38 protein-coding genes and 2 pseudogenes (1 of these 40 only partly in view) are annotated in these 57,671 nt (G+C 47.5%); 10 read left to right on the top strand and 30 right to left on the bottom strand.

The features are described 5' to 3' along the window. Positions 1–689, top strand: the 3' portion of a protein-coding gene (locus AM231_RS25420) for an ROK family protein (RefSeq protein WP_054405160.1). The gene continues 475 nt to the left of window position 1, outside the view; the window shows 689 of its 1,164 coding nt (coding positions 476–1,164); the start codon falls outside the window, past its left edge; it ends in the stop codon at positions 687–689. A 103-nt stretch (positions 690–792) separates the two neighbouring features. On the opposite strand, the pseudogene AM231_RS28445 reads toward AM231_RS25420, so the two are convergent. Continuing rightward, a pseudogene (locus AM231_RS28445) lies at positions 793–882 on the bottom strand (hypothetical protein); the annotation flags it as partial. A gap of 27 nt (positions 883–909) precedes the next feature. After that, positions 910–2,316 carry a glucuronate isomerase gene (gene uxaC, locus AM231_RS25415; RefSeq protein WP_054405159.1) on the bottom strand — a complete coding sequence of 469 codons (1,407 nt, stop codon included), beginning with the start codon at positions 2,314–2,316 and terminating at the stop codon, positions 910–912. Positions 2,317–2,525: 209 nt separating this feature from the next. On the opposite strand from uxaC, the gene AM231_RS25410 reads away from it, so the two are divergent. Next, positions 2,526–3,701 (top strand): ROK family transcriptional regulator, encoded by a 1,176-nt coding sequence (locus AM231_RS25410; RefSeq protein ID WP_054405158.1) that lies wholly within the window; start codon positions 2,526–2,528, stop codon positions 3,699–3,701. A 147-nt stretch (positions 3,702–3,848) separates the two neighbouring features. Here the strand turns inward: AM231_RS25410 and AM231_RS25405 are convergent, their stop codons facing one another. From AM231_RS25405 to AM231_RS25335, 15 genes and pseudogenes are all read right to left on the bottom strand, one after another. Further along, a complete protein-coding gene (locus AM231_RS25405; protein ID WP_053490870.1) occupies positions 3,849–4,301 on the bottom strand; it encodes a MarR family winged helix-turn-helix transcriptional regulator in 453 nt (150 codons plus the stop codon). Between the two features lie 70 nt (positions 4,302–4,371). Further along, positions 4,372–5,106: an SDR family NAD(P)-dependent oxidoreductase gene (locus AM231_RS25400; protein ID WP_053490869.1), complete on the bottom strand. Its 735-nt coding sequence runs from the start codon at positions 5,104–5,106 to the stop codon at positions 4,372–4,374. A gap of 144 nt (positions 5,107–5,250) precedes the next feature. Beyond that, entirely contained in the window at positions 5,251–6,513 is a 1,263-nt protein-coding gene (locus AM231_RS25395; RefSeq protein ID WP_053490868.1) for an MFS transporter, read from the bottom strand. 48 nt (positions 6,514–6,561) lie between these two features. Next, a complete protein-coding gene (locus tag AM231_RS25390; protein ID WP_054405157.1) occupies positions 6,562–7,371 on the bottom strand; it encodes an SDR family NAD(P)-dependent oxidoreductase in 810 nt (269 codons plus the stop codon). A gap of 370 nt (positions 7,372–7,741) precedes the next feature. Further along, positions 7,742–8,249 (bottom strand): annotated as a pseudogene (locus AM231_RS25385) (DinB family protein). 164 nt (positions 8,250–8,413) lie between these two features. Further along, positions 8,414–11,194: an endo-beta-N-acetylglucosaminidase gene (locus AM231_RS25380; protein ID WP_054405156.1), complete on the bottom strand. Its 2,781-nt coding sequence runs from the start codon at positions 11,192–11,194 to the stop codon at positions 8,414–8,416. Positions 11,195–11,323: 129 nt separating this feature from the next. Continuing rightward, a complete protein-coding gene (locus AM231_RS25375) occupies positions 11,324–12,844 on the bottom strand; it encodes an ABC transporter substrate-binding protein (RefSeq protein ID WP_054405155.1) in 1,521 nt (506 codons plus the stop codon). A 118-nt stretch (positions 12,845–12,962) separates the two neighbouring features. Next, on the bottom strand, positions 12,963–13,910 hold the full coding sequence (locus AM231_RS25370) for a carbohydrate ABC transporter permease (RefSeq protein WP_054405154.1): 948 nt from the start codon (positions 13,908–13,910) through the stop codon (positions 12,963–12,965). A gap of 20 nt (positions 13,911–13,930) precedes the next feature. Continuing rightward, positions 13,931–14,860, bottom strand: a complete 930-nt coding sequence (locus AM231_RS25365; protein WP_053490863.1) for an ABC transporter permease — start codon at positions 14,858–14,860, stop codon at positions 13,931–13,933. 218 nt (positions 14,861–15,078) lie between these two features. Then, positions 15,079–16,629 (bottom strand): response regulator transcription factor, encoded by a 1,551-nt coding sequence (locus AM231_RS25360; protein ID WP_054405153.1) that lies wholly within the window; start codon positions 16,627–16,629, stop codon positions 15,079–15,081. Then, the gene (locus AM231_RS25355; RefSeq protein ID WP_054405152.1) at positions 16,626–18,488 is read right to left on the bottom strand and encodes a sensor histidine kinase; all 1,863 of its coding nucleotides are present in this window, start codon (positions 18,486–18,488) and stop codon (positions 16,626–16,628) included. The genes AM231_RS25360 and AM231_RS25355 overlap by 4 nt, the downstream gene beginning before the upstream one ends. Before the next feature lie 242 nt (positions 18,489–18,730). Then, positions 18,731–20,038: an MFS transporter gene (locus tag AM231_RS25350; protein WP_106406131.1), complete on the bottom strand. Its 1,308-nt coding sequence runs from the start codon at positions 20,036–20,038 to the stop codon at positions 18,731–18,733. Between the two features lie 55 nt (positions 20,039–20,093). Beyond that, a complete protein-coding gene (gene deoD / locus AM231_RS25345) occupies positions 20,094–20,801 on the bottom strand; it encodes a purine-nucleoside phosphorylase (RefSeq protein ID WP_053490859.1) in 708 nt (235 codons plus the stop codon). 265 nt (positions 20,802–21,066) lie between these two features. Continuing rightward, positions 21,067–21,810, bottom strand: a complete 744-nt coding sequence (locus AM231_RS25340; RefSeq protein ID WP_054405151.1) for a GntR family transcriptional regulator — start codon at positions 21,808–21,810, stop codon at positions 21,067–21,069. Positions 21,811–22,023: 213 nt separating this feature from the next. Further along, positions 22,024–22,782 (bottom strand): SDR family oxidoreductase, encoded by a 759-nt coding sequence (locus tag AM231_RS25335; protein WP_054405150.1) that lies wholly within the window; start codon positions 22,780–22,782, stop codon positions 22,024–22,026. A 154-nt stretch (positions 22,783–22,936) separates the two neighbouring features. On the opposite strand from AM231_RS25335, the gene AM231_RS25330 reads away from it, so the two are divergent. Next, entirely contained in the window at positions 22,937–23,488 is a 552-nt protein-coding gene (locus AM231_RS25330; RefSeq protein ID WP_054405149.1) for a TetR/AcrR family transcriptional regulator, read from the top strand. 242 nt (positions 23,489–23,730) lie between these two features. Here the strand turns inward: AM231_RS25330 and AM231_RS29740 are convergent, their stop codons facing one another. The 4 genes from AM231_RS29740 to AM231_RS25310 form a co-directional block, all read right to left on the bottom strand. Further along, positions 23,731–29,406 (bottom strand): NHL domain-containing protein, encoded by a 5,676-nt coding sequence (locus AM231_RS29740; protein WP_054405148.1) that lies wholly within the window; start codon positions 29,404–29,406, stop codon positions 23,731–23,733. A 277-nt stretch (positions 29,407–29,683) separates the two neighbouring features. Then, positions 29,684–30,979: an Nramp family divalent metal transporter gene (locus AM231_RS25320; protein WP_106406127.1), complete on the bottom strand. Its 1,296-nt coding sequence runs from the start codon at positions 30,977–30,979 to the stop codon at positions 29,684–29,686. A gap of 338 nt (positions 30,980–31,317) precedes the next feature. Then, positions 31,318–32,175, bottom strand: coding sequence for an MBL fold metallo-hydrolase (locus AM231_RS25315; RefSeq protein ID WP_082341800.1), 858 nt, complete (start codon positions 32,173–32,175; stop codon positions 31,318–31,320). A gap of 200 nt (positions 32,176–32,375) precedes the next feature. Continuing rightward, positions 32,376–32,984 (bottom strand): hypothetical protein, encoded by a 609-nt coding sequence (locus AM231_RS25310; RefSeq protein ID WP_054405146.1) that lies wholly within the window; start codon positions 32,982–32,984, stop codon positions 32,376–32,378. Positions 32,985–33,264: 280 nt separating this feature from the next. Here AM231_RS25310 and AM231_RS25305 point away from each other — a divergent pair, with 280 nt between their 5' ends. Further along, on the top strand, positions 33,265–35,895 hold the full coding sequence (locus tag AM231_RS25305) for a family 16 glycosylhydrolase (RefSeq protein WP_054405145.1): 2,631 nt from the start codon (positions 33,265–33,267) through the stop codon (positions 35,893–35,895). 122 nt (positions 35,896–36,017) lie between these two features. Here the strand turns inward: AM231_RS25305 and AM231_RS25300 are convergent, their stop codons facing one another. The 7 genes from AM231_RS25300 to AM231_RS25275 all read right to left on the bottom strand — a co-directional run bounded on the left by AM231_RS25300 (position 36,018) and on the right by AM231_RS25275 (position 47,774). Further along, positions 36,018–37,055: an alpha/beta fold hydrolase gene (locus AM231_RS25300; RefSeq protein ID WP_054405511.1), complete on the bottom strand. Its 1,038-nt coding sequence runs from the start codon at positions 37,053–37,055 to the stop codon at positions 36,018–36,020. Positions 37,056–37,519: 464 nt separating this feature from the next. After that, complete coding sequence (locus tag AM231_RS30290; RefSeq protein ID WP_131724799.1) at positions 37,520–39,604, bottom strand: S8 family serine peptidase; 2,085 nt, start codon at positions 39,602–39,604, stop codon at positions 37,520–37,522. 489 nt (positions 39,605–40,093) lie between these two features. Continuing rightward, a complete protein-coding gene (locus tag AM231_RS25290; RefSeq protein WP_054405144.1) occupies positions 40,094–41,947 on the bottom strand; it encodes a hypothetical protein in 1,854 nt (617 codons plus the stop codon). An 11-nt stretch (positions 41,948–41,958) separates the two neighbouring features. Then, positions 41,959–44,250 carry a glycosyltransferase family 2 protein gene (locus AM231_RS25285; RefSeq protein ID WP_054405143.1) on the bottom strand — a complete coding sequence of 764 codons (2,292 nt, stop codon included), beginning with the start codon at positions 44,248–44,250 and terminating at the stop codon, positions 41,959–41,961. Positions 44,251–44,252: 2 nt separating this feature from the next. Then, a complete protein-coding gene (locus tag AM231_RS25280; protein WP_054405142.1) occupies positions 44,253–45,341 on the bottom strand; it encodes a bifunctional glycosyltransferase family 2/GtrA family protein in 1,089 nt (362 codons plus the stop codon). Positions 45,342–45,701: 360 nt separating this feature from the next. Beyond that, the gene (locus AM231_RS29315) at positions 45,702–45,851 is read right to left on the bottom strand and encodes a hypothetical protein (protein WP_165593472.1); all 150 of its coding nucleotides are present in this window, start codon (positions 45,849–45,851) and stop codon (positions 45,702–45,704) included. A 201-nt stretch (positions 45,852–46,052) separates the two neighbouring features. Beyond that, positions 46,053–47,774, bottom strand: a complete 1,722-nt coding sequence (locus AM231_RS25275; protein WP_207383689.1) for a putative bifunctional diguanylate cyclase/phosphodiesterase — start codon at positions 47,772–47,774, stop codon at positions 46,053–46,055. A 547-nt stretch (positions 47,775–48,321) separates the two neighbouring features. On the opposite strand from AM231_RS25275, the gene AM231_RS25270 reads away from it, so the two are divergent. From AM231_RS25270 to AM231_RS25245, 6 genes are all read left to right on the top strand, one after another. Continuing rightward, positions 48,322–49,128, top strand: a complete 807-nt coding sequence (locus AM231_RS25270; protein WP_054405140.1) for a class I fructose-bisphosphate aldolase — start codon at positions 48,322–48,324, stop codon at positions 49,126–49,128. A gap of 18 nt (positions 49,129–49,146) precedes the next feature. Next, positions 49,147–50,520 carry a phenylacetate--CoA ligase family protein gene (locus tag AM231_RS25265; RefSeq protein WP_242615307.1) on the top strand — a complete coding sequence of 458 codons (1,374 nt, stop codon included), beginning with the start codon at positions 49,147–49,149 and terminating at the stop codon, positions 50,518–50,520. Positions 50,521–50,548: 28 nt separating this feature from the next. Next, complete coding sequence (locus AM231_RS25260) at positions 50,549–51,310, top strand: amidohydrolase family protein (protein WP_054405139.1); 762 nt, start codon at positions 50,549–50,551, stop codon at positions 51,308–51,310. Between the two features lie 75 nt (positions 51,311–51,385). Beyond that, positions 51,386–52,504 (top strand): 3-dehydroquinate synthase II domain-containing protein, encoded by a 1,119-nt coding sequence (locus tag AM231_RS25255; RefSeq protein ID WP_054405138.1) that lies wholly within the window; start codon positions 51,386–51,388, stop codon positions 52,502–52,504. Between the two features lie 38 nt (positions 52,505–52,542). Then, a complete protein-coding gene (locus tag AM231_RS25250; protein WP_054405137.1) occupies positions 52,543–53,769 on the top strand; it encodes a phenylacetate--CoA ligase family protein in 1,227 nt (408 codons plus the stop codon). A 173-nt stretch (positions 53,770–53,942) separates the two neighbouring features. Beyond that, positions 53,943–54,518 carry a hypothetical protein gene (locus AM231_RS25245; RefSeq protein WP_053490841.1) on the top strand — a complete coding sequence of 192 codons (576 nt, stop codon included), beginning with the start codon at positions 53,943–53,945 and terminating at the stop codon, positions 54,516–54,518. Between the two features lie 209 nt (positions 54,519–54,727). On the opposite strand, the gene AM231_RS25240 is transcribed toward AM231_RS25245, so the two are convergent. Continuing rightward, positions 54,728–55,390, bottom strand: coding sequence for an MgtC/SapB family protein (locus AM231_RS25240; protein ID WP_053490840.1), 663 nt, complete (start codon positions 55,388–55,390; stop codon positions 54,728–54,730). Positions 55,391–55,591: 201 nt separating this feature from the next. Next, complete coding sequence (locus AM231_RS25235) at positions 55,592–57,157, bottom strand: class I adenylate-forming enzyme family protein (protein WP_165593471.1); 1,566 nt, start codon at positions 57,155–57,157, stop codon at positions 55,592–55,594. Positions 57,158–57,671: the final 514 nt, after the last annotated feature.

Below are 57,671 nucleotides of genomic sequence, written 5' to 3'. Positions count from 1 at the left end.
TCGCACAGCCTCCGATCGATCAGGGCCGTCATCTGCAGCAAGATTTGCAGAGTCAGACCAGCCTTCGTATTCATCTCAAGAATAACGCCAATTTGTGCGCATTTGCCGAATCGGTCTACGGCCATCCCCGCAGCAACCATTTGCTATCGATCCATTTAGGCTCGGGCATCGGCCTTGGCCTTCGTGTAAATACCGAAACCCTCACCGGATATCATGGTTTCGCCGGGGAAATCGGGCATATGATTATACAACCTGAAGGAAGACCGTGCAGCTGCGGCAATATGGGCTGCTGGGAGCAGTATGCCTCCGAGCGCAGCTTCATAGAGCAGTTATCCACTGCCAAGCATAAATCCGATATCAGCTATGAAGACATCAAACGATGGAAACAGGAATCAGATCCCGTTACTTGCCGCCTGATGGACCATTATTACGATGATATTGCAATCGGCCTCAACAACGTCATTAATCTGTGCAACCCTGAGATCACGATCCTCAACAGCGAGCTGCTGCAGCTGCATTCCAATGCAGCCCAGGATTTAAGAACCCGACTTCGCTCTACTATAAGTAATCCGCATGTGCTGCTGATATCAGAGCTTGGGAACCAGGCATGCGTCATGGGCGCTTGCGCTTACGTTATTCAGCAATTTTGGGGCACTCCCCGTCTCGATTTCACGGCTGTTAGGGCATAAGCATCATAAAACGCAGCATATTGCCATCATCAACAGCCAAAGGCCGAGCATCATGATTAATTACGATGATGTCCGGCCCTTTTTTACATTAGGAATGACAATATTACTTCATCCATTGCGTGTGGAAGATGCCCTCTTTGTCCACGCGCTCGTACGTATGCGCACCAAAGTAATCACGCTGTGCTTGCAGCAGGATGTGATTTGAAATCAACCTTTTTACTCAAGGCCGGCTTAAAAAATATTCCCGGGCATTGTCGTATCCGATATTCCGGACCATCTGCTCCAGAAGCTTCATATCGCGAGGAACAAGGCCATTCTCTGCCCAATCGCCCAGTATATTGCATAGAATCCGCCGGAAATATTCATGGCGTGCATAAGACAGGAAGCTCCGCGAATCGGTGAGCATACCGATGAAGTGGCTGAGTAAACCTACGTTCGCCAAATCCCGCATCTGCTTCTCCATACCATCGATATGGTCATTAAACCACCAGCCTGAGCCAAACTGAATCTTACCCGGGATGCCTTCCTCGTAGAAATTCCCCATCATGCCCGCGAGAACTGCATTATCTTTCGGATTTAGGTTAAACAAAACGGTTCTCGGCAGCGCATTCTCCTGATCCAGATCATCAAGAAAACGGGACAAGCCTTCGGCCAGATTCGTCTCGCCAACGGAATCAAATCCGGTATCCGTACCGATCCGATTCTTCATGTTCGTGTTATTGTTGCGGAGTGCACCCATATGCAGCTGCATGACCCACTGCTTGTCGGCATACATTTTGCCTAGCTCCTTGAGCATGAACGAGCGGTACGCCGCGATTTCTCTATGGCTTAATTCCTCACCCTGTATCCTCTTATTGAAAATAGCCATGATCTCGGACCGGGACGATTGGATATACTCCATGCTTTGGATGTCATGGTCGGAAGCACGGCCGCCGTTCTCATGGAAATAATCCACTCTGCTTCTCAAAGCCAGCAGAAAAGTATCAAGCGAATCCACCGGCTGTCCGGATACGTCACCGAGCTTTTCGATCCAGCTTACATACGCAGGCCGTTCAATGAAAAGAGCTCCATCGGGCCGGAATGTCGGTGCTATGATCGTAGAGAAGGAATCGTCGCTGCTCAAAAGTTTATGATATTCCAGCGAAGACAAGGGATCATCAGTCGTGCCGATGAATTGGACACGTGCTCTTTCAATCAACGACCGGGGCAGGCAGTCAGGGTCCTTAAGCTTCTCATTGCATTCGTCCCATATTTCACGCGCGGTATCCGGACCGAGTATTTTTTCGATACCGAATACATTCTTTAATTCCAGATGCGTCCAGTGATATAAAGGATTGCCGATCAGATGCTGCACCGTGTCAGCCCAGGCTCTGAATTTATCCCAATCATCCGAATCGCCCGTAATATATTCCTCGCCTATACCGTGCATCCGCATGGCGCGCCATTTATAATGATCGCCGCCTAGCCATAGCTCCGTAATATTCCGGTACGGCTTGTTTTCCCATACTTCCTTTGGATCGAGATGACAATGAAAATCAAAGATCGGCAGCTTCTCCGCCGCATTCTCATACAAACGGACGGCCGTATCGGTACTCAACAGGAAGTCGTGATCCATAAATTTTTTCATTCCACACGCTCCTTTCGCATAATAAGTTTACTTCAAATGTAAGCCTTTACACTTTTAATTTGTTTATTGAACAAATTAATTATATATGTAACTTATCAATTTCATTTCGTTTTGTCAATTCACGAGTTTCTACCCGTATAACACGTCTTTATGAAGAGATAATGATATAATGAAACATGTTACTATATTTGCTACTTTGGAGGGTATTGATGATAACCGGTGACGCCTCATATATCAAAAAAATCAATCGCTCTTTAATCATTAGAGAGATTCTCAAAGAGGGATTGATATCCAGAGCCGATCTATCAAAAATTACGGCCTTAACCAGAGCGACGATTTCCTCTCAGGTCGCTGATCTGCTGGAAGAAGAGCTCGTCATCGAAACCCAGCTCGAGCATAATTCCGTCGGCCGAAAGCCGATCATGCTCTCCCTGAACGGTCAGGCCGGATACGCTCTTGGTATAGATCTTGATTTCTCACAAATTACTTTCACGCTCTCCAATTTGCTAGGCCAGCCGATATCCTCGGAAACGATCGAGTTACATACCCATGACTATGCAGACATTTTGAAGCAACTCATTCAATATATTACGAGATACCAAGAGGAATTCTCGAACAGTCGATATGGCATTGTTGGCATTGTAATCGCCATCCACGGTCTGGTGTCCAATGAGCAAACCATTCAATTCGTCCCCCGCTTTCAGTGGGTAAACACGAATTTGAAATCCGATCTGGAAGAGGCTCTTGGAACCGAAGTTCAACTTGAGAATAATGCCAATCTCAGCGCCTTCGCAGAAAGGGTATTTATTCACCACGAGACGGATAATCTGCTCTGCGCTACCCTCTACTCCGGTATTGGCCTCGGGATGATCATGAACAACAAGTTTTTCCGCGGTCATGATGGGTTCGCAGGAGAAATTGGTCATATGATCATAGTCCCCGGCGGCAAGCCCTGCAACTGTGGCAATAAGGGCTGCTGGGAGAGATACGCTTCTGAAACCAGCGTGTTCGAAAGCTTGTCCGAAAGAAAGAACATCCGTAATATTTCCTATGAACAGGTCCGCCAATGGCTAAGCGAGAATGATGCCGATGTGCATGAAGTGATGGAACAGTTCATCTACTATCTGTCGATCGGGTTGAATAACTTGATCAATATCAATAACCCTGACGTTGTGGTCGTCGACAGTGAACTGCTGCGTATGTACCCGGATGCCTTACAGAAGATTCATCAGAACCTTCATTCCCAGATCAGCCATTATCGCCAGCTAACCTTATCAACGATTGGGAAAAAGTCATGCGTGCTCGGAGCCTGTGCTCTAGCCATCACTCACTTTCTGGATGTGCCTTTGCTCAATCTGCCTTACGAAAAAAAAGATGATCTCTAATGACAATTAGAGGTCATCTTCTTTATGTAAAGCCTTGCTTAACTAGCGAATACACCGCATTATCTGCAGTTTTGGCTGGCTGTAAAATCGTTTCTGCCACTGCCAATAAAATAAAATGTATAATAACGGCTTCCGACAGGAAAGCCGTTATTCCGTTTGCCTTAAGCCGGAGCTGAGCGTCAAATTTTCAGTATTCAGCTTCCGATATATTTTGGCTAATTGCGCCCGGTCTTCCTCTGTTAATGTCCCGAGCAATTCTCGGCGGAGCCTAACCCCTTCCTCCATGGCTCTCTTCAGAATGGCAAGTCCATTACTAGTAATATCCAAATACACAATCCGCCGATCCGACTCATCGAACAATCTTACAGCCAGCTTCCGCTTTACCAGCTTCTCCGATAAGTAACTGAGCGTTGGGGGGGACAGCCCCAATCTTCTTGCAATATCCGATGGCCGGCTCTTTCCATTAACACTCAGATGACCTAATACCAGGACATGGGACACACCAAGATCTTCGTTAAACGTTTTATTCCACTGTATAATCAACTGGTTCGTGAATTGATCCATATCATGTATGAGCTCGAATATCGTCTGTTCCTCCATAATACCTGTACCTCCTTGGTATAATAAACGACAGCCCTAATAAAAATAAGAGCTGTCGTCATTCTACACCCTATTGAGCTGAGAATCCACCATCGATAACCAATTCTGCGCCTGTAATATATGAAGAGTCATCCGAAGCCAAGAACAATGCCGCTTGAGCGATATCTTCCGGTTTACCCAAACGCTGCAGAGGCGTTGCCTGAATCAATTGACCCAGCAGTTCCTTCGAGCTGCTAAGTGCTTGAGTCATCGGAGTTTCAATGATCCCCGGGAACAGGGCATTTACCCGAACGCCTTGACGGCCAAAGGTCGTAGCTGCCGCTTTAGACATTGCTCTTACCGCACCCTTGGATGCAGAGTAATGGTTGAAGCCTTGTCCGATCATAGCTGTGTAGGAAGAAATATTAACGATCGAGCCTTTCTTTTGAGCAGCCATGTAAGGAGCGATATGCTTCACGCCGGCAAAAGGACCAAAACCGTTGATAGCGAGCATTTTCTGCCAATCCTCAGCATTGATTTCTGCGTATGGCTTCTCTGAAGAGATGCCTGCGTTGTTAACCAAGATATCGATCTTGCCAAAACGCTCGTTCACTTCTTTGGCCAGTGCCTGCCAGTCCTCATCGGAAGCTACATTCAATTTCATGCCGTAGACATTTTCCTTCTGGCTCGCTTTCTCGAGTGCTGCCTCATTGATGTCCGCAGCAATAACGATGGCGCCTTCCTTGGCAAACAGATCAACCATTCCTTCGCCGATGCCTGAGGCTCCGCCTGTAATAATCGCTACTTTATTATCTAATTTTCCCATGTCACATGCTCCTGACGTGTTATATATTTCAACTGCCATCACCAAAACGGTAAGCGGGTACATTCATCATCCGCTGCCGCGGCTGCAGTTGATATCTAGTTATTGGTTAGTGCCTAAAACATATTACGAATGCATGATGCTCTCTTAATTCCACAGACCTGCTTGCTCCATCTTCTTCTTCCCGATGAAAGCATAGCCAATACAGATGATATTAATGATGAGCATAATAATGATCGCATACAAAGCAGTCGTGTAGCTTCCTGTGAGGTCGAATACATATCCGTAAGCCGGGATGGCAACGATGGATGAAATCGCCAAGCCAAGCGAAGCTACGGAATAGATTTGGCTGTATTCCTTATTGCCGAACAAACTCGAAGTAAGAGCAGGTCCCAAGGTTCCGATAGCGGAAGTAACAAAACCGAATAGTCCGACAGCGATTGAAATGATGAGCGTGCTTGATCCTGAGAACAGCATCATAGCGATAGATACGATACCCAAAACCATAACAATTAGCGCTGTATTTTTGCTGCCGATTTTATCGCTCGCATATCCAATAACCAAAGAGCCGATCAGTACACCGACCATATTCGTAGCCATTACATTACCTGCAAAGGTCACATCGAACCCCTTGTCCATCAGATAAGTCGGAATGTGCATGGCAAAGCTGGCGATGGAAGTGATCATGAAGAAGAATGTAATCAATAAATAGAAAGAAGATGATTTCTTCGCAGCTGATAAAGTAACTCCTTTATTATCCGCCGCAGCGGCAGCCATCGCCGCCTCACTAGTATCCTCTGCTCCGTAAGGAAGCGTTTGCTTCTCTGCAGGAGACTTTCTGATCAGGAGAAGCACGATTGGCACAACAATCACGAGGACTGTGATACCGACAATAATATAGGCATTTCTCCAGCCGGAATTAGCGATCAGGTTACCTACAGCCGGCTGCACAACAACGCCCAGCGCACCCCCGGCAGCTCCCATGATGCCAAGCGCCAAACCTTTGCTTTTCTTAAACCACTGATTGATGAGTACAGGACCTGCAAGCACGGTAATGAAGACACCGCCCACAGCAAGCGGAACAGCCAGGATATACCAGCCCCATACCGAACTCATCAAGCCGAACAAGGCAAAAGCACCGGCCTGCAGAACAATGGCAGTAACCAATACCATACGCGTATCATATTTCGCCATTAATTTACCGCCAATTGGCAGGAAGAACATCGTAATGATAGCGGAAATACTAACATAAAGAGAAAGGCTGCCAAGTCCTACTCCGAGGTCAGTGGAAACAGGTTTCAAGAAAAGACCTACCGAGTTATTCAGACCCGCCTTACCTAACCCAACCATGATACAAAGCCCCAGCAAAATCCACCAAGCGTAGTGGATTCCCCCTTTTTTGTGGCCCATGCTTACTTCACTTCCCATTCTAGTAATATATGTTTGAATCGTTAGAAGTTATTTTCCTTGCGCCATCTTTGAAAATTGCTCAAAGTCAGGAACGGTCGGGTTAGCGATATAGTGACCACCCTCAACCTGGATCGTCTGTCCAGTAATAAACCGGGATTCATCGGAGGCCAGGAACAGAACCGTATAACCGATATCTTCCGGTTCACCATGGTATGGCAGTGCATTGTATTTCGCGAATAAGTCCAGCACCTCAGCGGGCATGTTATTCTTAGCTGCTGGTGTCAGGATCAATCCCGGAGCGACTGTGTTAGAACGAATATTATATTTTCCATACTGGGTTGCGATATATCTTGTAAGATTTACCACGCCGGCTTTAGAAGCCCCATACGCTGCCCGGATGGCATCGGAAGCGAAGCCAGCCATAGAAGCCGTGTTAATAATAGAGCCGCCACCTGCTTCAATCATGTGAGGAACGGCATACCGCGTGCCGAGCAATACGCTCTTCAGGTTGATATTCATGAGACGATCCCACTCATCGAGGTCCATGTTGACTACGTCGAGGTCCTTCTTGAGATTGGTCAAGCCGACATTGTTAAACAGTGTCGTGATTTTGCCATACTTCTTAACGGTGAATTCAACGGCTTCCTTGATAGAATCTCCGTTTCCGGCATCCACAAATACGACTGCTGCCTCGCCGCCTTGGGCTTTAATATTCTCTGCCGCTTCCTTTGCCCCTTCGACATTGAAGTCAGCGATAACCACTTTAGCTCCTTCTTTAGCCATTAATTGGGCTGAGGATAAGCCTATACCAGAAGCGCCTCCCGTGATCAGCGCTACCTTATTATTCATTCTTGCCATTTTTCAGGCTCCTTTCTGCCTACACATCTATGATGAGTAATATACTTAATATTTAGACTTCTAAATATTACAGTTCTAAATATTATCAAGAAATAGACACAATTGCAACGAAAATATTGCGATAGTTGCTTGACAACTAGTATGACATGTGCTAAATTTCACTAACTTTTTAGGCAAAATGGATTTGCAAGTCTCCGATATACCCATTTTCTTCCGTAAATACTTCCTGTAATTGGTGTTAACGGGGGCCAAGGGGACCACCTAAGTCCATGTTCATCTTCCAAAAAGATACAAAAAGGTTCCCACTATCCTCAGTGGGAACCTTCTTCATATGTGTTCATGAAGTCGATAAGGATAATTGTTGCCTCTCCTAAAGAGTGCGGGAGCTTTCACCATACCATTTTCTTAACAAGTTGATATGAGCCTGATGGTAGCGGCTGTGATCAGCCATATGCCATAATCCCCAGCGTATGCTGGCTTGTTTCTCGTTCTGATGACCAAACGTAACCACTTGATCCAATCCGGTATCTGTTAATTGGCAGCAAACATCCCTCAGCATGTTCATCACATCTTCATAGTTAGACGTCAGCGTGCCCGGTGATACTCCCTCAACCATTGGCAGCCTGTTATGTTCATCAATCATGGGTCCATATTGCTCTATGAACGAACGCGGCAGAGGCTCTCCCTTGATTCTGTACACCCAGTTTAGGTCCACATACATAATATGTCTGATTAATTGAGCAGTGCTGTTAGAATCGTTATCAGGGCCCTTGTAGTCCACTTCTGCCTGCGACATGCCCGTCGTGATGGACTGCAGCCGAATATAGCATCCCTACAATCGGCGACATGTTCGCTTCCCCTCGTAGATCGTACAGCATTATGGCTATTCCTCCCCCTTGGATACAGGTTTCACTAATCCCCATGGTTCACAATTTCATCATAAGCATGGCTGACAGATCATTCAATAGGGTATTAATTCAGCTTGGCAGGCAGCCTAAAAAGAGCGTTCCCTTTAAGGGAAACGCTCTAGTGTTAACTCATATTACTTCAAGCCCAGCACTTCAAAATCATAAATCCGGGCAGCCGTATCGCCGCCTTGTGTCGCCTTCTCTACTTGCAGACGCACATATCGTGCAGAGGTAAGCTCAATGGCATGGCTGCTGACACCTTTCGTATTGTCTTTGACCGATACGGCATCCTTCCATTCCTTGCCGTCCTGACTAACCTGAATGGTGAATGCCCGCGTATTGAATGCGGCCGGCTCGCCACCCGCTTCTGCATGCTTGATCACGAATTCGCTGATCTTATGCTCGGCTCCGAGGTCTACTGTGAGCGAGTGAGGCCCGTCTCCGACCGCACACCATTTGGTAGCGACATTACCGTCTACCGCAAATGGAGGGGATTCCTTCTCGTTCACGAAGCTGGATGCCGATGCCTCCTTGCCAAGGGCAAGATTACCGACGCCATTCTCCGCTTCCCGTGTAACCGTGATGAGTTTCTTCTGTACCTTGTCCTCGCCTACGCTATTCTTGGCGGTAAGCGTCACCTCGTACGTTCCTTCCTCCGCATACGTCACTTTTGGATGCTGCTCCGTGCTGGACGCAGGCTGTCCTCCCGGGAAGCTCCAGTTCCAGGACTCCGTCACTTCCGAAGAAAGATCGGTAAATTGAACCGTTTCCCCTGGCGCGATCAAGGTTTTGTCCGCCTGGAAGGCTGCAGTAGGTTTTGGATATTCCGGCCAGTCAAAGCGGACCGACGACGCCTTGCCTTGTTCGTAATGGCGGTTCACCGGAATCACGACCATTTTAGTGGACTGCTCTTTTTGCAGTCGTTTCATTTCAGGCACATAATAAACGGTGTTTCCCGTCATGCCCATCAACTCATATTTGCCGTCCGGATGAACCCGGTACACCTGGTAATACATCACGTCCTCAGCCTGTTTCGGTGCCTTCCATGACAAACGTGCATCACCATAGATTCCATCGCGGAAGTCGTTGTCGATCACCTGCAGATCGCTCACCTGGTGCGGCTTCTTCGCCTTATCATTCACCTGCGTAACGGCCAGCTTGCCGATGTTAGCTTGATAATTCGCCATATCCACCGCGGATTCGAACTGAAGTGAAATTCCCGTAATCGTACGGCCTTTGAACTTGTTCAGTCTGAAGCTGCCCTGCTTCCAATCCTGGTTCGTGCCTGCCTGAGTCCACTCGGACGGCTCGAACAACACATATTCATCCGGCGCATCAGAGAAGGCTAAACCGATCTTCACCTTGGCATCCTTCGCATTGTCCGTATAAACAAGCGATACTTCTGTCGTTGCTTCTACCGGAATACTCGCCTTATACAGCTTCACATGAGTAGAAGAGCCTTTGCTAACAGGACCTGCTACCTGAAGTGAGCTGCCCCCGTAATACGATTTGCTGAAATCGAAGCCAGGCTTGAGGGCCTCCCCCTTGCCGTCGGTTTCCGTGATCCAGCGCCAGGTCGGCAAAATATCCTGCAGACTCCGGTTGCTCCAGTCTTGGCTTCGCATCTCTTTGCCGTCTACTGCAAACATATGGCCGTTCCCGGTATTGAAGTGAGTGACAAACTCGGAACCAGTCAGCACCGTTTTGGCAACGACATCATGAGCAATCCCTCTCCAGGCGAGCGGGTCGGCTCCTTCAGGCTGGGTAGTATTCGCCGGGTTCATGCCGGGTCCCGCCCAGAAGATCTGCTCCTTCTTCATGTATTCCTCATGCGTCTCAGAGCTGTTGAAGGCCCAGTCCGGACGGTAAATGCCGAGGGAAGTGGTCGCTTTCTTGCCTTCCGGGAACACGACCGGCCAATTGAACTTACTGTTGTAGTCGTTTGCCTCCACATCAATCCCGGCATACAGATCATACGGGCTGCGGCCAAGCTCTGCTGCCTTCGCCGGAGAGTTCAGGAATGGGGTGATGTAATCGTATTTGCCTTTCTTCTCGTCCTTGAACTGCCAGCGAAAATCGATAAACATATTGTCGGACACCCGCTGAGTTCCCTGCTGGAAGAACATCTCGTTCTTATCCGTCAAAGCCCCCTGCCATTTCACAGGTCCTTCCTTGATCATGGAATCGTACCAGATCATCTCCATGCCTGGTGCTTTCTTCTGCTGGAGATAAGTTAAGAATTCAGCCATCTTAGCGGCATCCTCGGGAGTACCGCCCTGGGTCTCCTGATTGATGAACCAGCCATCAAATCCGTAGTATGTAGCAACCTCAATCAACTTGTCGGCAACCGGGAAGGAACCATCCTCCCGCTGCTGCAGCAGATCATGCAGCCACTCAATCTTGCCACCATGCTCCGTTTGCGGCAAGAAAACGGTTCCAAAAACAGGAACGCCATTCTTGTGTGCCGCATCGATCACATCGGCGCTTGGCGGAACAATCAATCCTTCGCCTGCCGAGCCGCCCCACATCACCAGCTTGTCGATATACTGCCAGTTACTGAAGGTATACGTATGGAACTTCTCAGAGCCTTGGGAAGGAGCTCCGCTGGTGCTTGGATACATGGAAGCAATCGATAGAACCTTTACTTCCTCCTTGGCATGGCTGTTGACCTTGCTGCCCTGGACCCGCTTGGATTCCAGCTTCACGGTTCCCTGATTAAAGCGTGCATCCTGATCCTTGGACGGCGACCATTCCAGCAAGTTGTTCGGGTACCAATAGGACGAGTGAGGCGGGGCTGCTTCGGCTTCGCCCGCAAGACCCGTCAGGGATGCAGCCAGCAGCGCCGTGCTCATCCATACCGTCATTCTGCGTCTCCACTTGGCTTTCATGACATAATCCGGTTTGATTCTTTTCACTCTGAAAAAACCTCCTAAGATGATGAATTCGTAGTGTCGTACTAATCTTTTCCAGAAAGAGCAATATTAAATAGAGAGAAACGGCCGCATACATCAGCCGTTTCTTCTCTTTCAACCACTTCTTATGCCTTACTTGTTTTGAGCTTTCCACTCATCAAACTGCTTTTGAGCTTCAGCGATAACTTTGTCAATTCCGGCATCCTGGAACTTTTGTTTTGCTTTTGGCAAGTATTCTTCAGGATCGATGGAGCCGGTATACAGTGCAGGAATAAATTCCTTCGCTACGTTCGTGATAGCCGCAACTTCCGTTTTTACAGGAGCCGTATCAAAGTTAAAGCCGAACGTAGGAGCTACTACAGCGGAGCTGTTAAATTTCTCGAATGCTTCCCACTTGTCCTTAGGCTCACCTTCATGAAGGTACGTCAGGAACATATTGCCGAGCGCAAATCCAGGCATAGCATAGCTCTCTTGCATAGCAGGCATATCCTCGATGTACGGCTCTTCAAGCTTCTTGTAGTGCGTTCCTTCCAAACCGTATTGAATCATATTCCGGAGTTTCACATCTGTGTTAAGCAGGTTCAAGAACATCATCGCCCGCTCCGGATTTTTGGAGTAAGAAGAAATCGCCATCATTGAGCCTGCTGCGGAGCTGGTGTAAATGACAGGATCATGCATCGGTCTCGTCACAATGTCATATTTCGCGTTTCTGGACCAGCCGAGCTCTGCGTATGGCTGGGTAATCTCGCGGTCCACGAGCCATTTGCCGGTTTTGATGTTATCAATGCCATCCAGTGTCGCTACGTCCTCGCGCACATAACCCGCTTTATAGTATTTGCGCATCGTGGTCAGAGCCGATTTCAGTTCAGGTGAATCCAACAGGTTCACAAATTTAAAGTCTTTGGTGTCAAGGTACATACCGATCGGAATTTCATCACCAAGCGGGAAATCAACCGGCAAGTACGGCTTAAAGCCTTTCGGTACAGCAAGCGGTGTAATATCTGCAGGCTCGCTCTCTTTAATCGTTTTCAGAAGCGGCTCGAGATCCTCAAGCGTCGTTACATTGGAAATGTCCAGGTTGTACTTATCCAGATACTTCTTATTGAAGCGCCATACAAACTGTTGTGCCAATTCCTTGTTGGCCGGGATGCCATAGTTCACGCCGTTGACCTTCGTTCCTTCCAAGAAACGAGGATCCAGCGTTTCCTTAATGCCTTTTCCATATTGATCAAGCAGGTCATTCAGCGGCTTAAACGCGCCCTTGGCTGCATTTGGGAGATAATCGAACGCCCATGAGCTAGTGAAGGCGATGTCGTAATTCTCACCGGAGCTTGTAATAACCTGCATCCGCTGGCTGTAATCGCCCCAGTCGATCATACTGATCTCGATCGTTGCATTGATTTTTTCCGTCAAATATTTATTGATTTCCTCTTGAACCACGGGAAGATCCTTCTGGTTAGGCCCGATCATGTACATTTTTAGTTTGACCGGATCCAGCTTGGATACATCGACCGTACCGTCGCTTTGAATGGCTGCCCCTTCTTTCGAAGGTTCGCCAGACTTAGCGCCTTCCTTACTGCCGCAAGCCGACAATACGACCGTCAGCAGAAGCACGAGAGCAAGGGACAGTATAGAGACCTTTTTCTTAAACATGTGTTTTTTCCCCCTGTGTCACTTAATGGTTAATGCTATATTGACACCGCTTACACACTTGGTGTATGAAAGCCGGATTTCTCCGGCCGTGTGTTAATGCGGGTTCAACCATATGAAATTATCCTTTGACCGAGCCTACAGTTAGACCCTGAACGAAATACCGCTGGAAAAACGGATATGCCATGACGATCGGCAGCGTAGCGAGTACGACCATTGCCATTCTTACCGTCTCTGTCGGCAGACCGGCTGCTGCATCGAATGAACCGATATTCTGCGCATTCTGCGTCAGGAAGTCCATATTCTTCTCGATCTGCATCAGCATGTACTGCAGCGGAGGCGTCGACTGCGGATTGTTATAATACAGCAAGGCGTTGAACCAGTCATTCCAGTAACCCAAAGAGCTGAACAAGCCGATGGTGGCAATCCCCGGCAGCGAGACCGGCAGCACGATGCGAGCAAAGGTCAGGAATTCGCCGGCTCCATCCATTTTCGCAGACTCGATAATTTCGTCCGGAATCGTCGTTTGGAAAAAAGTCCTCATAACGATGATGGAGAACGCACTCAGGGATAACGGGAAGATGAGCGACCAGATCGTGTTCTGCAGATGCAGGAACTGGGTCATCACGATATACCCCGGTACCATACCGCCCGAGAACAGCATGGTGAAGAAGGCCAGAAAGCTGAAGAACCCTCTAAATTCGAAATTTCGGCGAGACAATGCATAGGCATAGGTCGTAACCAGCGCCAGACTCACCAGCGTTCCCAGCACCGTAACCAGGAGTGTTAAACCGAATGAGGAGAACAATCTGCTTCCAGTTTCGAATATATATTCATAGGCCTGTGTGCTGAACTGACTCGGCAGCAGTCTGAAGCCCTCCAAGACCAGTGTCTGCTCGTCGGTCAGGGAAATAATAATAACAAATAAGAACGGAAAAATACAAGAGAACGAGAAGAGGCCGATCACGATATTAAAAATCGTATTCCACACAGGGGAGATGGCGTTATAGTCTCTCTTTCTTGAACGCTTTGCCGGCTGACCGGCAGGCTGCGTTGATAGCTGCGACATGATGGTGCACCTCCCTCGGATTAGAAGATCGCATGATCTTTTTCAATTTTACGAACGATATAGTTGGCAACCAGAATCAGAATTAAGCCTACAAGCGATTGGTACAAGCCCGCCGCCGTACTCATTCCGATATCTCCCATATTGATAAGTCCACGATAAACAAAGGTATCGATAACATTCGTGACCGGATACAAGGCGCCGGAATCCTTCGGAAGCTGATAGAACAATCCAAAGTCGGAGCGGAAGATGCCCCCGATGGCCAGGATGGTCAAGATGATCATAAGCGGCTTCAAGAGCGGAATCGTAATGTACCGCACCTGCTTCCACTTGCTGGCTCCGTCAATAACAGCTGCTTCATAATAAGACTTGTCGATCCCGGTAATCGCGGCCAGGTAAATAACGCTGTTGTAGCCCACGCCTTTCCAGATGCCGACAAACACGAGAATGAAGGGCCAATACTTCGCTTCGGAATACCAGCTGATCGGATCTCCTCCGAAATAGGTAATGATCTGATTCAGCGTCCCTTTGTCCACACTGAGGAAGGTGAACGCAAAATAACTGATAATAACCCACGACAAAAAATGCGGCAAAAACATGCCGGTCTGATATACTTTGGCCGTCCGCTTATTGACTAGCTCGCTGAGCATAATCGCAAAGCCGACCGCAATGACTAGGCCCAGAATAATAAAGGCCAGGTTGTATAGGATTGTATTTCTCGTAATGATATAAGCATCATTGGTCGTAAACAGATACTCGAAGTTTTTAAATCCTACCCATTCGCTATTGAACACGCTGGCAAAAAATCCGTCCGGGCTGATGCGAAAATCCTTAAAAGCGAGAACGGTACCGAACATGGGCAAGTAAGCAAAAATAAGAAACCAAATGGTTCCCGGCAGTATCATCAGCAGCATAAACCTGTTGCGTATCACCTTTTTGATGAACCCCGACATGAACATTCCTCCTCTTTCCTGTTAAATCCGAGCGATGCGTCCATGGGATCGTTCTCTCACTCATCTTTAACCTACCTTTATTGTGCCTAGAAAGCGCTGTCACCCTCAAGTTGAAAAATACTAGAATGGGATGGAAAAATTAAAGATCGTGTGCACACAGCAAAAAACAGGCCATGACATATAACGTCAGAGCCTGTTCCCTTTGATTTAGCATTGATTTAGATCCGATACATGGACCTCATTTCGGTCGGAGATACACTTGTATATTTCTTGAACTGCCTGTAGAAATACGAACTGTCCGTATAGCCTACATTAAAAGCAATATCCGCCGTCTTCTGATCCGTATGCAGCAGGAGCTGTGTCGCTTTCTCGATGCGGTACTGGTTCAAATAGTCCGAGAAGCTTGCCCCCACCTCCTGCTGAAAGAGCTGTCCCAAATAATTCGGATGCATCTGCAGGCGCTGGCTCAGCGTCTTCAGCGATAGCTCTTCCGGATAATGGTGCCGCACCTGGTCCACAAGAAACGAGACATGCATGCTGTATCCCTGCTCCGCTTCTTGGAGGCGCTGGAGGCTGCGCTCCACGATGTACCAGACATGATTCCGGAGTCCTTGGAGGGTATTGATCCGGTGCATGGGCGTAAATACCTCGCTGTAATCAGGGGCCTTCTCCATATCCTTGGCAGCGATCATCAGCTGGACGGCCGCATTCATGCAGGCTCCCCGGGGAACGGTTGATACCTCGCCGCCGCAGCCAAGAGCAGATGCTATAAAAGCCTGCAAAGCGGATTCGTCTCCCTCGATTAGCAGCTTAGCGAAGGTATCCGGACGGAAGAACGGCGAAGAAGCCTGAACCGGCTCCACTTCCCCCGGCCGGCTGTACAGGGTCATGTCATCCCCGGCAATCAGGGAGGCATGGAAATGGCTCTTGGCCTTCCTGTAGTTCTCCTGAATATCTTTGAATTCATAGCCTTCAGCTTCTCCCTCAGAGCACCACATCCGAAGACCGGTCAACTGCCGCAGCTTAGTCATGGAACGCTGCATCGCCTCCCGCGCAGCATCCTTCTGATCATCCATGGAGACCGACATGACCACGATGTCATCATCCGCATCGGGAAAGCAGATCACCTCCTGGGCTTCCCCCAGCTCTTCCGAGAACACCCTGCACAATTCATCGGCCAGACTGGTCAAGCGGTAGAGCTGGGATATTGCGCATTCATCGGAGATGATCCGCATGACATACACCTGATACGACGCATAGTTCAGCGGGATTCCGAGAAGCTCAGCCCGTTGCTTCAATTCCGAGCTTCTGATGTCGCCGCTTACCCATCGCTGTAATATATTGCTGCGGAGAATCTTCCAATCCTCCTCAGAGCGATACCGCCTTAATTCTTCGCGCTCCCAATCGCCCTTGATATGCTTGATGGTCGCTTCCAGCTCTTCGATATTGATCGGCTTCAGTATGTAATTCTGAATCCCAAGCGTGATGCCTACCTTCACATATTCGAATTCCTCATACCCGCTCAGCACGATGAATTTGGTGTTCGGGTGTATTTCCTTCACCTTCTTGATCAGCTCGAGCCCGTTCATTCTGGGCATCATAATATCCGTGATCAGCAGATCCACGGGCTCCTCCCGCAATCTCTCCAGCGCCTGCAATCCGTCGTTGGCCGAGCCTGATATATGCAGATCGTAATCCTGCCACTCCACGATGTTGGCCAGGCCTTGGGCGATCAAAGGCTCATCATCAACAAAAAACACCTTTCTCATGTCGTCTCCCCCTTGCGAAGCATCGGTATTTCCATGCGGACCTCGGTCCCCGCTCCCTCTGTGCTGTTTATGGATACGCCATAATCATTTCCGTAATTCATCACGATCCGTTCATGCACATTTATCAGCCCGATGGAACGATAACCCTTATCAGGAGGCTGAAGAATCTTGTCCAGCGTCTGCCGGATTTGAGTTAGCTTCTCCTCCGGTATGCCCGTTCCATTGTCCGAGACGATGATCACGATTCGGTCCCCGGCCCCTAGCGCTCGCACTGAAATTTTATTATTGTCCTCCAGCGGACGGAATCCGTGAACGATATAGTTTTCTACGATCGGCTGGATCAGCAGCTTGATAATGCTGTAGTTCTGGATTTCGGGATCCATCTCAATCTCCGTCTCCAGCCGGCCCTCATAGCGGATGCGGAACAAATCGAGATAAACGGAGCACATGTCGATCTCCTCTTCGATGGTCACGATCGTGCTTTTCTTGACCATGCTCTTGAACATCACCGACAAGCTGTATATCATCTGCCCCACTTCCTTCGCCCCGACAAAATAGGCCTTCATGCGAATGGATTCCAGCGTATTGTATAGAAAATGAGGATTAATCTGCGATTGCAGTGCAACGAGCTCCGCATTCTTCTGCTTGATTTCCGAGGTGTACATTTTATCGATATACTGCTCCAAACGGTCGCCCATATCATTGAAACGGCGGGAAATCTGCTGGAGCTCGTCTTCCCCGGACATCTGGATACGCGTCGACAGATCACCTTCGCCGATGCGGTTCATTGAGCGGATGATCCGCTGTACTTTCTTGGAGAACTTGCGCACGATCGTAAACGTAATCGCAAAGCTGGTCACCATAAACACCAGCGTCACCAGGATCATGCCGGTCCGCAAACTCTTCGTGCTCTCTTTGATCATGGATTGGGAGACAATCCCTACAACGGACAAGCCTGCGTTGCCGACGTTCAATATATTCACTTTGGAGGGTTCATCCAACTGTACCCAATCCCCGGCTTTCTCATGCTCTAACTGATAGGGATAGGTCTGCCCGTACAGCACATCCTCCGAATCATAAATAACGGTTTGCTGTGCGTTCAATACGAGAATTCGGCCCTTAACCGAAGCACGGCTCTCCAGCCAGGATGAAATTTGCCGGGCATCAAACTCCACATTCATCATGCCTACCCTCTCCAGGGTCCACGGGTCCTTAATCTCTCTCGAATAGGAATACGATCTAGGGCTGGAGCCATCAGATGAGGGTGAAGCCTCGTTCTGAGGCATGGTATCCCAGCTGTCCTGCTCCCTGCGGGCGAACCAGGTCTCCCACTTGTTCTTGGAGCCGGAGTCATTATTGAGCTGCTGATTGGTCCGGCTGATATGCATGTAAAAATTGTTAGGATAGCTGTAGATGGACACGCTTTTGGCGCTTGACTCCTGCTCCAGATAATTTTTCAGCAGAGGGTTGAAGGAGCGTAAGCGCTGCTCCCCCGTCTTGGCGTACAAATCGAGACGGTACTTCAGGTAACTCTCATATTCGTGATTCAAAAAATAGATCAGATCATCGCTCAGCGAGGCATCTCCGTAAATCTGCTGAAATATATTTTGTATGCCCTCGTACTGCAGACTTAGGTATATATTCAGGACATGCGCGGATTTGAGATTCGCGTCCGTCTGCTCACGGAGTATGCGCTGCGTCTGATATTGATACACCAGAGTCGCGGCAATCGCGAACAGCACGATCATGACAGCTGAATAAAGTACGACGATTTTGTTGAACATTTTTCGCTTTAGATGGTTTAAATAGAATTGGCGCAGTCTGAAAATATGCAACACACCCTGTTCTATAAAGGTCACTTCGGCACTCAGTGTACACCCTTTCCCTAAACCCGGCAAATGAAATTTGCCCTGTTTACAGGTGGTACACAATTAGGAGGAGTAACCTTCGTTCGCTTAGATCGAACGCGCTGGCGGCGTTGAGCCTTCCACTTCCGCATAGGGAGGACTCTTTGAGCAACAGCGAAAAGCCGTCCATGAATGGACGGCTTGGTTAAGTTTTTGTAGGGTAAATCCCCCCGACTTTACGCGGCTTTCTAAGCCTATTCGTTGATTTTCTCACGGCCTACCAGCAGCCAGAACAACAATAACGAAACGGCTGCAACAATCGCCAGTACTATCAATACAACGCTGAACGAGAAGGTATCAATCATGGCTGCGGTATAGGCAATCCCGATCGATGCGGCTACATTTAAGACCAGATTGTAGAACCCGATCGCTGTTCCTACTTTTTCCTTCGGAATGGTGCTGATGCATGCATCAAGCATCGGAGCATACATCAACGCGAATGAACCGGAGAACAGGATCATGGAGATCACAAACAGGATATACGAGCTTTCTACAAACATTCCCGGAATCAATACACTTAACGCAATCAGGAGCATGGCTAACGAAATCGTCTGCTTATTGCTTAAAGCCTTGGCTATTTTCCCTGACAAGGCGCCTACCAACACCGCAGTAACATAACCCGGGATTAACAAGAGGGAGATGGTATCCAATTTCAAACCATAAATCCTTTCAAGCATGAACGGGAATATGAAAATATATCCTAACTGTACCGTATAAATGACAAATGCAACGGTAATCAGGGACACGAAACGCTTGTTTTTGAAAAAGGAAATACTGATAAGAGACTTGGTGCTCTTACTGATATAGGCAATAAAGGCAGCTAAGGCTACCGCAACGATCACGATATACAGCCAATTGAAATTACTGATGAACAGCATGACCGAGGTAGCGATGGCAGCAATCAGTACTAAGCCTATGATATCGACATGGCTTTTCTTCGATTTTTCCTTCGGAAGATACTTTAAGATAAAAGGAAGAATGAACAGGGTAATCAACGGAACCAGAAACAATGTGGTCCAGTGCAAATAGGTGGAGATATACCCGCCCGTTATGGAGCCAATGACCAGCGATAAAGAGTAGCTGCTTGTACTCAAGCCTAAGAACTTTTTATGCTCGCTTTTCGGCAGATGCTTCGTGACATAGATGACATACAAGGTTTCCGCCGAGGCCAGCCCGGCCGTTTGTATAATTCTTGATACTAATATGAGTTGGAACGAGTCCTGAAATACATAGCCAATGACGGAGCCTATGCATATTAAAATAATACCAACGCTCAACAGCGTTCTAATGCTGATCGAGTCTGCCAGCGAAGCATACACAACAGCCCCAATACCGATGATCAGGCCGGCCAATGTCGCCAGCCAGCTTACCGTCGCTGCTGAAACACCAAGATCGTCTGCAATGGCAACAGAAATGAGTTTAAACGAGTTATCAACAATTAAAGCAAATACAAAAAAGAATAAAATGACCGGTATGGCTTTCTTCGCATTATTCTGCTGCATTTCTGATGTAATGGTCGCCACTTGTTATTTTCCTTTCGTGGTTCAAATTTATTGATTAAGCAAGTTCCAATGCGATTTCCATCATGTTCGTAAAGGCTGTTTGTCTTTCCTCTTGCGTCGTTTGCTCATGTCTAAAGATATGGTCACTAATGGTTAAGATACAAAGTGCATTCACACCTGCGCGTGCTGCATTCATATACAGGCCAGCCGATTCCATTTCAGCACATAATATGCCCATTTCACTCCATCTTTGCAGCGCCGTTGGATCTGCATGATAGAAAATATCACTGGAAAGGACATTACCAACATGAACGCGCTGTCCCTTCTCATCCGCTATCTTCTTGGCTTTCTCCAACAATTCAAACGATGCCGTGATCGAGTACTGCCCCGGAAGATTGTATTGAGATCCATAATTAGAGTCGGTTGAAGAACCCATGGCGAAGACAATATCGTACAAGTTCAGATGATCCTGTATCGCTCCCGCAGAACCGATGCGAATCAGGTTTTTTACGCCAAAGATATTGATCAGCTCCCATGAGTACAGGCTCATGCTAGGAGTCCCCATTCCGGTTCCCATAACAGAAATTCGTCTTCCCTTGAATGTGCCCGTATACCCCAGCATGCCGCGAACCTCATTGAACTGGACGACATCCTCCAAATACGTTTCCGCAATAAACTTGGCACGCAGTGGATCTCCAGGCAGCAGGATCGTCTCCGCGATTTCGGCTCCGTTAGGTTTAATGTGTGGTGTTTCCTTATGCATATTCGTTCTCCCCTTTGTTATATTGCTGTTGGTTGTTACCGCTTTCTTAATGGTGAAAAAAAATAACGGCGAAGGAGTCCCCAACAAGTATTGTATAGTGGTCTAATCAGTTGTCTAATTAGTACATGAAAAACATACTATAATTATTCGTCTTGATCAACTGGATAATTACACCAAATTGGAGGCACAAAAAAAGCAATACATCATCCGGATGCATTGCTGTTACATTGCTCTACTTATTTTTACCGTTATCTCTTAGTTTTCCCTACTTAGCGGCATTAATTCGGATCTGGCTAAATTCCTTCGGGATATAGAATTTGTTATAAATCAGCGGATATTTATTATTGAGAAATACACTTTCCAGTATCAGATCACATTCCGGACCACCGGACAACTTATGATTCTGAGACAACGGATTAGCTACTGTCGAATGCTTGATTTCAATCGTTGCTGTATTGGCAAGCTCATAGACTTTCTCTTCAAGCATGTCCAATACTTGCTTCTTATCCTGCAAATCAACATTCAGCTCCGACACGGTTTCGATAGCCATAAACGTGAAGGCAAAGGCTACGATGCTGCCTTCACTCTTATACCAACGTTCAAATGCAACAACTGCGGCCGCTTTTCTCCCCAACACTTGCTGTGTATAGTCGCTTTCCAAATCCAAGCGAAAAGACATTTCTACCTCATCTATGGTTTCGGTATGGCATTTATATAACGGATGTCCCATCTTCTCTAAACCAACGGTCGTTTCGCGATTGCCTTGGGCCGTTGTGATGAAATTCCCTTTTCCATGAATACTCTTAACTAATCCATCATCCTGCAGCAGGGCCAGGGCCTGCCTAAGCGTCATTCGGCTGACGCCAAACATTTTGGCCAGTTCCGTTTCTGTAGGCAATTTACTCCCTTTTGGAAACGTGCCGTCCTGGATGAGCACATAAAGTTTATCGTATACATCAATATACAGAGGTTTTTTACCACGTTGCAGACCATCAAACCTTATCTCCATCTTCTCACACACCTAATTGTTCCCTTTGGGTATTTATATGTCGTTGCGCTTGTTTATTCTCTACTATGCCACAGAAGTATAACAAAGGTATTATACCACGATTAATTTTGTTCCTCTCATCCTACCACCTATAGGTAAAGATAAACAATAAGGGCACCCATCCGGGTGCCCTTCTCTTTGCATTATATATACTAATAAATCGCACTTTGCAGCTTAGTACGTAGTCCAGCCTCCATCAGCTGTTACGATTTGTCCGTTCACGAAGCTCGCATCATCGGAGCCCAGGAAGATGGCCAGCTTGGCGATTTCCTCGGGTTGACCGATACGCGGATTCAATGCCATGCCTAATTGCTGTCTGCCAATGCCATACTGGCTGACGCTCGTCATGGAAGATTGAATATTCGTCATGACGGCTCCCGGAGCAATACCGTTGCAGCGGATGCCCTTATCCGCATACATAAACGCTGTATTCTTCGTCAAGCCAACAACGGCATGTTTGGAAGCTGTATAGGCTCCTCCCGCACGTCCACCGTATAATCCGCCTGCCGAGATATTATTTACGATGACGCCATGGCCCTGTTCGAGGAACAGGTTGCTAGCCAGGCGCATCGATTTCATCACCGAGGTTGTATTCACAGCAAAAATCTTGTCCCAACGCGCGTCTTCGATTTCATTAATAGGCTCCATGCCATCCATGATTCCCGCATTGTTGACCAAAATATCCAGCTTGCCGTATTGCGCAATCGTTTCATCGAATAGACGCTGCAAATCCTCATCATTGGTCACATTCGTCTCGATGGCAAACGCTGTACCACCATTAGAAACAATACCTTCTACGACTTGCTTCGCACCTTCCAAGTTCAAGTCGGATACGACGACCTTTGCTCCTTCAGCTGCATAGCCTTCGGCAATAGCTTTACCCATACCTGATGCGGCACCTGTAACAATCGCTACTTTGTTTTCTAATTTCATAGCCGTGTCTCCTCAATGTTCAATTTTATTGTACATATGTTCAATAAAATTATAGTAGAATGAAAATCACAGTACAAACAACAGAAACATCATAAAACGTTGATTATTAAACACATTCCGAAATTTATGTTTAATAAGGGAAGGAAAATTTCTGATGGATCTACGAATTATCAAAACACATGAGCGTTTGCAGCAAGCTTTGCTCATTCTCTTAAAAGAGAAATCGCTAAATGAGATTTCGATTGCTGAGCTGTCCCGGCTGGCCAAAATCAATCGAGGGACCTTCTATTTACATTACAAAAATGTACATGGCGTGTTCGAACGTTATTTCTCCGAAATCGTGGAGGATCTAAAGCGTTCGTTTGAACTCCCTTATGATCTTACGAATCATAATATTGAGCAGCTGCAGCCCGAGATGATTCAGATATTCGATCATGTACAAAAGTACAACTCCTTTTATCGCATCGTGTTTGACGAGAAAGTACCGCTTATCTATTACAAGCAGCTGTTTCATACGCTCCGCTCCATTATGAAGGAATTTGTACAGGGGCACTCCCTCAACCTCACCGATCTGCAGCTGGACTACCTCTTGAGCTATCAGACAAACGCTATTATTGGCATCCTTATGCAATGGGACGAGAATGACTATGATTTGCCTCCTCAAACGATGAATGAGTTCTTAATGAGTTATATCCGAATGAAATGAAAAAAGCCCCCTCCTGAAATATGAGACCGTTCCCAGTTCTAGGAGATGATAGGTGGGCAGATAAGAATCAATTCGTTCTATTCGTCGTATATGCAACCCTTTCTGGGAACGGTTTCATTCTTCCCAGCTTACTGGTTGCTAAAGAGAAGAAGCCATCCTGTACAGGATGGCTTCAGAGAGTTGAGAAGTCAGGACTCGTTACGTACGTCCCTGGCTCCTCTATTATTTCGTGGCAGTTATGATTAGAGTAAATCTCCTCTTGTGTCCGCCTCTTCTTTAGGTTCAAGCACTTTTAGCAGCACAACCATCGCTTCTGCCCTTGTTGTGCGGTCATTCGGCACGAAACGATTTCCGCCACGGCCCTCTATAAAGCCAAGATTTCGCATTGCTTCTACAGAGCCTTTTGCCCACTGAGGAATTGCTTTATCATCGGCAAAACCAGTCAGCGTATCGGTCTCGGATGACAGTTTGAGCGCCCGGGCGATCATGACCGCCATTTCCACACGGGTAATCTGCGCATTCGGACGGAAGCTGCCATCCTCATACCCGCCGACAATCCCAGCCTGTACCGCTTGGACGATAGCCCCCTTCGCCCATGTGCCGATTTGATCCTTGTCGGTGAATGCTATGGTTGCGTCTTTCCCTTTCAGGTCCAGCGCACCCGCTAACATCACCGTAAACTCGGCACGTGTAACCGGATGGTTGGGCTTCAACGTCCCGTCCGGGTAGCCGCTGATGAATCCTTCAGCCGCGGCACGGTTGATGTAGTCCTCTGCCCAATGTCCCGTTATGTCGGTAAACACCGTGACGGGCGGCTCAGGCTTCTCCTGCTCCGGTGTGGTTCTTACAATCGTGATCGTGTACGTAAGCCGGGTGCCGTCTTCGGCCGTAACGATCAGTGGAATCACATTCTCTCCCTCCGCCAATTCGATTACAATGCCGCTGCTGACCGCTTTGCCCTGCCATGTCACGTTGGCCGCCGCATGCGCTGCAGCTGCCTTTATCTCTAATTGCTTCGATTCCGTTTGGATTTTATAAGAAAACATATCTTCCCTAAATGACGGTGTAAGGGAAATACGTTTGCCATCCAGCCAGATTTCCAGCGATTTCAGATTGGCGTTGCTGCTGGATACATACTGGCTGCCGCCTGACGATTCTCCTCCTGAATTGCTGCTGCCGGAGGATATAGGCGGAGGCGAAGGCGGAAGCGTCCTGGCCGTCTTGCTTAATCCAGGGTTACTTTCATTATTCGCCGCATCATAGGCTTTAACGGTAATTGGATAGCTCATCCCTGGAGCAAGACCCGCTATTGTATACGAATAGACGTCGTCGGTAACCGAGTATTCATACTTACTGCTAGCTTGGTCCACTTTCATCTCACCATTTACGTAGAGACGATATCCCATTACAGCCACATCGTCCTGTGCAGCAGGCCAGATTAACTTCAAGCTCGACTCTGTGATATCCGAGATCGTCAATCTGCTGCCTTCCGGCCATACCGGGGCTTCAGCCGCTGGCTCTTGTGGTGCTGCACTCACTTCATTGGATGCTTCGCTATCTCCGCTCTGGCTAGCCGCCTTGACGACAAAGTAATACGTAACCCCATTAGTAAGTCCCGTGACTTCGTAATCGTAGATAGAGTTACCTACCGTAGCGACTTCCGTCCCGTACTGGCCGGATGTTTCGCTTGCGAATATTTTATAGCCCTCCGCACCACTGACGGAGTTCCAGGAAAGTGCGACTTGCCCATCTCCAGCGATTGGAGGTTCCAGTACAGGGGCCTCAGGTGGCCAGGAGGTGGTATCTACGATTGGAATGAACAGCGTCTGCTCAGCACCCGCGCTGAATGTGAATGTTAATGCGAGCGTACCGACTGCCTCCGACACCAAGTATTCCTTCTTGATCGTCACCATATCACCGGCAAATGTATAATCCTTGTCCGCCGTTAATTCCTCCATACCGTTCTTAATGCTAACCAGCGAATTGCCGTTCAGCGTTACCGTTGTTGTCACATCGACCTGATTAGCCGGGTTCTTATCGAAGCTTCCCGGGAAGGGATCGATTATGCTGTTTTTCGGTGGTGCTGGCGTATCCTCGATCATGATGTCCCAGCTCTTGATAAGCGGCTGCTCGACCCCTGGTGCTTCAACTGTTATGGTTATGTTCCCAGCAGAAGCAGGCGCAGTGAATGGGACAGAGAATTGTCCCTGGCTATTTGTGTGAACAATGGCCGTTCCATCACTAGTGGTGAACATGATCTCTAAATTAGCCTTAGTATCGATGCTTCCGCCAATTGTTATCGTTTTACCTGCTTCCAATTTGTCAGGGGCATTTAATGTGATCACGGTTGGCGCTTGCAGTAATAGGATGGTTTCTGAATCGCTGCCAGTGCTCGACGTTGCTGAGATTTCGATCCGTTTGCCTTCCATGGGAACCGATTGTGACGTTAAGCGGATCATATAGGTATCCATAAAAGGATCTGCCGAGTCAATCGACAGCGCTCCGGAATTTTGAATAACTTCTAAAAAACCGGATGGCCCCTTCTGCGCACGCGCAATTACATTTCCATCGATGGATACCTCAACCTGATGAGCTCCTTTTGTTGAGAACAATACATCTGCGAGAGGTTCATTTGTAATATAGGCAGACGCATCCATTCGTTTAAATTTTCCATTGTCATCGACATTTGGATAATCGAGGTCATGTGGAACCGGCCACAGCCTTGTGATCATTTTGCCGGAATCTCTTGTGATTTGGAATGGCCCGCTTTCAACTAAGGTTTGGCCCTCGATTGCAAATTGGATAACCGCTGCTTGGATATCCTGGTTGGTACTAGCATTGAGGGCGCCAAGACCGGTAAATGAAGCGATTCCTGATGCATCGGTTACGACTGATGTATTTCCAATTAAAGTCCAATCGCCGGAGCTGTCTTTTTTCACTGCACGAACCGTTATTCCAGAAATGGGATTGCCGAATTTGTCTGTAACCTTCAGAACAGGCTGAACTTGAAGCAGCCCTCCCCCGTTCCCTGTTGGTCCTGCGGGTTGCCGACCTATCTTCACCGACCGATCGACATGTGGTGTAGGCTGCACCTCAATGGCCGCTATGTTTGGTTCCACCAGTCCCTTAATATGAAACCGCAGAGTCTGCCGCGATGCTGCATTCAGAACGAGAGGTACGGTTGCGACACCGTTAGTAAACGGCACCCGGATCATGGTCTGCGTTCGGGTCAGCTCCTGCCCGGCAAACGATCCTGCTGTTCCATTCGGCGCGGAAACATAGCCGCTGATCGTTATTTCCGCCAGCTCGTTAAAGTTAGTATCGATACTGTCATCCGCATTCCGCACCTGGAAACGCACATTTGCTGCCTCTCCCGCGCTGATGTCAGACGGTTCGATCTCAGCCGTTCCCCGGTTTTTCTCATTCGAGAGTCTGTAGTAATAACTGCCGTCACTTGAATCTACATAGGGTCCCTTCACGATCGTATCCGAACTCAGATTGACAGCGGGTCTCACACCAAGAGGGCGATCCGTGTAAAAAGGGCTGACTTCGCCTGTAGCGTTTTTCACCAGATAAAAGATAGATGGATTATAGGCATTGGTTCGTGTCCAGTAATATTCCGACTTGTTGCCGTTAGCCTTCCTGTTATCCGCATTATTGAAGTAAGGAATGACAGTCTGCCCCATCGTAATGAGCGGATCATTAATGGGTACTAATTCTGGCGCAGATGGGACAAAGAAGGTATCGTTATCCAAATAGTCCGTAAAAGTCCCTGTATTCGCGGTAACTGCAATTGCGCTTCGGAACAAAGGTGAAGCTTCCGGATAAAATGTATTTCGCAACCAAGCTTGAAGCTCTGATCCATCCCATACCTGCAGATGCGGAAATTCATGCTCCACATCAAATTCAGCCACAATACCCTTTGAGACGAACAGGCTTGTATTCGCCGCGTGTTTATCTTTATCCACCAGAACCCAGGAGATCGGAGCTGTCTTGTACACTTCTTTGTTTGAAGGATTCCATCCAGGACTCTGACCCGTAAAGTAATTCCAGTCCACGCTATCACGGACATTCGTTCCGATTGGCATATCCCCCATGCGATGGGCCTTCACTTCAGGTGCAGTCCAAGGAAGCGATACGGCTGTACTCTCAATCGGCGTCAAACCCGCTGCTTCGAACGAAAGCTTAGCTCCTGTCACTTGGGCTGTATTGGCTGCGCCAAGGCCGCTAAAGGTGACAATACCTCCACGGGCCGTCGCCGTCGCTATTCCCGTAAGGGTCCACAACCCTGTATCCTTCTTAGATGCGATCACAGCAGTGCTATTGTCTTCCACACTCCGATTGCCGTAAGCATCCAGAAGCGTAATGACCGGTTGCTGGGCGAACACACCTCCGCTGCTTGCCGGAGCCTTAATGTCCGTAGTCAGCACCATTGAGGTCGCGCTTCCTGATACTGGCATGAGGATCAACTCATTGGCCGCTGGTGATGCAACGTCCGCTACTCGTATATGGATCTTATGCGTCCCCGCTTTGTTCAGTGTCACATTTACTGTGGCTATCCCTCTAGTGAATGTGACACTGACCGTGCCCGACGAGGCGCTTAAGGGCGTCCCGTTCAGACTGCCATAGGAGCCGTCGGGTGCTTGCAAATACCCCGATACCGTTACTTCATGCACACCATTAAACGATGTATCCGTATTCCCTTGCGCATTTTTCACGGTCATCGTGATGGTATCATCCGTGCCGACTCCGGGAATGGAGGAGGAGGCGAATGCGCTGACGGTTTGTGCGGTCAAGCTTAATTTTCGAATACGACTATTAAAAGCTTCCGCTATGTACAGGTTTCCACTGTTATCTATCGCTAATCCATTGGGACTATTCAGATCTGCCGCTGTTGCCGGTCCACCGTCTCCCAAATAGTCTTGTCGCCCCGTACCCGCTACCGTGCTAATATTCCCGGATGTATCGACTTTCCGGACTCGGAAGTTGTACATATCCGATATATACAGATTTCCGCTACTGTCCACAACTATTCCAGTAGGTTCGTTAAATAATGCCGATGCTGCCGGTCCGCCGTCTCCCGAAAAACCCGGTATACCCACACCCGCTACCGTGCTGATCTTCCCCGATACATCGACTTTCCGTATTCTAAAATCGGATGTGATATACAGATTTCCGATGCCGTCTACTGCTACTCCAATCGGGAAGACTAATTTGGCCGATGTGGCATTTCCTCCGTCTCCTGAAGAGCCGAGAACTCCCGTACCCGCTACCGTGCTTATTATTCCCGACGTGTCGACTTTCCGAATCCGGTGGTTGACTGTATCTGCGATGTACAGATTTCCGATGCTGTCTACCGCCACTCCAGACGAGTAATTTAATTGGGCAGACGTCGCCGCTCCTCCGTCCCCCGAATAGCCTTCTGTACCCGTACCCGCTACCGTGCTGATTTCCCCTGATACATCAATTTTCCGTATACGGTGGTTATAGCTATCCGCGATATACAGATTTCCGATGCTGTCTATCGCTACTCCACTTGGTTTATTCAAAGAGGCCGATGTCGCCAGTCCCCCATCCCCTGAATAGCCGTCAGTACCTGTACCCGCTATCGTGCTAATCTTTCCAGACGCATCGACTTTTCGGACCCGGTGGTTGGCAGTATCCGCGATATACAGATTTCCGATGCTGTCTACCGCCACTCCAGACGAGTAATTTAATTGGGCAGACGTCGCTGCTCCTCCGTCCCCCGAATAGCCGTCTGTACCCGTACCCGCTACCGTGCTGATGATGAAGCTGCTTGCAGCGTAGGCTTTTCCTCCAAGCCATTCTGGCAGCAGTGATGTAATCAATAGAAAAGCAAGCATACTAGCTAATAACCTTTTTACCTGTTTACGAATTGTTTTCCCCTCCCAAGACATATTTCTGTGGGCCCCCGACTTGTGCGTATATACTCCTTTATTCCTATCTGCCCTGTATCTATCGATCTCCTTCTATCACCTTATGTTACTCATGAGTAGTATATTATAACTAACCCCAACTTCGTCAAGATGTGAATTAACAAAATCACCCTAGGATTTTTTCTTCATCTCGCCAAAAACCAAGGAGCTAAGCGATCGATACTCGCTTAGCTCCTTGGTTTCTTTTGAATACCTATTTTATTACATGCGTATATCCAGACTTCATCATTGAGAATGATTAAAAGAGTGACTCCCATAGAAGAAATATATTTAAAATGATGACTAAAAAAGCAACGATCCAAGCTAAAATAGTCGTCACCCGATGGTTCACCAATACACCCATTATTTTTTTATTACTTGTGAACATAATGAGCGGTACAAGTGCAAATACAATCCCGAATGAGAGAATGATCTGGCTCATCACTAATGCATTCGTTGGATTTACCCCTAAAATGATGATAAGCAGCGGCGGGATCATCGTAATGGCTCTTCGAACATATAAATTGATCCTTTTTTTAATAAATCCTTGCATGACAATATCGCCTGATAATGTACCAACTGAGGCGCTTGATAATCCAGCAATCAGCAGGCCAAGTCCAAATGAAATGGACGCAACTGGACCAATATATTCATTCAACTTATTGAATGCGATATCCAGATCTTCTATGAATAAACCGTGTTTATGAAACAGTGCCGCTGACACCACCAGCATACTCATGTTAATAGCCCCTGCAATAATCATGGCAATGAGTATGTCGATAAATTCAAACTTAAAGATTTGCCTCTTTTCTTTATCATTCTTTCCTATGACGCGATTCTGTGTAAGCGAAGAATGCAAATAGATAACATGCGGCATAACGGTTGCTCCCAATATACCCGCTGCAAGCAGGATACTATCTGTACCTTGAAACCTCGGAATAAACGTACTCCTGCTAATCGCAGCCAGATCAGGCTTGACCAAGAAGATTTGAACCGCAAACGCCATGACCACTGCAAGAACCATTACTCCAATAACTGCCTCAAATGAGCGGTATCCTCGTCGCTGAAACTCCAATAAGGCAAATGAAGCGACCGCCGTAATCACAGCAGCTTCAACCATGGGAATGCCAAATATCAAATAAAGCCCTAACGCCGCACCTATAAACTCCGCCAAATCGGTTGCAATAATGACGAGTTCGCTTTGAATCCATAAAAAAATAGATACCCCTTTAGGAACCCTTTCTCTAGCTATCTCAGGCAAATTCTTTCTTGTCGCAATACCAAGTTTTGCTGACAAGGATTGAATAAGCACTGCCATTAAATTAGAGGCAAATATGACCCATAACAAGAGATATCCATATTTCGAGCCAGCAGTGATATTCGTAGCAAAGTTACCAGGATCAATATAAGCAACGGCCGCAATGAATGCCGGACCTAAGAACGGCAGGAACCTTTTTACCCCCGACACTTCTCCTTCTAACGCTGCTTGCGCCTTATGGGACGTTTTATTTACTTGTGGGCTCTTCGTTTGCGTACGATCCTTCAATATAATCATCCCTATTGTTTAAGTTTCCTCCACCTATCATCCATCTTTATTTCGGTGAATAAATGACTAGAGGTAGACATTAAGAATAGATTACCCAAATTAACCATATTGATTCGCTTGATATAAGACCTCTTACTTCAAGGATCTGAATACATTTTGGTTAACAGGAAGAGACCCGGGAGAAGGAACCCTTGCTAAAAGGTCCAACTTACGGGTCACTGTTCATACTCTGGACAAACGACATTTAGAGCGCACCCCTCCGGCCAGAACGACGATGCTCACAGGGACTCCTATTAAAGAAGTGAAGCAGGTCCAGTTTGTTCTCTGTTTGTCTTACGTTTGGCCGATCAGCTTCCTCCGCTTCGCTTCTGGTTCCCGGCTACGAAATTCTGAATATACTCCAGCTGCTCTTCATTCGGCATGATCTTCTGTACCTCATGAAATCGGGCAACAGCCTGATCCAGAGAAACCTCTTGATCCACGATTTCACCGATATGCGTGAGTTCATCCAGGAAGACCCACATTTCTGCACGCGTTTTTGGATTCTGATGCCCTGTCACATAGTAATCTGCATCATACTTTTTAATTTTGGCTAGCAATATGGTGAGCTCGTCCAGATGATAACTCCATTCCCCGCTATAGAAGTCCTGATATATACAATCACCCAGAAACATGATCTTGTCTTCAGGGACATAAACAATGGACGAATCAGGTGCGTGAACTCCCCCAACATGCTCAACGATACAGGTCACGCCGCCCAAATCCAGCTCAATCTTATCATTAAACGTGATGTCCGGCGCCTTGAGCACCAGATGATCCCGTACGGGCATTTCGCGCTTGATCATCTCACTACAAAATTCGATCTCCTCGCCCGTTGCTACCCGCGAATCCAGTGAGGCATCATCCCAATTTAGAGTTTTCAGATACTCGATCTTTTCTTTGGTTTGGTCATGGCTAATCGATAATAAGTCCATCGTCTGCATCCCAAAAATATGATCCCAATGCCAATGTGTAATAACAACAAACTTCACGGACGCGATATCCATTTGTCCCACGAGGTGGAGAAAGTCCTTGGCATGAGCAGGTGAATTGCCTGAATCCACGATCACGCTCATATTGTCTCCACATATTAATCCGAGTGCGGGGCGATCCGTCTCGGAAACATGCGGCATATAGTATACTCGATTCGAAAGTTTCTTCAGCATGTATGTTACCTTCTCTTTAGTTAATTTTAAAATCCTTGTTACTACAAGCCTTCTGTTATTATATCCTCTTGCTCGAAGTTATCCATATTGGCTGATTAAAGAAAAAAGAACCATCTCTGCCCCAGTCTATGGGAGGAGATAGTCCTTCAATAATCAATCATTCAACATACCTAATTACATATCGCCGCTTAAGCGTGCGACTAAAATTCATACTTACTGAACCGTTCTCTAAGATCCTCTTCGTAGGGTACCCACTCCCAATCGCTCCATATAGGCAAGTTGGTAAGTTCCGACAGCTGATCAACAGCTTCCGCCGAATACGTTGTCCTAAGGAGACCCTCAAAATCTTCATTCCGAATATTTAACGTCTCTTGCAGGTAATCATCCTGAAGACGCGCTTCTTGGAGTCCGTATTCGTCTCTCGTTAGCGGATGACAGAAGATTCTTTCAGCTAGGAGATCTCCCCCCTCGAAAATGGTCAACTCGAAAATTTCTTCATTGATAAATCCGGCCGTCATCACAGGCTCTTCGATAAGTGTGGATAACACTTTGCCGACCTTTTTCACCGATCCCCACACAAAATAATCGTGAAGCACGCTGATCCAGTGTTCATTGCTTCTGCTTATGTACATGGCCTTGTTGTTCTCTTGAGAGTTATTTGGGGAATCTATCGATTTCGTGTCCTCTGACTCTTGTTTGGAAGACTTCCCTAATACTTCAGGGACACCCTCGCTAAGCGCTCTTAAAGCTTCAACCGTCTTCTCAAGATTGCTAGACTTGATATGCAAATTCGCGAAACTTCTGCCCACAGGTTGACCTCCTCAAATTCCCTACTAAGGATGAATTGCTCATGAGAAACTAAATCCACTTATCTCCATTATAGTGAACATTTGAGATGGGTCTTCCTACTTTTCACCTGATTTATCAAAAAAGGCTTTGTAAGGTAACCCGAAATATTGGGCCATAACCAAAAAAATGAAGCCTATCCTTCCGATGATGAGATTCTATAGAATGAAGATGTTCACATCTGTAAGCGCTTCCCAGACTGCGCATAACCCGGGAGAATCCATCAATAAAGGGAGGGTATTTATGAAACAATTGCAAATTTCAAAAAGGAGATATGGCCAAAAAGTAATAAGCTTGTACTTGGCGATCGTCATGCTGGCTAGTATCAGCCTATTGCCAACGCCAACGGTCCAGGCTGCTGCGGCACGAGACACCATAACTTCGATGTCTTACTTTTCGGCCGCGGATGGACCTGTCATCACCCAGTCCGGGGTTGGCCAGGCCAGCTATGGTTTTGTCATGCCGATCTTTAACGGAGGCTCTGCCACCTGGAATGATGTTGTTCAGGACTTGGGTGTAAAGGTGAAAGTAAGCGGCAGTTGGATCGATATCGACAGTGTCAGCAGCTTTGTCTATAACCAGAACTGGGGGCACTGGAATGATGGCGGCTTTAATGGCTATTGGTTCACCCTCTCCAAAACGACTGAAATTCAGCTATTCTCCAAAGCAAACGGGGTGACGTTAGATTATACCCTTGTGTTTCAAAACATCAACAAAACGACCATCACCGCGATGACCCCTACGCAAGGCCCACAAATCACGGCAGGCTTCACAGGCGGTGCCGGGTTTACCTACCCGATATTCAATCATGATCCAGCCATTACCTATGCTGCTGTAGCCGATGATTTAAAGCTATATGTGAAGCCTGTAAACAGCAATCAGTGGATCAATATCGACAATAATGCAGCCAGCGGCTGGATATATGATCAGAACTTCGGTCAATTCACTGATGGAGGCGGCGGCTATTGGTTTAACGTCACGGAGTCGATCAACGTTAAATTGGAATCCAAGACCTCTTCAGCTAACATTGTGTATACCATTACCTTTAATGAGCCTGTAAGAAATTCCTATGTTCTTACGCCATATGAAGGAACGACCTTTACGGCCGACCCGAGCGGCGCTATTGGTATTCCGCTACCCAAGATTGATGGAAGTGCGCCAATCAGCACCGAGCTTGGCAACTTCGTATACCAGATTAACATCAACGGGCAGTGGATAAACTTGGACAATTCCAGTCAGAGCGGATTTGTATATTCGGCAAGCGGCTACAATAATATGTCGGCGGCCAATCAGTGGGGATATTGGGCAGACCATATCTATGGCCTGTGGTTCCAACCGATCCAAGAGGATATGCAGATCCGTATCGGCTATCCATTAAACGGTCAGGCAGGTGGAAATGTGGGCAGTAATTTCGTGAACTATACCTTCATTGGCAACCCGAACGCTCCTCGTCCAGATGTCACCGATCAGGAGGATATTCCGATTGGAACGCCAAGCAATCCGGCCATTGAGGGCATGAATCTCATCTGGCAGGATGAATTTAACGGAACCTCGCTTGATCGAAGCAAATGGGATTATGATCTTGGCTACTACCTCAATGATGATCCCAACACTTGGGGCTGGGGCAATTCGGAGCTGCAGCACTATACCTCTAGTTCACAAAATGTTTTTGTACAGGATGGAAAGTTAAATATCCGAGCTTTGAACGAGCCAAAATCGTTCCCGCAGGATCCGAATCGGTATGCGCCATACTCCTCCGGGAAGATAACAACCAAGAATCATTTTTCCCTCACGTACGGCAGAGTGGACTTCCGTGCCAAGCTGCCAACAGGCAACGGCATCTGGCCTGCCCTCTGGATGCTTCCGAAAGATAATAGATATGGCGTATGGGCATCCACCGGTGAGATCGACGTGATGGAAGCAAGAGGACGCTTGCCTGGCACAACGAGCGGCGCCCTGCATTTTGGCGGACAATGGCCAGCGAACCAGTATCTTTCCGGTGAATATCACTTCCCGTCAGGGCAGACCTTTGCCAGTGACTATCATGTCTATTCGGTCGTCTGGGAAGAGGACAACATTAAATGGTATGTCGACGGCAAGTTCTTCTTTAAGGTAACGCGGGATCAATGGTATTCGGCAGCAGCACCAAACAATCCGAATGCTCCGTTCGATCAGCCGTTCTACCTCATCATGAACCTGGCGCTCGGCGGCACCTTTGACGGCGGCCGGACGCCGGATCCGTCTGATATCCCTGCAACGATGCAGGTGGACTATGTACGTGTGTATAAAGAAGGGAATGGCGGCGGCCAGAACCCAGGAAACGTACCTGTTACCGGCGTAGCAGTGAATCCATCCACAGCTCAGGTGGAAGTCGGACAGAATGTGCAAGTCAATGCCAGCGTGGCACCGTCCAATGCTACGAACAAGCAGGTCACCTGGTCGGCTGCAAACAGCAGCATTGCATCCGTGAGTCCGAACGGTGTTGTAACTGGAATCGCTCCAGGTACGACTACTGTCACGGCAAAGACCGCCGACGGCAATAAAACCGCCAGCACCACCATCACCGTGGTGCCGGCACCATCCACCGTAATCGTCATCGGCGATGAAGTGAAGGGGCTAAGGAAGCTTGGCGATAACTTGCAGTTCTATGTCAATGGCGCAACCTTTGCCGATTTGCACTATAAGATTAACAACGGCGGGCAGCTGAACGTTGCCATGAACCCGATTGGGAACGGCAACTATACTTACCCTGTCAATAATGTAAAGCATGGGGATACGGTCGAATACTTCTTCACCTATAATCCGGGCCAAGGAGCGCTGGATACTCCTTGGCAGACCTATGTTCATGGGGTGACACAAGGAACACCGGAATAAACCGAGTAAGCTTGGATAGACATATCAGGTGCCAGCACCCGATTGCAGGAACGGATGATATATCATATCTAATAATAAATCAGGGCCCTCTCGTTCCTAAGAGGGCCCTGATTTTATGTAGGTTAATGGATTTTAGCAAATGAATCCACCATCCAATTGGAGAATGTCTCCTTCTCTTCAAATTGCGGATAATGAGCGGATTGGTCGTATGTTATGAATTCCTTTGAACGTGCATCAATTTGATCTAAGTATGCTTTGGCCGATTTCGCAGAGGTCATGTAATCGTACTGTCCCATAATAAAATACACCGGTAAATCTAGTTTAGTGACGATTGCAGGCAGAGGCTCGGCAATGGCTTGCTGAATTAAAATGTCTTGTGAATAAGCTGCGCCACGGTTATAACGGATACGATCTAATAAGTTATACTCAGGTCCAAACCATAAACCTTTTTCCATATCCGCGTTAGGATCGATCAGTCTTGCTGCACCGCCATATTTCCGGACATAATGGCGAGGCATTAACATATCGCCGTTTCGGACTTTTTCGGTTAAACCTTGCAAATATTGGAGGTCGGTCGTATTACCACTCTGTTTTGCTTGTTCGATCACATAATTCAAACCATCCCATTCGCTGTCAAGAACATTAGACATCTGCCCGATGCCAATATAGGCTTCGTATTTGTCAGGAGCTTGCTGTGCCGCCTGTATGCCAATATACGTTCCGAACGAATGGCCGATGAGTATGACCTTCTGTTGCTCGAAACGAGCCGATATGTAATCCGTTAATGCCAATAAATCCTCCACTAATAGATCTGTCGAAAGATTGGAATAATCCTCTCCAAAGTGATAAGATTTCCCGCTAGCTCGCTGGTCATAACGGACAACCGTAAAGTCCTTCTCTAACAGGTCTTGGTACTTGGTGGCATAAGGGATTTCTGGAACGCCAGGACCTCCGTGTACAAAAATAACAATCGGATTACTTTTATCCTGGCCTCGTACCATCAGTTCGTGACCCGTGCCATTAATTTCGACTTGCTCAAGTACGCTTATGCTGTTTGGGCCCTCTATTTTGGGCGTCCAAGTGGGAAAAATGATTGCTAACCCAACAAGCAATATAATAACTGCTCCCGAGTATAGCAAAATCTTTCTTATCTTTTTGATAGTCTCACCCCCGTATAAGAGCAGTTTTTCTAAAACCAATCATACTCTTATTAACAAAGGTTAACATCGGCCTTACGCCGTAAGCCCAGCGAATGATTGCCTCTCCTTCCTTCTCACAGCCCAAAGTGATATCTCAAGCATGATCAATATTTTATCGTTCACGAAGCTACTTCCTATTCAGTGGATGAGTTCATTTAGAATTCCCTCGCTGCCCCCTCCGCCCATTCTTTCCTTTCCGTCGCAAGTAATGGTTTCATTATTCCTATCCATGCCTTAGGTAAAAACTTACCCTCACTTATATCCAGCAGCCGTATTGTTGTTGGAGCCACCCTGCCATCCCATTATTCCTTAAAAAGAGAAATGGGAGCATGGATGCAGCCCAGCAGGATAGCTGGTTTATGCTTAACATCCATCTCCCTATGAACCGAACTCAAATATGAGCCGTCAACTTCAATTGATCCATCTTATTTCTTTGACCATAATGCCGGTACAACAGGTGGTTCCCAGCCTACCATTGAAGTATGTGCTTGAATGCACCGATACGTTGATCCGCCGTACGTTACTTCATCTCCAATCTTATAGGATACTCCCTGGGCCCAAGGCGCCGGAGACGGTTGTGATGAATTTGTATCGGTCGTAACCGTCACGGCATTGCTTGCTCCAGACCGATTGCCTGCAGCATCGCTCGCCTTAACTGTAAATGTATAGGTGGTATTAGGCGTCAAACCGGTGATCGTTGCTGAGGTATTCGTGACGGTCGCAGCTAATGTGCTTCCTTGGTATACTTCATAGGCTGTTACGCCCACATTGTCAGTCGAAGCGCTCCAGCTAAGCGATACGCTGGTGGCAGTTTTACCTGTAGTCGTTAAATTGCCAGGTGTGCTCGGGGCTTGCGTATCGCCTCCACCGCCACCATCGCTGAACAGAATCGATGCATTGGCTGAACTCGGCTGATAACCAGACAGTGTGGTCTGGGCTGCAATTTGATAACTGCCAAGTGCGGTTTGCGCATTGGAGGTTACCGACCAGGTCGCTATTCCCAAACTGTTCGTTGAAGCCGTATTGGTGACAACTGTACCGTTTGGACGGGTCAAGGTGAAGTTTACGGAAGCCCCTTGCAGCACATTGCCTTGTTGGTCCGTAACTCTTGTCGTGATATTGATATTGTCCCCACGCTGGTACACGGTTTTATCCGTTTGAACCGTTGTTCTGGTTTCTCGACCCGGCTGAGGCGTACCTCCACCGCCTCCTGCTGCCAGCACAGCCGCATGCGCATCAACAATGCCATAACCATACTGATTAGCGTTGCCTGCAGGCTGCGCCGTATTTCTGAGAATATCTCTTGCCGCAGCAGGAGTAAGACTCGGATTGACCGATTTCATGAGTCCTACTACACCTGCCACATGAGGAGTCGCCATCGAGGTGCCTGACATCGTTGCGTATTGACCGTTAGGAGCCGTGCTGTATATGTTCGATCCCGGAGCCATGACCTCCAGACCTGGGCCATAATTGGAGAAGCTCGAACGCGTTCTGCTTGATGTAACAGAACCCACTGCAATCGAGCCGCTGTAAGCTGCCGGATAAGAGATGCTTGAGCGCCCTTCGTTACCGGTGGCCGCCACTACGATTGTGCCAAGGCCAACCGCTGTTTGAATTGCCTCCTCCATTCCACGGTCATATCCTCCGCCACCCAGCGACATGTTGATCACATCGGCTCTTATATTAGCGGCGTGAAGGATCCCTTGTTGAATGCTGTACATCGAGCCTGTACCGCTGTCGCCAAGCACTTTAATCGGAACCAAGGTCGCGTTCTGCATGACACCTGACACGGATCCATAGCTGGCAATTGTACCCGCTACATGTGTGCCGTGCCCATGACGATCTATGGTGGTATTGTCAACAAAGCTCCGCCCCAAACTTGTGTTCACCAGATTTCTCAAGCTCGTATGATTGCTGTCAATTCCCGTGTCCAGCACGCCCACTCGAACAGAGCTTGATCCGGTCGTGATTCCCCAGGCTTGCTGTACCTTTATCATGTCATAATGCCAACGTTGATTATTGTGAATAGCTTGGATTGATATATCATCCATGACGGGAGTTTCCAACGCGTAGATTTTGCGATTTTCAGAGATATACCGAACTTCGACACCGAGATTATCCAAGGTTGCCTTCAATGCTTTTTTAGCGGAATCAATTGACTCGTACTCATCTACAGAGTACTCGATCAAGTAAACCCATCCCATATTCTCTATCGCTGCAGCCCTGACGTCATAATCTAGCTGCTGTACAGAGAAAGTACCAACATCTTGTCCGAAAAGTGAATCGGCAATCGCAAATCCGTTCTTCGTAAGGGGGGCTGATTTCATCAAGGTATGATCAGCGTTTTGAAGTGAATTGGCATCCAGTGATTCCGCAATCGACAAAACGAGTTGACCTTCCATATAATCCGTCGAGGAGCTTTGAGTTGAGCTGCCAAATGATACCCCTGTAAAGAGACTTGCCATTAACAAAATAGCGGCCAACAAAGAACTTGCTAACTTCCTCATCATTAAAATCCCCTCCATGCATAAATATGAGCCAGTCCTCTGGTCTCTTGCTTACTGCATGATGAAGTGGAGTTCGCCATGATGCCAAGAAAGCACATACAGCAATACAAAAAAACCAAATGATTCACGCCCCTTTTCAGTGCGTTTCCCTTATTTCCTTGATTCCCCCCTTCTCATCACCATAAGTATGGAACGAATGGTAAATAAATGACACTTTATTCCTATGACATACTTTTATATCTTATTTTGGTAAAAAACGAACGCTCATTCAGAGAATTTCCTTAATATCTCGCCAACAATACCTGGACCTCACCGCATAGCGTTATGCACGCTGATCTGCCCATAACAAACAACCCCTCTGTATGCTTACAGAGAGGTTGTTTGTCGTTACTTATATTCAGCGGCAGATGCAAGCTAATCACAGCCTACCCGCCTCCTCTTTATTCTCGGGACAATCCCCTGATGGGGCAGGCTTCTATTAGGAGCATAGCGTTATTGCAGCGCAAGACTGATCTGATCCCCCAAACGGGTAATTTTGTAGATACCCTCCTGCATGTCAACGTTATAATGCTTTTTCAACAAGCGCTTCGCGTCCGAATCGGTCTCCACGACAACCAGATAATCGTAGCTGCTCAAGAGGTTGTCCATATTATCCTCATAGAACAAAACGATCCCGTCCACCTGCGGTGCATACAAGAAATATTTCCCGACATACTGCATGTAATAATTCGTTACCTGCATATCTGCGTCCGAGGCGTAGAACAAATACCTGCTGTTATCCTCCTCGCCGCCTTTGTACCACCGATCTCCGGTAACCGCCTGAATCTTATACGGTAGCGTCGTATTGTAGCTTTTTGCAATAGAGACAATGCCGTTGTATTCCGACAACAGCAAGGTGATGGCAATAGCGGTGCAGGCTATAATTCCTTTTTGATAGTAACCTTTCGTTTGGACACTCTTAAATGCGCGATAGTCGGGCACTTCACCGATCCTGTAATAGAAGGAACGCTCCAAATCTACAGCAGCGCAAAGCACCAGCCCGCCGGCAAAAAGCACCACAATACTCGATGCATACCGCTCGAACCCTGCCAGCCAAATCGCCTCATCCAGCGGCATGGAGTAGAGATATAGCCCCAGTATCCCTGTATAGTACAACACCAGTACGACATCCAGGGCGATCAGCGCTTTCCACAAATTCCATTTCTTCTTCAGCACAACGGCCACAAATACAGAAGCCGCAATCGCTACGACCTGGAAGATGACAATCCCGAGCGCCGGCCGTGTTGTAAGGTCAATACTGGACTTTAGAAACAGTGATATAATTTCACGCATTTGCTCAGGAGTTTTTTCCAACTGAAGACCCGAGGTTGAAACATCGAATTTGTTCTCGATCCCCTGAAATACCGTCTTCATCCGCCAGCTCCAGCCGAAGTATGGAAGCAATGCGCCACCAAGCGTCAAGACAACAGCGAGTGCACCTTTCCAGCCGGGCTTCTTCCAATGGGTCAACCAGGTATACACCAGGAAGATCAGGCCGATTGCCGCAAAAATAATACCGGTGCTCTTAATGATTGTCAGCAGCCCGGCTAGTGGGAGAACCACGATACATGCCCGCTTCATATCATCTCGATACCGATGGACGATTGCAATGATTGCCAGCGCATAAATTGGGAGCAAGAAGTCCACCAACAGATTGTTGATGCGGATCGTAATATTGAAAAATGAAAGCGTAGAAAGGCCTAATCCGAGAAAAGCAAACAGAAGAAAGCGCCTTTTTTCGGTTACGACACCAAACATGGCATAGAAACAGGAGAAGATCAGCAGCCCTTGCGCCAATAGCATCATGGACTGAGAATGCCCTGCAAATCGGCAGACGTAATAGAGAAAAGACGAGATCCCCAGCGGATAATTCTTGAAATCAATCAGATTCGAATCCGGCGTCGGAAAGGCATCCGTGCTTAACATCTGCTTCAAGACGATCGCCCAGTGTGAAAAATTATCGTAGTGCGTCAATTTGTTCTGGAACAGCACCAGCAGAAAAATGATGCTTCCTGCCAGAAAACAAAGTTGAGATAGGGAAAAGGAAATACGAAAGGCTGCTCCCTTGCGCAGCCAGAGAAACACCATCGCAGCAAACGCAAGCAAGCCCAGAATCATGACAACCATGCTGCCTATATAGAGCTGTCCTGCCAAACCGCTAAAGAAAACGATACAAGCAATCGATGAGAACACGAATACAGGCGTAAACTCCCACGGTAGTGAGAGTACCTTCCGAACAAGCAGCAAGTAACCCAGAAAGGAGAATACCAATAAGATTCCCATCACAAGTTGAAGCATAATCAGCATCTTGATCTCTCCTAACCCTCTCTAGTGATACTCTCAGAATGCGGATAGCTTAGATCATCCAACAATTGATCGATCAGGCCCCGCTCCGCAATATCGTCGATATTCTTAACCGAGAGAAGCACCTCGCCCCGACCGGCCGCTGTTTTTCCTGTATGCTGCAATACTACTTCAATCTGACTTTTTGTATAAAAAGTAACCACAGCTCCTGCTGAAATATCACCTTGCAGGCCGGTAACGGAAAAGAAGCGGTAATTAAAGCTGCACAGCGTACAGCTGGCCCCGTTTGTGAAAACAACCGGAAGCTGGAGCGGAATACGCGGCATTGTGCGCTGATCCGATCTAGGCTGAACGATACGCTTCTTCACATTGCGAAGCATATCGTCATAGGCGGTATCCCATAGATTCATCTGCTCTGGCAAAGAGTGTTTGCGATCATAAATGATCTGCATGTATTGGCGTTTATCCGTTTCCGTTACCGGCTGAACCTTCGCAGAATAGCGCCAGCCCTTTCCGTCCTTTTTCACATAGACGATAACTGCATCGAGATTCGCCTCGTAGCGGTCAGTTTTCACGACCAAAGAAACCGTCGTCTGCTGCGGCAGGTAAATGGGAGATGACACATACAGAGCAATGCCTTGCTCGGATACATCAACCGTCTTGGCCTGGTAGCGCATGTTGCCGGCTTTGTGGTGGATGGTTACATCCTCCTGCGCCCGAATCCGCTCGGTTTCACGATATGCGCGGCGGCCGACCATGAAGAATAAAGCGTAGAATAATGCAACCATGTTATAGGTCAGCCAGAAAATGATGATGCTGCTGTAGAACAATGCCAAGCCGTACTTGCCGTCCACAAAGCGGATAATTGCCGCAACTGATAGCACCAGCAGGAAAATATGCGGAACTGCATACAGCAAGGAGGACATCCACTGACGGCCGGTGCCCTTGTTCTTATTGGTAACCTTGAATTTCCTTTCATGGATGCCGAGCGTTTCAAGAAGGACGGGCATAATCAAATACGGCATAAAGATCGTATCGATGACTTGACTCCAGCGCTGATTACGAATATTGCTGGACAGATAACGCATCGACATACTGTAGCAGAAATAGGACGGAAGCCAGAAAATTAAAATCTCCCAAAAGCTCGTATTAACAATTTGAAAGTCAAATAGTGCAAATAGAATAGGAGCTAGAATGAATATTAAGCGATTAAAAAAAGACCACCAATACAAGAAGCTGCTTAAGTAAGTAATTCTCGTCCAGACGGGAAGCTTCTTGGAGAAGATAGCACGGGTATTCTGCAAGCTTTGAATAATGCCCCTTGCCCAGCGGGTACGCTGCTTAATCATGCTCTTGATGGTGGTCGTGGTCAGCCCGGCGGCTTGAACCTCCTGGGTGGCATAAGTAATATAGCCCGCTTGCTGCAAGCGGATGCTCGTCTCAAAATCCTCGGTGATCGTTTTCAGCGGAAAACCTTCGATCTCCTCCATCGCTTTCCGTGAAATGACCGTGTTGCTACCCGTGTAAGCTACGGCATTGGAGGCATTGCGCAGAATATTAACCTCTCTTGAGAAAAAATCCTGCTCGTTCGGTATTTCCTGCTCTGCATACAGGTTGAATTGAAATAAATCCGGATTGTAGAAGCTTTGGGGTGTCTGAACTAGGCCCAGCTTGAGCTTGTCGTCCAATTCATCTTCTTGGCGGGGCCGCCACCTCCCGTTCTCCTCTATAAATTCAGAGAGCAGAAAATACGGCACGGTCTTCATCAGAAAGGTGTGCTGCGGAATCATGTCCGCATCAAATGTCGCGATGAGTGGAGAAGAAGTTTTGCTCAGTGCGTTATTCAGATTGCCGGACTTGGCCTCCTTATTTCCGGGGAAGCCCAAATATCCGACACCGAACTGTCTGGCAAGCTCTTCAACCTCGGGCCGTCCGCCATCGTCACACAGATAGATATGAACCTTCTGCTTGTCTGGATAATCCATGAACGTACAGGCATTTACGGTTTTGTACAGCAGATCAACCGGCTCATTGTGCGTGGCAATGAACACATCCACATCCGGATAATGCTCCGGAGGAATGGTGGGAAAGGGGAGCTGGGTGCGCTCCTTCTGCATCTTCTGGAGAAATAATTCAAAGGTAGTCAGCACCGTTACCGTTTCGGCCACGACCAGCAGGATACCAAACAGGATATTCAGAAAACCTTGATCCCATGGCAGCGTAAAAATCATGCGCCATAACAAATAGATCGACATGAGGATCATCGTGACGACAAACAGAACATTTTGCCGCTTTTCGTTTTGCACTATTACCTCTGCCTCCTTGCTGCAAAGACCCACCGCCGCTGCATCTGGAAACTGAGCAGAAACAGCAAGGCATCACAGACGAATTTCGCTATCTTCTCATCTAAGAATAGATATGTATGAATCAAGTATACCCCGGTGCTGGATAACAGGATCACGAGCGCGCACAGCGCCAAATAGCGCCAAAGCGTTCCCGGGCTATTTTCTTTCTTGAAGACAAAGTTCTTATTCAGCAAATAGTTGACCATGATGGATACGATCCTTGCAATCACCGTTGCTAGCAGAATTCTGAGATAATCCTGTTGGCCCAAGAATGGCCGCAAGAAATCGATCAAAAACCATGCGATGCCTAAATCGACGACCGCACTGGCAACCGAAGAGGATATAAACCGTAGAAAGTTGGAGAATAGGACATTCATCACGCGGGCACTGTCCCGGATCGCTTTAAAATGGGTCCCCGCATTTCCATTCTCATATATCACTTGAATCGGCAGCGTATGAATGGGTATGCTGGACTGAATACAGGAGATGAGCATCTGCAGCTCGTACTCAAACCGGGAGCCGCGAACACCTTGCATAAATCCAAGCAGCCGGGAACCGAAGGCTCGAAGCCCTGTCTGGGTATCCGATAACCGCTTGCCGTACAGCATGGCAAAAAAAATGGAGGTAATCCGATTGCCCAGCAAAGACTTGGGCGGTATTCCTCCCTCGCTGAAGTTCCTTACCCCGAGAACGAGTGCATCAGGATGGAGCCTGGCTTCTTCGGCAAGCCGGTATACATCCTCTGCTGCGTGCTGCCCGTCCGAATCTGCAGTCACCACGGAGGAGACCTCCGGATAGTGCTGTTCGATATACTGAAAACCGGTCTTGAGCGCCTCGCCTTTTCCCCTGTTTTCCGTATGACGCAGCAGAACACAACCATTCTCTTGGAGCTCCTCAAAAATTGGCTGGTACTTCTCCCCAGAGCCGTCGTCTACGATGACGATATCCATTAGACCGTATTCTTGCAATTGCTGCACATAGGTCAATAGTCTTTCATCTGGCTCAAGCGATGGAATAAGGATAATGGTTTCGCTTTGTTTCCCCATAATCATCCTAATAAGCCCCAATTCTTTATATTTTCGCTAAAATTCCCCTGGAATATTGTGAGTATAACACCGAATTAATAGATAGTAAACGAGAAACATTAGCAAATAATAGTAGAATGGGACTACATAAATGAGGAATGGCGGGACTTATATTTCATCTATTATTTATGAATGATTTCCCAATCTAGTTCGGAGGGCGAATCTTCTATTAATTGGAAAATTTCGTATTTAACAAGCTCAAGGTTTACAACATACATCTGGGGAAATTCACAAGCTTGGCCACCTACAGTGAGCTCAACAAATTCATCCTCTTCCTCCTGCGGGCCAACCGTAACGATAAACTCGCAGCTGCCGCCCCAATCATGATTAGATTATCTTTGTACTGAATCGTAACTGACTGCTTGTAAGACCATCCGTTCGTTCGATGACTTCCAGACACTTCCCAAGCGATGCCTGAGCATGCTCGATTGTGTGCGCAATAGCTCCTTTACGCTGTTCCTCAAATATAGTGATCAAAGGTCAACACTCCTTAGTGTTAGTTTTTTATTCAAAACAGATGCCGCTAATGTCCCTTCCAAGATGATAATCCAAAGCAAAAAGCGTCAAAAACATGGAACTGTTCTTGACGCTTCTATATAACAGCCACTTTGTGCCTTGCCTATAGAGGAGGGTATACCGTCTCGCAGCACCCACATATGGGTATGGCCAATTTCCTAGTCATGCAGAGGTTCTGCGACTAAGCAGAAGCTCTATCTCCTCTGGAGAGGAGGGCCGGTAAAAGTAATAGCCTTGTCCGATCTGGCAGCCATATTGCCGTAGCATATCGAACTCCTCTTGAATTTCGATGCCTTCGCAGATGACCTGCAGATTCATGCTATGTCCAATATCAATGATAAGCTTGACGATCGAAGCAGCAGGAACAGCCGTCGTCAATTCCCGTGTAAACGAACGGTCGATCTTAAGAAAGTCTACAGGCATATGCCGCAAGACGCTCAGGGAGGAGTACCCCGTTCCAAAATCGTCGATTGATATTTTCACACCTTGACGCTTGAGTTCTCCGAGAATCGTAATCGATTCATTCAGATTCTGCACCATACTTTCCGTAACCTCCAGCTCCAGAAGAGCGGGCTCAAAGTCTGTCTCTTCTAAGATACGTAACACTCTTGAAGCAAATTTAGGCGACTTAAACTGACGGATCGAGATATTGACAGCTAATGTAAGGTCGGGGTTTCCAGCTCTCTGCCAGCTCTTCACCTGCCTGCATGCCTCGCTAAGAACCCATTCACCCAGCTCAACGATGGCTCCGGTATGCTCAGCCAGTGGAATGAATACGGATGGCGAAATCTGCCCAAGCTCCGGATGTGTCCAACGCAGCAGTGCTTCCACTCCCCGGATTCTCCTCGTGTTCATTTCCACCAATGGCTGATAATGAACGCTAAACTCCTTCTTGGTCAATGCGCTCCGCAGATCGTTTTCCAACTTGACTTGACGCAGAAGCTCCTCGCTCCGGATGGCCGAGAAAAATCGAAATCCGTTCTTTTCTCCGCTCTTAACACTGTACATCGCTTTGTCAGCGTACTGAATCAGCGTTTCGGCATCACTTGCATCCTTCGGATGCAGACTGATCCCGATACTCAGCGTCGAATAAATCTGTTTCTGGTCAATCTGAAATGGGGTCCGAAACGCATGCAGCAGCCTTCCCGCCAGCTCTTCAATCTCTTCCTCCTGCTGGAAGCGCATGATCAGTACGAACTCGTCACCCGCATAACGGGAAATGAAGCAGACATGGCCAACCGTTTCGCGCAGAAGACTGGCAACGTCCCGCAGCATCTGATCCCCTGCATTATGGCCCATCATATCGTTAACGTTCTTAAAATGGTCAAGATCAAGAAACAGAACAGCCATCTGCGCTTCGCCGGACATCTCCTCTATCATCCGCTGCTTGAGCAATTCGCGATTTGGTAATCTGGTGAGCGTATCATAGTAAGCAATATGCTCCAGCTTGCCGAAAGCTTGGTTAAGTTTTGTATTCAACTCTACATTAACCTCGTTCTCTTTCTCCAGGTTCCGGAAGTAAAATGCCAGTAAAGAATAAAGGACCGAATTCACAATGATACCGATTACAATCGGACGAATCATCTCCATCGACTCTTTGAGAGAATAAGATAGTGTGAAATAAATTAAATATCCTGCGACTAGGTATAACGGTAGAGGTGATGGCAGGAGGAATGCGAGCAGAATCAGCGATAGGTTCATAACCCCGATCAGCCTATCAAAAGATAATTCCGGGAGTGCGTTAAAGAATGCAAAAAAAGCGACACCGGCCAGCACATATTTGAGCGATATCGGTCTGACAAGAATCGATGTAAAGATAAAACCAACGAAGATGAGGGCGTAGGCCAGGCCAAGCGAACTGTTAACATCTTTAATCAAATTCATGGAAAGAGTGATTGTTGAGAACATGATAACGATATTTGGCGTGAGATGCATAAGGCGCTTTGTCCAAACCTTCGGCAATTTCATAGATCGACACCTCGTTCGGCTAAAATAAGTTTATTATTGTAAACAACATTCCATATCAGAACGGATTTTCCCTCTAAATATGTTTAATTTCTCCAATCCTAATAGAATAGTAGACCCAAGTGCCCCAATTCCTGGGATTATTCCTCTACGTTCTAACTCATAATTGGGCATTTTACGCTAGCACCTTACTCACTTATGTAACAGCTCCATGAATCTATGGAGAGAGAAAAATCCTACGCCTCTTCTTATATTACATATATTTACAATTTAAAGCATTAATTTTGTGACGATTTTATTAAAAATACAATAAATATCCAATTTTTACTTAATTTCTTGTTATTTCGATATATCATTTCATTTTTTTACAAATTAACCCTCTTCCTATCAATTTAAAAATACTGTACCATTTTCTGTAATCAAATGGGGTTGTATCCATATTTTTCTCTCCTGAAGGGGGCGAACCATGAATAAGATCATTCGAATGTCCAAACTTCTTCATCCCAAAACAGGGAAAGCGATCATGCTTCCAATTGATCACGGAACAACGTTTGGTCCTATCCAGGGACTGCGAAACATTCCTGATCTCGTCGAACAAGCTTGTGAGAATCAAGTACAGGCAATTATCGGCCACAAAGGCTCCTTGTACTGGGCATTGCGATCAGGCTTATCAGCCCCACCCACCGAGTTTATTCTTCACATGTCGGCATCCACCTCCATGAGCAAGGACCCTACCTTCAAGCAAATCATCACGAGCCTGGAGCATGCCCTTTCGCTTGGAGTCACCGCCGTATCCGTTCACCTCAACTTCGGGGTTCCTGAGGAAGCTGTCATGCTGAGAGAGTTCGGTCAGCTCTCCGATCAGGCTTACAAATGGGGAATGCCGCTGCTTGCAATGGTGAATGTACATCAAGAGCAGCGCCGTGCAGAACATATTGCCCATGCCGTAAGGGTGGTAGGTGAATTAGGGGGAGATTTGGTCAAAGTTGAGTATCCTGGCGATCAAAGCTCTCTGCTTGATGTCATGGGTTCCTTCCCTATTCCTGTTCTCATCGCAGGTGGCACCCAAGCCGCAGACAAGCTGCAATGGTTTGAGGAGATCCATGCTGCCATGTTAGCTGGAGCCAAAGGGATCTGTCCAGGAAGAAATGTGTTTGGAGATAAGGATCCGTCAAGAATGCTTCAGGCTATAAACCTGCTCATTCATGAACGAAAAAAACCTGCCGATGTGTTCGAGATGTACGAAGCAAGCAGCGGTTTGACTGTATTTTAACGATATAAGGAGGAAGCCATGAATTCTATTGCGAGGGCAAATCCACCACAGACTCAAGTAATGGGCGCAGTTCTACATGGAGAGAAGACTCATATCCAATCCTTGTCTACATTTTTTGATAATTGGCATGACCGTGGCACTACGATCGAATACGTATCCCCAGAAGAAGTTCAAGAATATCACTTGCATGCTCTGAATTTGACTCTGCAGTATGTGTGGGATAACAACGCTTATTACAGAGACCAGCTAATCCAAGCTGGGTTTGATAGTCCTCAGCTGGATTCCCTACAGGATTTGAGCCGGGTTCCCTTCTTAATCAAAGACACCCTTCAGGGTGACAAGGACAAGCTGCTCTGCTGTGACAGCAGGAAAATCGGACAGGTCCATACAACTTCCGGCACCACGGGACAGCCACTATATCTTTCATATTCCTTGGCAGATCAATTTATCCATGAATTCATTCCCAAGTACACCACTTTGTTTGACGACCATGAAAATGATGTTGTCGGCATTGCCCTGCCTTATGAATTTTCTCAAGCAGCCCTAGGCTTTCAGCGATTATATCAATTCATATACGGGGCTACCGTTCTCTCTTTGGGAAAGGGTGGCTATCTCTCAACAATAGATAAGACCCTCGACATCCTAAAGGTATACAACGCAACGATTCTGATCACCACCCCATCCTACGCTTCTATTTTGGCAGAGGAATGCGAGAAGCTAGGCATTGTGCTTGGCGAAGATATCCGCTTGAAGAAAATATGGATCACTGGTGAGGGTTGTTCTCCCCAATTCCGTAACCGGCTGGAGGACTGGTGGAAATGCCCCGTACACTTCTTGTACGGCTCTACGGAGATCGGTGTGATCGGCGTAGAGTGTTCCGAACATCACGGATATCACCTTGCGGAAGGGCATGTCAAAGTCGAGGTGGTCGATATTCAATCTGGAGAACCGCTTGCATACGGGGAAGTCGGCGAAATCGTAATGACCTCGCTCCTTAAGGAAGCGATGCCTTTCATCCGTTACCGCACCGGCGACATCGGATATTTGGAAAAGTCTAATTGCTCGCTTGGCATTCAGCTGGATACCCTCCACCTCAGAGGAAGAATGGCAGGGCAGCTGGAGATTGACGGCAAACCGGTATCACCAATGATGCTTGAGCATTTCTTAATGGAAGTTCCGGATATATCGATGTGGTATCACTTCATCCTGGATGAGGAAGGTTTTACGATTGAGGTAGAGCCCTTCAAAACAGATCTGACAGAAGAGGAGATCGCAGAGAAAGTGCAGCGTCATATGAAACAGAAGATCGGTCTTGATTTTCGCGTGAAGGTCACAAGCCAACTGCCGCGTACATACAGCAAAGTAAATCGTATCATTAGGAAGCCAAATTAATGACTCTATTAAATAAGGAGTTTTGAACATGATTATTGATGGACATGCCCATGTCTCCCCGTCCAGCTTTTCCAGCCCTGAGACATTACTGGAGGAATTGAAAGCCGCCCAGGTGGACAAAGCGCTAATCGTCCCTGGTGGAATGCTTGATGTGAGAAAAATGAGCAGCTACATTACCGGCAAGAGCAAACCAGAGAGCCTGGAACCTCGCAATGATTTTGTACTGGAGACCATTCGTAAATATCCGGACGTATTCTACGGCTTTTGCTGTATGAATCCGAATCAACCGGTCAACGATGCCCTCGAAGAGCTGCAAAAAGCAAGCCATGATGGCTTCAAGGGTTTAAAACTCTCCCCGCTGGTGCATCAGTTCTCATTCTACGACCAGGTCACCAAGGAACTGGCCGCGCTATGTGGAGAGTTGAATATGTGTTTTTACACGCATGTTATCGTCTCCCCCGATGTCAGTACGCCGGCTTTGGGCAAGCTCGCCAAAGAATTTCCAAAAACAAATTTCGTATTCGGCCATATGGGTTTCGGCCCCTTGGACAACGAAGCGATTGAATTGTCAGCTACGACCGACAACTTGTTTCTGGAAACGTCCACAGCTAACTCATTAGCTATAAAAATCGCTGCAGCACAAGCGGGTCCTAACAAAATGTTTTATGGCTCAGAATTCCCGCTGTCCGATCCGTACACGGAGAAAGTGAAAATCGAACGGCTCCCTATTTCCTCATCGGATAAAGAAAAAATCTTTTCCGGCACATTGTCCAGCTTGCTGGGACTATAACATGCGACGAGAGGCTCGAATTACGGGTAGGGCAAGAAACTGAACACAAAATTTAAACGAAGAGGTACAGAGACCATGAATAATAAAAAGGTTTGGTTTGATGCGAGAACGGTCGCGGGCGACCATTACGGAGACTTTATCGCGCTGGTGAATCAGCAAAGCTGCTTTCACGCAGTTCTGCTCTATCCTCATCAGGTGGAGAAATATCCGATTTCCGATCGACTTACAACGGCCGTCATGATTGAAGACATTGAAGAAGCGAAGCAGGTCGATGAACAAGCGAAGGATACATATATTTGGATTTCCGAGAATCTCTCCGTTCTTGATGCCCTTAAGAAGATGGGTTTAAAGACCGGTTGGTACGTGAAAATCTACGATCAAGATACAATGAATAAGGCTTGCGATTTGGGCAAGGACAACCCTCACCTCATTCTGGAGTTCAAGGATGATACCAATATCCCGCTCGAGCTGGTGTTAGCCAAATTGCAGCCGGAAGATGTTGAAATACTCAAGCAGGTATCCAGTGCAGAAAGCGGCCGTATTTCTTCCGATGTTATGGAAAGCGGATCCGATGGTGTATTACTTGCAAGTGAATCGATAGGAGAAATTATGTCTATGAATGAGATCGTGTCGAAGAGTCGTATGGAGAAGCTGGAAATCGTAAAGGCAACCGTCACAAAAGTCGTACATATCGGAGCAGGTGAGAGAGCCTGCATTGATACGACCAGCCTGCTGACTGAAAAAGAAAGTATGATCATAGGATCGACTTCTTCCGGAGGACTGCTGGTATGCAGTGAAACCCACTACTTGCCTTATATGAACACCCGTCCATTTCGGGTTAATGCCGGAGCCGTGCACTCCTATGTCTGGTGCCCTGGCGGAATGACGGAATATATTACGGACATGAGGGTCGGTACCCAAGTGCTGGCCGTTGACTATGACGGAAACGCTCGTACGGTCAACGTTGGACGAATGAAAATCGAAGTCAGGCCCTTATTGTTAATTGAAGCGGAGTATGAAGGACAAACAATCAACACCATCGTGCAGGACGACTGGCATATCCGAATATTCGATGGAGACCGGCAGCCTAAAAGTGCTACAACCTTCCAGGAGGGCGATTCTATTCTCGCTTATGTCTGTGAACCCGGCAGACATGTCGGCGTAAAAATTACGGAAACCATCACCGAATGTTAAGCGGAAACCCTATCGGCTCTTAGCAAGGAGGACCTTGAATGATAACAAAGGAATACAGCGAAATTCATAGAGCCCGTTTCGGATATTTAATGAAGAGAATTAAGAATTCCCCCCTCTATCGGAGCAAACTGGACGGCATGGAGCTGAGCGGGGTGACCCTCGAGGACATCCACCGTCTTCCGTTCACGACGAAGAAAGAACTGCGCGAGGCTGGGCAGTGGGGGATATTGGCTGTAAGTAAGAAGGATATCGCTCAATATCATGAATCATCGGGTTCCTCAGGCATTCCGAGCATTGCGTGGTTTACCCGAAATGACCTGATCCGCGGCGGAACTCAGCTTCGTCGCACGGGCAACGGTCTGACTTCTAATGATTTGGTACTGAATCGCTTTCCCTATGCGCTGTCTCTGCCGGCTTTCTACATTCAGGAAGCTGCCTGGCAGGCTGGCGCAGGTATCGTCCCGTCTAGCAGCCGGAACACCATCACCCATTATCCTAAGGTGCTGGAACTGATCAGCCAGCTGGAGTGCACTGTTATTGCCGGGCTTCCGCGTGAAATGGAGCTTCTTGCAGAGACTGCAAGACTGCTGGGAATCGATTGCAAATCGTCCTTTCCCCATCTGCGTGCAATCTGGGTTGCCGGAGAGCTCTTCGCTGATGCCCGCAAGCGGCATATTGAGAACTTGTGGGGAGTGCCCGTCTATAACTTTTTTGGGTCCACGGAAACGGGAAACATTGCGACGATGTGTTCCCAGGGCAGTTTGCATATTTCCGAGAAAGATTTCCATCTTGAAATGTTGGAGCTGGATTCGCCCACTCCGGTTGAGTATGCCGATCTCGGCCGGCTGGTGGTTACGACATTATCCCACGAGGGCTCCCCGCTGCTGCGTTATGTGAACGAAGATCTGGTTAACATTCGTACTGAAGCTTGCTCGTGCGGACATACCGGCCGAATTCTGACTCACTATGGGCGTATCAGCGATCTGTTCTATAGGAATGGCGTATATCTGACCGCCAAGGATATTCACGAGAGTATATATTCCCTGCCGAATGTCCCGGCTGCATGGAACTGCCTGCAAACTGCGGACGGGCTGGAGATTCGGTTGGACGTATCGGATGGCTCTTTGAACATAAGAGAGACGGAAGAACGCCTGGCATCTTCTTTGCAGTTAGCAGTCAATGTCGTTGACCAATCAGGCATGCTGTTAGACCCTGCACAGCTGACGCAGCAAGAGGCCAGCCGCAAGCCTGTCTATATTATCTAAATAGTTTCTATTTCAGATCCATATCATTGGTTTCTTAATACAGTTATGTTTATGTTTTAGTTTGTGGTGTTTGCCGGAGCGTCCCGCCATGATCATTCCATTGGCTGCTCTCACAGGTAGAATGACATTCGGAGAAACAGACTGATGGATTGTTTACAAGGAGGTATGACGTAATGGGAGATTTCGATCACACGCCGTGCGACTCTGCATACGCCTTGGTCTACGAGCTTATTATGGCAACCGATGGCCGAACGACCGATCTGTTGGAAACCATAGTCAACGGCTCCTTGACTCCAAAGGTCATCCGGCAGGAAGTAATCCATCCGAGTATGGCAGCTGGCGAAATGATATACAGAGAGTCGGTCCTTCTTGATTCATTAGGGAATGCTATCTCACATAACTTCGTATTTCTAAAGCCCGAGTCCATGCCTGCAGACTTGCTGGATGAGCTGCTGTTAGATAAGGAACCTATCGGGAAGATTATGAAAAGACTGAACGTGTTTAGCCGCAGGACGGTTAAAGCTGCGGGCTGGCGGCCGGCAGACCAAATCACCAACCTGGAGGGAGAGCCTGCCGAAACCATATTTTTTAGCCCAAACGCCATGATCCCTTACAAGACCTACTCGGTTCAGTTCTCCGGTTGTGAAGATTCCGGTATGGAACTGCTGGAATACTTCAATCCGAGCTTGGTGGAGCATTACCTTCGTTCCAGAGAAGTAAGTTGGACTGGCCTGGAAAGGGTAAGGTAAATAGGCGACCAAGTACCGCCAAAAGCTTGCCCTCCGTATGTTTCTCATTTTCGTTGCAATGGAAAGCCTGAGTGTGGAAAGGTGCATGGAGCGGCTCATAGCCTGCAACCTTTTCATACCCGATTCAGGAGCTTAGGGGCTATGATCAACAGCAGCATACACAACAAACACAGCAGGCCACCGACGTAATCGGTGGCCTGCTTATTCATCTATTGAACCTCCACAACGGTAACCAATGGTGACAGCTGTATGAGAGGTATGATGTTCTCTATTTTGTAGTCCCCAGGCAGCTTAATGGAAATGTCCAGCGCGAGTTCGGAAGACTCCTTCAGCTTCTCCGTATGAAATTGCAGAACCGTTATATCTCTTTCCTTGAGGAAACTCATAATATAGTCAATCGCCCCCGGCTCATCCGTCAACCGTATGGATAACTGTTCTGTCTTGGGGCCCTCCAACCAGTTGATTCTGCTATGCAGCAGCTTCTGAGCGACCAATATGAGAATTGTCGTGCCTATCCCTACGATATAGAGATCCGCGCCAATGGCCATACCTATCCCCGCAGTCGACCATATCCCGGCAGCTGTCGTCAAGCCCTTCACCATCTGCCGCTGCATGAATATCATGCCTGCCCCGAGAAATCCGACTCCGCTAACCACTTGAGCCGCAATCCGTGACGGATCCAGTCCCACGCCGTTCTTGCCGATGATGTCTTCAAAACCGTATTTGGATATGATCACCATTAGAGCCGCTCCTACAGCAACGACAAAGTGAGTTCTAATCCCTGCCTCTTTCATCCTGCTCTTTCGCTCGTATCCGATACACATCCCACAAACACCGGCCAACACAACGCGCAATAGAAATCCAAACTCCATGAAACTCCTCCTTGTTCCATAAAATAGACATCAGTTCCGTTTACCATTTCTTAGAGAATAACACGATGTTGGAACAAGTCCAAGGCGACCACTTAGGTAGGCGGCAGTTATTAGGGGGAGTTAGGCGACTAGTATTAGAGCCATCCTTCGCGGATGACCCTTTCTCATAGACCCGTTTACTTAACTAACTTTATCTTCAGTTTAGCCCTTAAAGATCAGATTAGATACTTGCTTGCGCAGCTGCTTTTTATCCACCTTATCCACGACTGTTCGGGGTAAAGAATTCAGGATGAACAGCTGAGTTGGCCATTTGTGCTTTGCGAGAATGGGTTCGCAGTATACCTGCAGTTGTTCCAAATTCAAGCTGCCTCCATTCCGCAGCACTACACAAGCGACGAGTTCCTCACCTTCGCAGGGAAGTGGAAGTCCGATCACCGCACAGTCACTAACCGTCTCATGCGTTGAGATCGCCTGCTCTACTTCGGCGCAGTACACGTTAGACCCACCTACGATAACCATGTCTTTCAGTCGATCCAAAACGTACAGATAGCCATCGCCATCAAAACAGCCAACGTCTCCGGTACGGAGCCAGCTGCCCTGCATGGCTTCACTAGATGCCACTGGTTGGCGCCAATACCCAGTCATCATCTGCGCTCCACGAACAACGATTTCTCCAGGCTCGTTTATTTCGGCATCCCGTCCTTCCTCATTGATAATCCGAACTTGAAAGGCTTGTTCTCCCTGGGCGGCTAGATCAGCTGGACGACCTACGGATCGAAGACGCATCGGATCGTTCAGATGATGGATGGGAAATAATCGGCTGATAGACATCCCGCATTCCGCTTGCGAATAGTTGTTGACAATCGACGCTCCTGGAAATTGAACAATCGATTCCCGCAGAATTTCCTCCGCAATGATGGATCCTCCGCAACCGATCACTTTCAGGCTTGTCATATCTAAGCCAGTTGCAGACGCCTGTTGTGTAAGATCACGAAGCAGTTTGCCAACCGTGCTGAGGTGCGTAATCCGGTCCCGTTCTACTGCCGCAAGTATGCGGTGCACGTTGGCCGGATACTCATCCAGAAACACTAGACAACCTCCGGAAGCCATGGTTGCCCACAACTGAAATTGCCCAACAAGATGCGATATATTGAGGAGCAACACACGGCGTCCCATATCGTAACCGAACCCAACCGAGGGAGTAAGTTGATTCCAGGCTGTCATGCCACGATGGGAATGCATAACTCCCTTTGGCCTACCTGTTGTTCCGCCTGTATAGATCAGAACGGCTGTGTCATCAGCACTTCGTTTGTAAGCACCAACAGGAGGTGATGTAAGATCCTTCCGCAAAATAAAACTCAGCGATATAGAAATCGCACAATTTTCTTCAGTTGTATACAGTTTTGGTGGATTAGAGAGAATTTGTACCGTAGAGTTAGCCGTATCTGCATAACGATTGTCATGGATCAAGAACTTCGGTTCCGCGTCTTCAAGAATGGCCGCAATCTCAATTGCTGTTAGTAAAGGGGATGGAACAAGCGGGATTACACCGATTTCAACCGCAGCATAGAGCACGACCACAAGTTGGGGATCAGGATCTCCGAGGAGGGCAAGTCGATCACCAGGTCTGAGACCCTCGGAATATAGAGCGTAGCTGAGCTGTTTAGCTAGGCGATAAAGTTCCCCATAAGTTAGTATTTGACCATGACGCATAAGCGCTGGTGCCTCAGGGTACAGTCTTGCTGCCAATGGTAATCGTTCAGACAAAAGCATGTAATCCCCCCAATTCTTAAATTTATATTATTCAGGTATAAAGACTCGGAATAACAAGAGGATACCATATATACGGGAAGATTGGTCATTAGTATTTCCAATAAAATACATCAACCCTGCTGATAAATTGTACAAGTATTCATCTAAGCACACTTATTGTCACTTGCGATATAGTTCATCATTATCTATCATGCCAAGAAACTTTCGTTCAGGCTGACGATACTGCCCATCTTATTTCTTATTGGATGGACTTTACACAACTCCGTTGCAGATATGGCTTTTTCTTGATAATGAAAAGAAACCTCATACAAAACGCCCTCAGATTATGAAGTGTACCCCTTAAAATAGACATTGGAAAACCCCCTGGTTATTCCGATGAATTCTAGGGGGTGTATTTCTATAGTAATGAAGGATCAGGCCGCTCAAGAAAACTGATATGCTCCCATCATAGTAGACAGTAGAAAAAACAAAACTCTACTTCTACCATGATGGGAGTTTTTGTAATGTC

Source organism: Paenibacillus solani, assembly GCF_001277345.1.
Taxonomy (GTDB): domain Bacteria; phylum Bacillota; class Bacilli; order Paenibacillales; family Paenibacillaceae; genus Paenibacillus_AQ; species Paenibacillus_AQ solani.
Note: the sequence above shows the minus strand (reverse complement) of the source record. Positions and strands in the feature narration are given on the sequence as shown.

Coding starts and splice junctions, on each gene's coding strand:
- AM231_RS25360 (WP_054405153.1), bottom strand. CDS start 16,629: ATGAGAAAGGTGTTTTTTGTTGATGATGAGCCTTTGATCGCCCAAGGC.
- AM231_RS29740 (WP_054405148.1), bottom strand. CDS start 29,406: ATGTCTTGGGAGGGGAAAACAATTCGTAAACAGGTAAAAAGGTTATTA.
- AM231_RS25365 (WP_053490863.1), bottom strand. CDS start 14,860: ATGTCGGGGTTCATCAAAAAGGTGATACGCAACAGGTTTATGCTGCTG.
- AM231_RS25410 (WP_054405158.1), top strand. CDS start 2,526: ATGATAACCGGTGACGCCTCATATATCAAAAAAATCAATCGCTCTTTA.
- AM231_RS25290 (WP_054405144.1), bottom strand. CDS start 41,947: ATGCTGATTATGCTTCAACTTGTGATGGGAATCTTATTGGTATTCTCC.
- AM231_RS25375 (WP_054405155.1), bottom strand. CDS start 12,844: ATGTTTAAGAAAAAGGTCTCTATACTGTCCCTTGCTCTCGTGCTTCTG.
- AM231_RS25270 (WP_054405140.1), top strand. CDS start 48,322: ATGAATAAGATCATTCGAATGTCCAAACTTCTTCATCCCAAAACAGGG.
- AM231_RS25405 (WP_053490870.1), bottom strand. CDS start 4,301: ATGGAGGAACAGACGATATTCGAGCTCATACATGATATGGATCAATTC.
- AM231_RS25330 (WP_054405149.1), top strand. CDS start 22,937: ATGGATCTACGAATTATCAAAACACATGAGCGTTTGCAGCAAGCTTTG.
- AM231_RS25260 (WP_054405139.1), top strand. CDS start 50,549: ATGATTATTGATGGACATGCCCATGTCTCCCCGTCCAGCTTTTCCAGC.
- AM231_RS25305 (WP_054405145.1), top strand. CDS start 33,265: ATGAAACAATTGCAAATTTCAAAAAGGAGATATGGCCAAAAAGTAATA.
- uxaC (WP_054405159.1), bottom strand. CDS start 2,316: ATGAAAAAATTTATGGATCACGACTTCCTGTTGAGTACCGATACGGCC.
- AM231_RS25350 (WP_106406131.1), bottom strand. CDS start 20,038: ATGCAGCAGAATAATGCGAAGAAAGCCATACCGGTCATTTTATTCTTT.
- AM231_RS25320 (WP_106406127.1), bottom strand. CDS start 30,979: ATGATTATATTGAAGGATCGTACGCAAACGAAGAGCCCACAAGTAAAT.
- AM231_RS25240 (WP_053490840.1), bottom strand. CDS start 55,390: ATGGAGTTTGGATTTCTATTGCGCGTTGTGTTGGCCGGTGTTTGTGGG.
- AM231_RS25315 (WP_082341800.1), bottom strand. CDS start 32,175: ATGCTGAAGAAACTTTCGAATCGAGTATACTATATGCCGCATGTTTCC.
- AM231_RS30290 (WP_131724799.1), bottom strand. CDS start 39,604: ATGATGAGGAAGTTAGCAAGTTCTTTGTTGGCCGCTATTTTGTTAATG.
- AM231_RS25390 (WP_054405157.1), bottom strand. CDS start 7,371: ATGGCAAGAATGAATAATAAGGTAGCGCTGATCACGGGAGGCGCTTCT.
- AM231_RS25250 (WP_054405137.1), top strand. CDS start 52,543: ATGATAACAAAGGAATACAGCGAAATTCATAGAGCCCGTTTCGGATAT.
- AM231_RS25280 (WP_054405142.1), bottom strand. CDS start 45,341: ATGATTATGGGGAAACAAAGCGAAACCATTATCCTTATTCCATCGCTT.
- deoD (WP_053490859.1), bottom strand. CDS start 20,801: ATGCATAAGGAAACACCACACATTAAACCTAACGGAGCCGAAATCGCG.
- AM231_RS25255 (WP_054405138.1), top strand. CDS start 51,386: ATGAATAATAAAAAGGTTTGGTTTGATGCGAGAACGGTCGCGGGCGAC.
- AM231_RS25340 (WP_054405151.1), bottom strand. CDS start 21,810: ATGGAGATAAGGTTTGATGGTCTGCAACGTGGTAAAAAACCTCTGTAT.
- AM231_RS25275 (WP_207383689.1), bottom strand. CDS start 47,774: ATGAATTTGATTAAAGATGTTAACAGTTCGCTTGGCCTGGCCTACGCC.
- AM231_RS25400 (WP_053490869.1), bottom strand. CDS start 5,106: ATGGGAAAATTAGATAATAAAGTAGCGATTATTACAGGCGGAGCCTCA.
- AM231_RS25370 (WP_054405154.1), bottom strand. CDS start 13,910: ATGTCGCAGCTATCAACGCAGCCTGCCGGTCAGCCGGCAAAGCGTTCA.
- AM231_RS25245 (WP_053490841.1), top strand. CDS start 53,943: ATGGGAGATTTCGATCACACGCCGTGCGACTCTGCATACGCCTTGGTC.
- AM231_RS25265 (WP_242615307.1), top strand. CDS start 49,147: ATGAATTCTATTGCGAGGGCAAATCCACCACAGACTCAAGTAATGGGC.
- AM231_RS25335 (WP_054405150.1), bottom strand. CDS start 22,782: ATGAAATTAGAAAACAAAGTAGCGATTGTTACAGGTGCCGCATCAGGT.
- AM231_RS25395 (WP_053490868.1), bottom strand. CDS start 6,513: ATGGGCCACAAAAAAGGGGGAATCCACTACGCTTGGTGGATTTTGCTG.